The organism is Collinsella aerofaciens ATCC 25986 (assembly GCF_964259375.1).
Lineage (GTDB): Bacteria > Actinomycetota > Coriobacteriia > Coriobacteriales > Coriobacteriaceae > Collinsella > Collinsella aerofaciens_BO.
In genome coordinates this window covers 1-57,671 of the sequence record NZ_CAXVJM010000002.1, presented here as the reverse complement: position 1 = coordinate 57,671, position 57,671 = coordinate 1, and the positions used below count along the sequence as shown (strand labels likewise).

Annotated in this window: 47 protein-coding genes and 7 tRNA genes (1 of these 54 running past the window's edge); 9 read left to right on the top strand and 45 right to left on the bottom strand. The window is 60.4% G+C overall.

Annotated features, from left to right (window positions below):
* Positions 1–150, bottom strand: the beginning of a protein-coding gene (locus ACEXKH_RS01250; RefSeq protein WP_373572778.1) for a response regulator transcription factor. Its footprint begins 546 nt before the window's first position; 150 of the gene's 696 nt are visible here — the first part of the coding sequence; it begins with the start codon at positions 148–150; its stop codon lies beyond the left edge, outside the window.
* 197 nt (positions 151–347) lie between these two features.
* Here ACEXKH_RS01250 and ACEXKH_RS01245 point away from each other — a divergent pair, with 197 nt between their 5' ends.
* Positions 348–1,688, top strand: coding sequence for a D-alanyl-D-alanine carboxypeptidase family protein (locus tag ACEXKH_RS01245; protein ID WP_373572777.1), 1,341 nt, complete (start codon positions 348–350; stop codon positions 1,686–1,688).
* Between the two features lie 323 nt (positions 1,689–2,011).
* On the opposite strand, the gene ACEXKH_RS01240 is transcribed toward ACEXKH_RS01245, so the two are convergent.
* The 8 genes from ACEXKH_RS01240 to serS form a co-directional block, all read right to left on the bottom strand.
* Positions 2,012–2,102: transfer RNA gene (locus tag ACEXKH_RS01240), tRNA-Ser, on the bottom strand.
* 198 nt (positions 2,103–2,300) lie between these two features.
* Entirely contained in the window at positions 2,301–3,383 is a 1,083-nt protein-coding gene (locus tag ACEXKH_RS01235) for an AAA family ATPase (RefSeq protein ID WP_373572776.1), read from the bottom strand.
* A 161-nt stretch (positions 3,384–3,544) separates the two neighbouring features.
* Entirely contained in the window at positions 3,545–5,986 is a 2,442-nt protein-coding gene (locus tag ACEXKH_RS01230; RefSeq protein WP_373572775.1) for a tetratricopeptide repeat protein, read from the bottom strand.
* Between the two features lie 555 nt (positions 5,987–6,541).
* Positions 6,542–6,618, bottom strand: a tRNA-Arg gene (locus ACEXKH_RS01225).
* 348 nt (positions 6,619–6,966) lie between these two features.
* A tRNA-Arg gene (locus ACEXKH_RS01220) sits at positions 6,967–7,043 on the bottom strand.
* A gap of 432 nt (positions 7,044–7,475) precedes the next feature.
* Positions 7,476–7,552: transfer RNA gene (locus ACEXKH_RS01215), tRNA-Arg, on the bottom strand.
* Positions 7,553–7,632: 80 nt separating this feature from the next.
* Positions 7,633–8,010 (bottom strand): hypothetical protein, encoded by a 378-nt coding sequence (locus ACEXKH_RS01210; RefSeq protein ID WP_373572774.1) that lies wholly within the window; start codon positions 8,008–8,010, stop codon positions 7,633–7,635.
* Between the two features lie 171 nt (positions 8,011–8,181).
* Positions 8,182–9,465, bottom strand: coding sequence for a serine--tRNA ligase (serS, locus tag ACEXKH_RS01205; RefSeq protein WP_117797155.1), 1,284 nt, complete (start codon positions 9,463–9,465; stop codon positions 8,182–8,184).
* Positions 9,466–9,576: 111 nt separating this feature from the next.
* On the opposite strand from serS, the gene ACEXKH_RS01200 reads away from it, so the two are divergent.
* Positions 9,577–9,750 carry a DUF6724 family protein gene (locus ACEXKH_RS01200; RefSeq protein ID WP_006235069.1) on the top strand — a complete coding sequence of 58 codons (174 nt, stop codon included), beginning with the start codon at positions 9,577–9,579 and terminating at the stop codon, positions 9,748–9,750.
* 157 nt (positions 9,751–9,907) lie between these two features.
* On the opposite strand, the gene proC is transcribed toward ACEXKH_RS01200, so the two are convergent.
* The 24 genes from proC to ACEXKH_RS01080 all read right to left on the bottom strand — a co-directional run bounded on the left by proC (position 9,908) and on the right by ACEXKH_RS01080 (position 33,179).
* On the bottom strand, positions 9,908–10,678 hold the full coding sequence (gene proC, locus ACEXKH_RS01195; protein ID WP_373572773.1) for a pyrroline-5-carboxylate reductase: 771 nt from the start codon (positions 10,676–10,678) through the stop codon (positions 9,908–9,910).
* Positions 10,679–10,751: 73 nt separating this feature from the next.
* Complete coding sequence (gene rlmH / locus ACEXKH_RS01190) at positions 10,752–11,222, bottom strand: 23S rRNA (pseudouridine(1915)-N(3))-methyltransferase RlmH (protein WP_373572772.1); 471 nt, start codon at positions 11,220–11,222, stop codon at positions 10,752–10,754.
* 6 nt (positions 11,223–11,228) lie between these two features.
* Positions 11,229–12,167 (bottom strand): SPFH domain-containing protein, encoded by a 939-nt coding sequence (locus ACEXKH_RS01185; protein WP_343007347.1) that lies wholly within the window; start codon positions 12,165–12,167, stop codon positions 11,229–11,231.
* A gap of 577 nt (positions 12,168–12,744) precedes the next feature.
* A tRNA-Leu gene (locus ACEXKH_RS01180) sits at positions 12,745–12,831 on the bottom strand.
* A gap of 43 nt (positions 12,832–12,874) precedes the next feature.
* Positions 12,875–13,792: a TatD family hydrolase gene (locus ACEXKH_RS01175; RefSeq protein WP_373572771.1), complete on the bottom strand. Its 918-nt coding sequence runs from the start codon at positions 13,790–13,792 to the stop codon at positions 12,875–12,877.
* On the bottom strand, positions 13,782–14,642 hold the full coding sequence (gene rsmA / locus ACEXKH_RS01170; RefSeq protein WP_373572770.1) for a 16S rRNA (adenine(1518)-N(6)/adenine(1519)-N(6))-dimethyltransferase RsmA: 861 nt from the start codon (positions 14,640–14,642) through the stop codon (positions 13,782–13,784). Before rsmA ends, ACEXKH_RS01175 begins: the two co-directional genes overlap by 11 nt.
* 107 nt (positions 14,643–14,749) lie before the next feature.
* A complete protein-coding gene (metG, locus tag ACEXKH_RS01165; RefSeq protein WP_373572769.1) occupies positions 14,750–16,351 on the bottom strand; it encodes a methionine--tRNA ligase in 1,602 nt (533 codons plus the stop codon).
* Between the two features lie 69 nt (positions 16,352–16,420).
* A complete protein-coding gene (rsmI, locus tag ACEXKH_RS01160; protein WP_373572768.1) occupies positions 16,421–17,299 on the bottom strand; it encodes a 16S rRNA (cytidine(1402)-2'-O)-methyltransferase in 879 nt (292 codons plus the stop codon).
* A 6-nt stretch (positions 17,300–17,305) separates the two neighbouring features.
* Positions 17,306–18,367, bottom strand: coding sequence for a glycoside hydrolase family 5 protein (locus tag ACEXKH_RS01155; protein WP_373572767.1), 1,062 nt, complete (start codon positions 18,365–18,367; stop codon positions 17,306–17,308).
* Positions 18,368–18,974: 607 nt separating this feature from the next.
* Positions 18,975–19,047 (bottom strand) — tRNA-Phe (locus ACEXKH_RS01150).
* Between the two features lie 169 nt (positions 19,048–19,216).
* Positions 19,217–19,576, bottom strand: coding sequence for a DUF192 domain-containing protein (locus ACEXKH_RS01145; protein WP_373572766.1), 360 nt, complete (start codon positions 19,574–19,576; stop codon positions 19,217–19,219).
* Positions 19,573–20,049 (bottom strand): hypothetical protein, encoded by a 477-nt coding sequence (locus ACEXKH_RS01140; protein ID WP_373572765.1) that lies wholly within the window; start codon positions 20,047–20,049, stop codon positions 19,573–19,575. The genes ACEXKH_RS01145 and ACEXKH_RS01140 overlap by 4 nt, the downstream gene beginning before the upstream one ends.
* Positions 20,049–22,214, bottom strand: a complete 2,166-nt coding sequence (locus ACEXKH_RS01135) for a hypothetical protein (protein WP_373572764.1) — start codon at positions 22,212–22,214, stop codon at positions 20,049–20,051. Before ACEXKH_RS01135 ends, ACEXKH_RS01140 begins: the two co-directional genes overlap by 1 nt.
* The gene (locus tag ACEXKH_RS01130; RefSeq protein WP_271737155.1) at positions 22,186–22,686 is read right to left on the bottom strand and encodes a TadE/TadG family type IV pilus assembly protein; all 501 of its coding nucleotides are present in this window, start codon (positions 22,684–22,686) and stop codon (positions 22,186–22,188) included. The genes ACEXKH_RS01135 and ACEXKH_RS01130 overlap by 29 nt, the downstream gene beginning before the upstream one ends.
* Positions 22,661–22,879, bottom strand: coding sequence for a hypothetical protein (locus ACEXKH_RS01125; RefSeq protein ID WP_271737156.1), 219 nt, complete (start codon positions 22,877–22,879; stop codon positions 22,661–22,663). The genes ACEXKH_RS01130 and ACEXKH_RS01125 overlap by 26 nt, the downstream gene beginning before the upstream one ends.
* Position 22,880: 1 nt before the next feature.
* Positions 22,881–23,348, bottom strand: a complete 468-nt coding sequence (locus tag ACEXKH_RS01120; protein WP_271737157.1) for a hypothetical protein — start codon at positions 23,346–23,348, stop codon at positions 22,881–22,883.
* Positions 23,349–23,407: 59 nt separating this feature from the next.
* The gene (locus ACEXKH_RS01115) at positions 23,408–23,641 is read right to left on the bottom strand and encodes a hypothetical protein (protein ID WP_195234238.1); all 234 of its coding nucleotides are present in this window, start codon (positions 23,639–23,641) and stop codon (positions 23,408–23,410) included.
* Positions 23,642–23,651: 10 nt separating this feature from the next.
* Entirely contained in the window at positions 23,652–24,293 is a 642-nt protein-coding gene (locus ACEXKH_RS01110; RefSeq protein WP_225094199.1) for a type II secretion system F family protein, read from the bottom strand.
* The gene (locus ACEXKH_RS01105) at positions 24,290–25,216 is read right to left on the bottom strand and encodes a type II secretion system F family protein (RefSeq protein WP_271737158.1); all 927 of its coding nucleotides are present in this window, start codon (positions 25,214–25,216) and stop codon (positions 24,290–24,292) included. Before ACEXKH_RS01105 ends, ACEXKH_RS01110 begins: the two co-directional genes overlap by 4 nt.
* Positions 25,189–26,517 carry a CpaF family protein gene (locus ACEXKH_RS01100; RefSeq protein WP_373572763.1) on the bottom strand — a complete coding sequence of 443 codons (1,329 nt, stop codon included), beginning with the start codon at positions 26,515–26,517 and terminating at the stop codon, positions 25,189–25,191. The genes ACEXKH_RS01105 and ACEXKH_RS01100 overlap by 28 nt, the downstream gene beginning before the upstream one ends.
* Positions 26,514–28,163, bottom strand: a complete 1,650-nt coding sequence (locus ACEXKH_RS01095) for a nucleotide-binding protein (protein ID WP_373572762.1) — start codon at positions 28,161–28,163, stop codon at positions 26,514–26,516. Before ACEXKH_RS01095 ends, ACEXKH_RS01100 begins: the two co-directional genes overlap by 4 nt.
* Positions 28,163–28,822 carry a Flp pilus assembly protein CpaB gene (gene cpaB, locus ACEXKH_RS01090; RefSeq protein ID WP_373572761.1) on the bottom strand — a complete coding sequence of 220 codons (660 nt, stop codon included), beginning with the start codon at positions 28,820–28,822 and terminating at the stop codon, positions 28,163–28,165. Before cpaB ends, ACEXKH_RS01095 begins: the two co-directional genes overlap by 1 nt.
* 252 nt (positions 28,823–29,074) lie before the next feature.
* Positions 29,075–30,028 (bottom strand): ribosome small subunit-dependent GTPase A, encoded by a 954-nt coding sequence (gene rsgA, locus ACEXKH_RS01085; protein WP_373572850.1) that lies wholly within the window; start codon positions 30,026–30,028, stop codon positions 29,075–29,077.
* 469 nt (positions 30,029–30,497) lie between these two features.
* The gene (locus ACEXKH_RS01080) at positions 30,498–33,179 is read right to left on the bottom strand and encodes a cation-translocating P-type ATPase (RefSeq protein ID WP_373572760.1); all 2,682 of its coding nucleotides are present in this window, start codon (positions 33,177–33,179) and stop codon (positions 30,498–30,500) included.
* 441 nt (positions 33,180–33,620) lie between these two features.
* Between ACEXKH_RS01080 and pyk the strand changes: the two genes are divergently transcribed.
* Both pyk and ACEXKH_RS01070 read left to right on the top strand, forming a co-directional pair.
* Complete coding sequence (gene pyk, locus ACEXKH_RS01075) at positions 33,621–35,081, top strand: pyruvate kinase (protein ID WP_271730083.1); 1,461 nt, start codon at positions 33,621–33,623, stop codon at positions 35,079–35,081.
* A gap of 417 nt (positions 35,082–35,498) precedes the next feature.
* On the top strand, positions 35,499–36,572 hold the full coding sequence (locus ACEXKH_RS01070) for a hypothetical protein (RefSeq protein WP_373572759.1): 1,074 nt from the start codon (positions 35,499–35,501) through the stop codon (positions 36,570–36,572).
* Here the strand turns inward: ACEXKH_RS01070 and ACEXKH_RS01065 are convergent.
* The 6 genes from ACEXKH_RS01065 to pheS form a co-directional block, all read right to left on the bottom strand.
* Complete coding sequence (locus ACEXKH_RS01065; protein ID WP_373572758.1) at positions 36,569–37,417, bottom strand: hypothetical protein; 849 nt, start codon at positions 37,415–37,417, stop codon at positions 36,569–36,571. The two genes, ACEXKH_RS01070 and ACEXKH_RS01065, sit on opposite strands and share 4 nt — an antisense overlap.
* Positions 37,418–37,496: 79 nt before the next feature.
* Positions 37,497–38,267: an energy-coupling factor ABC transporter ATP-binding protein gene (locus ACEXKH_RS01060; RefSeq protein WP_373572757.1), complete on the bottom strand. Its 771-nt coding sequence runs from the start codon at positions 38,265–38,267 to the stop codon at positions 37,497–37,499.
* A gap of 46 nt (positions 38,268–38,313) precedes the next feature.
* Positions 38,314–39,150, bottom strand: coding sequence for an energy-coupling factor transporter transmembrane component T family protein (locus ACEXKH_RS01055; protein ID WP_373572756.1), 837 nt, complete (start codon positions 39,148–39,150; stop codon positions 38,314–38,316).
* Entirely contained in the window at positions 39,128–40,210 is a 1,083-nt protein-coding gene (gene cbiM, locus ACEXKH_RS01050) for a cobalt transporter CbiM (RefSeq protein WP_373572755.1), read from the bottom strand. Before cbiM ends, ACEXKH_RS01055 begins: the two co-directional genes overlap by 23 nt.
* A gap of 325 nt (positions 40,211–40,535) precedes the next feature.
* Positions 40,536–42,989: a phenylalanine--tRNA ligase subunit beta gene (gene pheT / locus ACEXKH_RS01045; protein ID WP_373572754.1), complete on the bottom strand. Its 2,454-nt coding sequence runs from the start codon at positions 42,987–42,989 to the stop codon at positions 40,536–40,538.
* Positions 42,990–43,150: 161 nt separating this feature from the next.
* On the bottom strand, positions 43,151–44,227 hold the full coding sequence (gene pheS / locus ACEXKH_RS01040; protein ID WP_117797200.1) for a phenylalanine--tRNA ligase subunit alpha: 1,077 nt from the start codon (positions 44,225–44,227) through the stop codon (positions 43,151–43,153).
* Positions 44,228–44,732: 505 nt separating this feature from the next.
* On the opposite strand from pheS, the gene ACEXKH_RS01035 reads away from it, so the two are divergent.
* The gene (locus ACEXKH_RS01035) at positions 44,733–46,307 is read left to right on the top strand and encodes a carboxypeptidase M32 (RefSeq protein WP_373572753.1); all 1,575 of its coding nucleotides are present in this window, start codon (positions 44,733–44,735) and stop codon (positions 46,305–46,307) included.
* A gap of 268 nt (positions 46,308–46,575) precedes the next feature.
* Here ACEXKH_RS01035 and glmM read toward each other — a convergent pair whose 3' ends face one another.
* Together glmM and ACEXKH_RS01025 are read right to left on the bottom strand one after the other, a co-directional pair.
* On the bottom strand, positions 46,576–47,907 hold the full coding sequence (gene glmM / locus ACEXKH_RS01030; protein ID WP_373572752.1) for a phosphoglucosamine mutase: 1,332 nt from the start codon (positions 47,905–47,907) through the stop codon (positions 46,576–46,578).
* Between the two features lie 81 nt (positions 47,908–47,988).
* Positions 47,989–49,011, bottom strand: coding sequence for a DMT family transporter (locus tag ACEXKH_RS01025; protein WP_373572751.1), 1,023 nt, complete (start codon positions 49,009–49,011; stop codon positions 47,989–47,991).
* A gap of 289 nt (positions 49,012–49,300) precedes the next feature.
* Here ACEXKH_RS01025 and ACEXKH_RS01020 point away from each other — a divergent pair.
* Positions 49,301–49,375, top strand: a tRNA-Val gene (locus ACEXKH_RS01020).
* A 242-nt stretch (positions 49,376–49,617) separates the two neighbouring features.
* Positions 49,618–50,304, top strand: a complete 687-nt coding sequence (locus tag ACEXKH_RS01015; protein ID WP_373572750.1) for a DUF5710 domain-containing protein — start codon at positions 49,618–49,620, stop codon at positions 50,302–50,304.
* 56 nt (positions 50,305–50,360) lie between these two features.
* Here ACEXKH_RS01015 and ACEXKH_RS01010 read toward each other — a convergent pair whose 3' ends face one another.
* Positions 50,361–51,866 (bottom strand): Sau3AI family type II restriction endonuclease, encoded by a 1,506-nt coding sequence (locus tag ACEXKH_RS01010; protein WP_373572749.1) that lies wholly within the window; start codon positions 51,864–51,866, stop codon positions 50,361–50,363.
* 149 nt (positions 51,867–52,015) lie between these two features.
* Here ACEXKH_RS01010 and dcm point away from each other — a divergent pair, with 149 nt between their 5' ends.
* Positions 52,016–53,278 (top strand): DNA (cytosine-5-)-methyltransferase, encoded by a 1,263-nt coding sequence (gene dcm / locus ACEXKH_RS01005; protein ID WP_373572748.1) that lies wholly within the window; start codon positions 52,016–52,018, stop codon positions 53,276–53,278.
* A 125-nt stretch (positions 53,279–53,403) separates the two neighbouring features.
* A complete protein-coding gene (locus tag ACEXKH_RS01000) occupies positions 53,404–53,895 on the top strand; it encodes a hypothetical protein (RefSeq protein ID WP_373572747.1) in 492 nt (163 codons plus the stop codon).
* A 100-nt stretch (positions 53,896–53,995) separates the two neighbouring features.
* On the opposite strand, the gene ACEXKH_RS00995 is transcribed toward ACEXKH_RS01000, so the two are convergent.
* From ACEXKH_RS00995 to ACEXKH_RS00985, 3 genes are all read right to left on the bottom strand, one after another.
* Positions 53,996–55,462, bottom strand: coding sequence for an ATP-binding protein (locus ACEXKH_RS00995; RefSeq protein WP_373572746.1), 1,467 nt, complete (start codon positions 55,460–55,462; stop codon positions 53,996–53,998).
* 430 nt (positions 55,463–55,892) lie between these two features.
* Positions 55,893–56,741: a PTS system mannose/fructose/sorbose family transporter subunit IID gene (locus ACEXKH_RS00990; RefSeq protein WP_373572745.1), complete on the bottom strand. Its 849-nt coding sequence runs from the start codon at positions 56,739–56,741 to the stop codon at positions 55,893–55,895.
* Entirely contained in the window at positions 56,741–57,466 is a 726-nt protein-coding gene (locus ACEXKH_RS00985) for a PTS mannose/fructose/sorbose/N-acetylgalactosamine transporter subunit IIC (RefSeq protein ID WP_373572744.1), read from the bottom strand. The genes ACEXKH_RS00990 and ACEXKH_RS00985 overlap by 1 nt, the downstream gene beginning before the upstream one ends.
* Positions 57,467–57,671 lie beyond the last annotated feature (205 nt).

Below are 57,671 nucleotides of genomic sequence, written 5' to 3'. Positions count from 1 at the left end.
TGCCAGGTCAAACTCTTGCTCCAGGATTGCCTTGGCCGCATCGGCCCCGCTGTAGGCGATCTGGACGTCAAAGCCCTCCTTTGTAAGGTAGATACCAACCAGGTCGGCGATGGCCTTCTCGTCATCAACTACCAGTATGCGCTCGTTCATGCGTGCTCCTCTCGCGCTCCATTATGCCCGAGGCGGCGCCCGCCACACACAACAAGCGCGGGCGATTAAGTCGACCTTAAGCACCCTTGCGCCCGTTCGAGCACGAATGCGGGCCATGCGCGCACGCAACGACCGTCGTCGCCGGCAAACGATATACTCTAGTGCCAGAAGAGACCATCCCGTCGAAAGCGAAATCTGTGAAGTCCCTCACCTCTTTTGCAAAGCGCTCCGCCCAGCTTGCCGCCGGCTTTGCCTGCGCCATCGCCCTTGTTGCCGGCGTGCCTGCTGTTGCCGGCGCCCAAGTGCTCACGACCGACGACATCTGCGGCAAGACCGCCGACGCCCGCGGCATCACGGCAGAAAACCTGCCCGATATCGAGGCAACGAATGCCCTTGTTATGGGCAAGGACGGCACCGTCTACTATGGACGCGGCGCCGATGAGCAGGTCAAGATTGCCTCGATCACCAAGGTCATGACCGCAATCCTGACCGTCGAAAACTGCAAGATGGACGAGAAGGTCACGGTGAGCAACGCTGCCGCCACCGTAGGCAACTCGACTGCCGGCCTGCTCGAAGGCGACGAGCTCACCGTGGAGCAGGCACTACGCGGCCTGATGATCCCCTCGGGCAACGACGCCGCCATCGTGCTTGCCGAGCACGTGGGCAAAAAGATCGACCCCAAGACCAAAGACGCCGAGGCAACCTTTGTGAAGGCCATGAACGAGCGCGCCAAAAAGCTCGGCTGCACCGGCACGGTCTTTGAGAACCCACACGGTCTGGACTTTGATGAGTGGGCCGGCGACATGCACTCAACCGCACATGACGTAGCGCTCATGATGCAGGAGGCTATGAAAAACGACACGTTCCGCGAAGTCGTGGCGAGCGAGGACTCCTGGATCGAAGTTACAGGTGCCGACGGCTCCGACCATTCGCATTCCATGGACACGCACAACGTTTTGCTTGGTCAGGACGGAAACATTGGCGGCAAGACCGGCACCACCGACGACGCGGGTTATTGCTTTACGAGCGCCTACAACCGCGACGGCGACGAGATCTACACCGTTATTTTGAACTCCACCACCAGCGACCAGCGCTTTACCGATACGGCGACCCTTGCCAACTGGTACTACGGTCACAAAGTTGCGGTTGCGATCGCCAACACGCGGGAGAAGACCGCCAACGGCAACCCGCTCATGGCACGCATTAGCCAGACAGATTGGACGGACAAGACGATCGACGCCACGCTCGCCGACCCCGCCGCACAGGCAACGGTGTTCTCACTCGCCGGCGAAGTGACCGAAAAGGTTAGCTACGATGACCTTTCGGGCACGGTGCATGTTGGCGACAAGGTGGGCAGCGTTACGTTGAAGCAGGACGGCACCAAGATCGCCGTTATGGACTTGGTCGCCGACGAGGAAGGAACGGGGCCCAATCCCATCGAGTGGCTGCTCGTGAAGCTCGACCGCCTGGGCCGCCGCATCGACAACCGGCCGCTCACAGCCGAGAGCGAGACCGTAGCCAAGGCTCCTGAGGTGTAGGCCGGAGCGATATCACATCGAACCAAATGAGGCGTCCAACGGGGCGCCTCATTTTTTGAGGGTTCGAATCCCCAGCTAACGTTCTTCTAATTAAAAAAAGGGCCCCAAATGGAACCCTTCTTCAAATTCATACTGGCGGAGAGCTGGGGATGTCCGGGCATGCTGCGCATGCCCTCCGGCTTCAAAGCCTGACGGCTTTTCGCCCACGGGCTACAAACGCTTTCGCGTTTGCTTAACGCCCGTGCCCTCTCGGGTTCGAATCCCCAGCTAACGTGGTTCAACTAAAAAAGGGTCCCTTTCGGAACCCTTCTTTAAAGTCTTACTGGCGGAGAGCTGGGGATTCGAACCCCAGATGCCCTTTTGGGGCATACTCGCTTAGCAGGCGAGCACCTTCGGCCTCTCGGTCAGCTCTCCGTAACAGCCGTTCTATAGTAACCAAACAGTCGAGGATGGGCAAGGGGAAATTTTGGAGCGATTCCAATTTGCCAGTAGACGTCTCACCCAATCATCTCAATCTGTAACAGTTACAGGCCGAATCTTCGTCCAGATGTTACAGATTTAGACAAAGATACGGGGCAACCCCAGCGGCGGCGTCGATGCCTCCAGTCTTTATTAGTCCGCTCGAACGGTCTCCAACAGATAATCGCGCATGTACGGAATTGCAAACGAAACACAGCCGTAGCCAGCAGGCTCAATCAGTCCCGTATCGATCAAACGTTTGCGATACGACCCGACTTTATTCGCCGGCAATCCCATCTTTTTGGCAATATCACCGTTCGTAATCTCGCCGCCTTCGCATTGCGCCATCGCCGCGAGATATTGGAACTGCCGCTCCGACACCCTGCGCAGCGCGGGGGCAATCACCATGGCATTGAAACTATCAAGAGCTGCCTGGACACCCTTGCGAGCCGCCTCTTCACTCACGCTCTCCGACCCGCTGCGCGAAGCAACCTGCCAAGCGTAATATCCGACCAACTGGACCATAAAGGGATAGCCTGCCGAAGCCTTTGTCAAAAGCTCAGCAACGCCTTCGTCGAGTTCCTTGCCCGCACGCCTCATCGTATCCTCAAACGATCCGCCGACTTCAAAATCTGAAAGCCGCGTGAGTTCGATATGCTTCGCCCTCTGAAGGAACGTCAACGTATCATCCACCACCACGCCATCCACAGAGGTTGGCAAACCAGCGAATGCAAAGGCGACATTCGCCCCTTGGCGAATCAAGAGCTGCATTTCATTACCCAGCTCGCGCATTTCCTCAGTTGAGGCGTCCTGAATCTCATCGAGTGTGATGAGCAAACCACCTCGCTTCGCGGCATCGTACATCGCCTCGCCCAGATGAGAGGCTGACTTCGACAGCTCCACGGAGCCAAGGCTGACTCCTAAAATTGATGGGGAAATCGACATTGATGCAAGACGAACATTTCGCTGCAGAGCCTCGAGAATTCTGTCGCAAAAACCGGCATTTGAGGCGACGTCGACAACCTCGAATCCTTTTTTGCGCGCAAGATCGCCCAATGCGTTGAGGAGCACCGTTTTACCCGTGCCTCGGACACCCGAGATGCGCATGAGTCGATCGGGGGCACCAGGGCCATTCTCAAGAGCCTCGGCAAAGTCATCCAAAACAGCGTCGCGTCCGATAAGCTCAGGTGGATTCATGCCCGCTGTTGGCTTAAAGGGATTAATAGCTTTTGACATTCGACCTCCTCTGCCAGTTTTAACAACTTTAACAAAGTTTAGCAACTTTAGCAGAGTTTAACAGTTTTAGCAGGCTCGGCGGCTTTATGCCTTACCGATTCTGTCGGGTCCTCCCGCCCGCGCCGATACAAATAGCGCGGTGCGGCCCCTCTATACCGCCCCTACCCCAGCGAGCGGTTGAGGGAGCCGAGCTCATCGTTGCCCATGGTGCGCCACATTTGATAGATGCAGCCGCGCGCCAAGAAAAAGAAGCCGTTATCGACAAGTTGCACGGCGGCATCCGCGAGCTGATTGGTCACGGCGGGCACCGGCGGCAGCTCAAGACCTGCCTTGCGGATGGTCTCGACAGCCTCCTCAAACGTGGGCGGTTTGATGACGCCCATCTCGTTCATAAGGCCCTGCATTTCCTCCTGCGCACTGCCACCCGACTCCTCGCCGCGCGGCACCAGGCGGTAGCACGCCAGCGCCAGCTCGAGCTGGTCGCAGTTCCAGTAGGCGAATGCCAGGCGATAGAACAGGTAACCGATCGAAGTTCGGTCGCTGGCGATGCGCAGGCCGTGGCGCGCCACCTCGATAATCTCGTCATAGCGCTCCAGACGTGCCAGCACGTTGATCAGGGCAAAGTGAGACTGCATAGACGAGCGTGCCAAATCGTAGAGACGACGCACCTCGGGCAGCGCACGCTCAAAGTCCTCTTGTTCGGCGTAAAAGCTGCAAATCTCGTGCTGGGCAAAATACAGCGCATCGGGAGCGCGAAGGATACGCACGGAACGGTCCTCCTCCATCACCGGCAGCACCATGCGCACCAGCTGGTTGTCGCAGAACTGGGTCTGCACTGGGCCCGTCGCCAAAAGCTCGGCAACTGTACACTTGGCTTCCAGCTCCTCGACAAGGCGAGAAAAGCCCTCGAAAGCACCAGCTCGGTCAACTTTGGATTGCTCGCGCAGCTCGACAACGCGGGCGACATACGGATCGCTGTCCTCCTCCATGACCTCAAGCTCGTCAGCCGTATCAGCGAGCAGCAAATCGCGAAGCGCAGGCGGCAATGAACGATGGTCATCACGTGGTCGGGCGTGAACCTCTGCAGGCTCAATCATGTCCGGAGCATCTGCCTCATATGCCTCGAGCAAATGCCTGCAGGGCATGTCGTCCATATCCATGCTCTCAGGATCCTTGGCGACAGAAACGCAATCGGCCAGATAAGCCGCACGGCCAAAGGAATACGTTTCGACAACGCGCTCGCCCTGCTCGCCGTCGGGAGCCGCAATCTGCACGTAGCAGCGCGTGATGCGAGCGCCCGAAGCAAAGCAAGCCGCCGCGAGCGTAAGCGCGATACGCGCATCGTGCTCAGTGGCCCATGCCGTGCGCTTAGGCTCATCCACCTCGCGCCAGGCGTCATCTTGAGCATCGTATTCGCGCTGCGGCATAGCATCGACAACCGTGCGGCCAAATCGCACCAGCACGATGCCCTCGGCGACGTTCGCTCGATAGGTGTAGTCGAGCCGCGTGACCACGTTGAGTGCTTCTACGATACGTGCAAAACGGGTGCGAACGTCCCACTCGCCACCCGGCTGGCACGCAACCGTCCCCGGCTTGGCCCACGGGTTGTCATTCGACAGCGTTTCGAGCAAGCGAGGAACGTCGTTTGTCGTCTTGCTGATATGCCACAGGTCAAAGAGCGAGCAGCCCTCAAAGCTTGGCGACGAGGCAACGGGGCCCAACCCTGCCCCAATACGCTCAAGGATGCCCGATAGGCGGTTCAGGCGGCACTCGACGGCAAGTAGGGTATCGATCTCGTCCTGGTCCAGCAGGCTACGGTCAAAATTGAGATAAAAGAGCCTCGAGCGATCGATGCGCGCCAGGCTCATTTCGGTTTTGGCCGCGATGGTGCGCAGGCGAGGCAGATTAACTTCGCCCATCAAAGCGGCGGCATAGCGCTCAATGCCACTTGGATTATCTGTATGGTCAATGCGGTAGAGCAACGTTTCGATTGCATCGGGCAGCGGTGTGGAATCAAAACCCAGCAGTACCTCAACCGGCTCGGGGAGTTTTACAATCTTGATCTTGTCGACAGCATTTTTCATGCCCTCGTCGAGGCCGTCGGCATCTGCCGTGCCCGAGACAGTGTTTTCAGAATCGGCGAATATCACGTAACGCAAGAACATCGAGGCCATGAACTCGCCGTAGCGAAGGCTGCGCGTCGAATTCCACGTCTCGCGATCGGATTGTTCGCGCATGGTGCCTTCGGGAGAGCCGATGACTCGCGCCCGGGAGTGCATCGTCCCATCGGTACCCCTGACCGCAATCTCACCGATGTTGGAATCGGACTCGTCAAGAATCAGTTGCATGTCGGGATCGTCGGGCAGCGATACCTCGTTAACGGGACGGTCCACCTTATAGACCTCACCCGAAACGCACACGTAGCCCAAAAGCGACACATGGCTTTTGCCGACGAATTCGACGACATAGCATGATTCATGCGGGTCCTCGCCAAAGAGCTTCCAAACCACGCCATACGAGCGTCCCGCAGGCTGCTCGGGCATGGCCGGAAAGCGCTTTTTGGGATCGAGAAACCTGAGCTTGTATGTCGGACGCTCTGCCACGAAATATCACCCTGATCGGTCGTCTAAAGAAAGAGCGCGCCACGGGCTCACCGAGGCGCATACTCGAAATCTTACACGAGTCGATGGGAAATAGTCCCCATTGACCGAGGTTCGAATCCATGCGGCGTCCGCCTAAAAGAAAAGCCCCCGTTGCCGGGAGCTTTAATCTCAAATGGTGCGGCGTATAGGATTCCGCGCATCCGCTTGCGCGGATCCGCACCGGCTTCGCCCGCCTGCCGGCGGACTCGCCCGCGGGCTAAAAACGCTCCGCGTTTTCTTTGCGCCCGCGCCTCGACCGAGGTTCGAATCCATGCAGTGTTTACGTAAAAGAAAAGCCCCCGTTGCCGGGAGCTTTAATCTCAAATGGTGCGGCGTATAGGATTCCGCGTATCCGCTTCGCGGATCCGCACCGGCTTCGCCCGCCTGCCGGCGGACTCGCCCGCTCGCTACGGACGCTCCGCGTCCGCTTCACGCTCGCGCCTCGACCGAGGTTCGAATCCATGCGGTGTTTACGTAAAATAAAAGCCCCCGTTGCCGGAGGCTTTCGATTTCAATTGGTGCGGCGTATAGGATTCGAACCTATGACGTTCTGATTCGTAGTCAGACCCTCTATCCAGCTGAGGTAACGCCGCGACTTGTTGATTATTATGCACATGGACTGAATAATGGTCAAGCGTTTTTTCAAAAAAAGTTATCGAATTTGATTTTTACTCATTTGGAGGGCTTGGCACGATCTTCGGTGCATCGCGATATAAGAAAAGCCCCCGTTTCCGGAGGCTTAAAACTCAATTGGTGCGGCGTATAGGATTCCGCGCATCCGCTGCGCGGATCCGCACCGGCTTCGCCCGCCTGCCGGCGGACTCGCCCGCTCGCTAAAAACGCTCCGCGTTTTCTTGACGCCCGCGCCTCGACCGAGGTTCGAATCTCCGCAATGCTCCCGTAAAGGAAAAGCCCCCGTTTCCGGAGGCTTTAAATTCAATTGGTGCGGCGTATAGGATTCGAACCTATGACGTTCTGATTCGTAGTCAGACCCTCTATCCAGCTGAGGTAACGCCGCAACGCACGGATTATTATGCACGTGAGCCCTCGATGGGTCAAGCAACAATTTGGAAAATTTTTTCGAAGCGCTGATTAAGTTGTCATGCTGATCCGCACCGGCTTCGCCCGCCTGCCGGCGGACTCGCCCGCGGGCTAAAAACGCTCCGCGTTTTCTTGACGCCCGCGCCTCGACCGAGGTTCGAATCCATGCGGCGTCCGCCTAAAAGAAAAGCCCCCGTTGCCGGAGGCTTTAAGTTCGATTGGTGCGGCGTATAGGATTCCGCGCATCCGCTTCGCGGATCCGCACCGGCTTCGCCCGCCTGCCGGCGGACTCGCCCGCGGGCTAAAAACGCTCCGCGTTTTCTTGACGCCCGCGCCTCGACCGAGGTTCGAATCCATGCGGCGTCCGCCTAAAAGAAAAGCCCCCGTTGCCGGAGGCTTTAAGTTCGATTGGTGCGGCGTATAGGATTCGAACCTATGACGTTCTGATTCGTAGTCAGACCCTCTATCCAGCTGAGGTAACGCCGCAGCGCAAGACATATAAAACCACTTTAGTTCGTTAGAGTCAAGCAAAATCTCAAACTTTTTTTCGCGCGGGCCGCAATTTGTCACGCTGCACCACAAGCATCAGCGCTTCTTGTGCGATCGATTGGCTTTTCGATCACATCGAACCCGGCGCCAAGCTCCCCCAGAAGCGACCGCACCCGTTGGGCACAGTCGTAGTCGGCAAACGAGATGCTCAGCATTCGGGCCACCTGATTAGAAGTTCCAACGCCATAGAAGTGCTCAAGGACAACAAGCGCCTCATGCGCTACAAACGTCTCGACCACATGCGGCGACTCCTCATAGCACCATTGCGTCAATGGTCCCTCACTCGTCTGCCGAACCACCAAGCCACCCATACCCGACGGCTCGCACGTTACCAGCAGGTGCTCCCCGCCCTCATCGCTCTGGAACAACACAACCCGCTCGTCGAACAGCTCCATCACATCCCCTTTCTCTTGCTCTTAGTTAGCAAAAGCATAGCAGGTAAATGCATGTATACAGAACGTTTGTTCGTGTGTTTTCTATCGAGCTGTCCGCACGGCATGGTATAGCCGCACACAAAAAGGGCGCCCCTAAAAGGAGCGCCCTCGCAAATCGCCTATGCAGATAGCTTACGCGACCGGCTCGATCTTCTCGAGGCCGCCCATGTAGGGACGCAGAACCTCGGGGATCGTGATGGTGCCGTCGGCGTTCTGGTAGTTCTCCAGAATGGCAGCCATGGTACGACCAGCCGGCAGGCCGGAACCGTTAAGGGTGTGCAGGTAGCGCGAGCCCTTGAAGTTCTCGGGGTCGCGATACTTGATGTTGGCGCGACGGGCCTGGAAGTCGCCGCAATTGGAGCAGGAGCTGATCTCCTTGTAGGCGTTGTAGCTCGGCAGCCAGACCTCGATGTCGTAGGTCTGACGGGCAGAGAAGCCCAGGTCGCCGGTGCACAGGCTAATCACGCGATACGGCAGGCCCAGCTGCTGCAGCAGGTACTCGGCCTCGGCGGTCATGCTCTCGAGTTCCTCGTCGGACTCCTCCGGCTTGGCAAACTTGACCATCTCGACTTTGTCGAACTCGTGCTGGCGAATGATGCCGCGGGTGTCGCGACCAGCGGAACCGGCCTCCTCGCGGAAGCAGGGGGTGAAGGCAGTGTAGCGGCGAGGCAGAGTGTCGGCGTCCAGAACCTCACCGGCATGCAGGTTAGTCAGTACGACCTCGGCAGTAGGGATCAGGAAGTTGTCGCCCGAGACGTGATAGGCGTCGTCCTCGAACTTGGGCAGCTGGCCCGTGCCGAACATGGTCTGACGCTTGACGACGATGGGCGGCCACCACTCCTTGAAGCCACGGCTCGTGTGCGTGTCCAGGAAGAAGTTGATAAGGGCGCGCTCAAGGCGGGCGCCGGCGCCACCGAGAACGGTGAAGCGGCTGCCGGAGAGCTTGTTGCCACGCTCGAAGTCGAGGATGTCCAGATCGGTGCCCAGATCCCAGTGGGGCTTAAAGTCGAAGTCGAACTCGCGCGGGGTGCCCCAGCGGCGACGCTCGATGTTCTCGTCCTCATCCTTACCGTACGGGGTAGCCTCGCACGGAATGTTGGGCAGGTGAGACATGAAGTCGTACTGCTCCTGCTCAAGAGCGGTACGGCGCTCGGCCAGACCGTCGATCTTCTCGTTGACGGCGCGCACGGCCTCCTTGGCGGCCTCGGCCTCGTCCTTCTTGCCCTCCTTCATCAGGGCGCCAATCTTCTTGGACTCGGCGTTACGCGTGGCCTGGAGCTCCTCGACCTCGGTGATGACGGCACGGCGCTCGTCGTCGAGTTCAAAGAACTTCTCGCGATCCCAAGACGTCTGGCGATTTGCCATGGCGGTATCGATGGCATCGGGGTTCTCGCGAACAAACTTGATATCAAGCATTAGATCCTCCGGCGATATACATTCCATTTAGGTTGCAACCTTGTACATGTATGGGCAAGTATATACTTATGAGCGTTTACGACCCAACTCAACTACGCAAGAAGGCACCCAATGGACGCAGTTTTTTCCTTTTTGTTTGGCACCCGCACCGGTTTTGCCATCCTTTTCGCCGGCGGCATCCTGCTATTTGCGATTCTTGCCTTTGTGATGGAGAAGCGCACCCATAAGATGTATGTCGACCGCGGCCCCAAGTCCGAGGACGAAGAAGACAGCTTCTGGGACTAACCTGCCAAAAAGGGACAGGTTTATTTTGGTCGGTTTTATCTGGGCAAACGCAAGCGCCCCGCAACTGGAATTGAGCCAGTTGCGGGGCGCTTTTTGCTAAAAGGACAAAACCGCAGGAAAAACCTGCCAAAATAAACCTGTCCCTTTTTGGTCGGTTTTACTGGAGGGTTGCGTCGATTGCCTTGATCAGGGCGCTGCGCATGCCGGCATCCTCGAGCGCGACGACGCCCTTGATGGTAGCACCGCCGGGCGAGCACACGGCATCCTTCATCGCTGCGGGATGCTGACCGGTTGCAAGCTGCAGCTTTGCCGTACCCAGCACCATCTGGCTCACAATGCGATAGGCATCGGCGCGCGGGATACCGTGCTTGACGGCCGCGTCGCCCAGGGCCTCGATCGCCATGGCAACAAATGCCGGTGCGCAACCGCCCACGGTACCGCCCACAAACAGCAGACTCGAATCGAGCTCGACCACCGTGCCAAGCTTTCCGAGCAGACCGAGCACCGTGGCACGCTGCTCATCGCTAAGCGTGGAAGCCTTCTCGCAAGCGATAACGCCCTCGCCCACCGAAACCGGCGTGTTGGGCACCGTCGAGATATGAGCGACACCTGGCAGGACCTGTTCCCACTTGGCGCTATCCCAGGTCCAGGCAACCGAAAGGACGACCTTGTCGGCAAGCGCATCCTTGAGCGGGGCGAATACCTTCTCGATCATGTACGGTTTGACCGCCGCAACCACGATATCGGACGCGGCAACAACCTCCGCCGCATCATGGCAGGCGGCCATGCCCCGCGCCTCACAACGCTCGATCAGAGCATCGTAGCGACCCGCGCAGGCGCACATGTCGCTCGCGGCCACACCGGCGGCAATCCAGCCATCGGCCATAGCGCTCGCCATATTGCCAAAACCGACAAATCCAATCTTCATATCACACAGTCCTTTCAGACACATTCCTCAAAACGAAAGTCATTGTCCCACGCCATTGTTTCGCATTGCCGACCTACTTGTGATACGGCTCGCCACGGCTAATCTTGCAGGCGCGGTAGATCTGCTCCAGCAGCACCACGCGCGCCAGGTTGTGCGGCAAGGTAATGCGTCCAAAGCTGAGCATCTCGTCGGCGCGGGCGCGCACGGCATCGCTCACGCCGTCCGATCCGCCGATTACAAAAGCGATGTCGCTGTTGCCTCGCAGCATAAGGTCATCGAGATGCGTCGAGAGCTCCTCGCTCGAACGCTCCTTGCCCTCGATAGCCAGCAGAATCACATGTGCCCGCGGTGGCAGGGCGGCAAGAATCGCCGCGCCTTCTTTGTTGCGCGCGGCATCCACACCGCCCGCCTTGGCCGGATCGATATCGGCAACCTCGCGCATATCTACCTTGGCATAAGCGCCTAGGCGTTTGGTGTATTCGGCGCACGCGTCCTTCCAAAAGCGCTCTTTAAGCTTGCCAACGCAAACAACGGTATATTTCACGCGCGTCTACTCCTTCGACTCGTTCTGAACTTTGCCGGCGGTCAGCATCTGCTCGAACATCGAGGCCGACTGTGAGAAATCGCTCGGCAGCACGACCGTCGAGGTTTTGCCCGTGCGAGCGAACTCCGTCATCATCTCGGACCACTGCGTAAACATGAACAGCTGGTTGGCCTCATCGTTGCCGACGCCCGTCTCCTGGATAATCTCGAGCGAGTCCTTGATGCCCAGTGCGATGGCTTTGCGCTGGTTGGCGATGCCTTCGCCTGCCTTTTCCATCGCCTCGGCCTCGGCGGTCGCCTCGGTAACGCGCTTGATGCGATCGGCCTCGGCGAGCTCCTGCGCAGCGGCGCGCTTTCGCTGGGCGGCGTTGATGTCGTTCATGGAGTTCTCGACCTCGGTCGGCAGCGCGATCTTGGTGATAAGTGTCGACACGAGGGTGAAGCCGTAGGCGGCCATCTGCTCGGACACGGTGGCGTTGACGTCCTTGGCGATATCGTCTTTTTTGGCAAAGACCTCATCGAGCGTGTAGACGGGGATGGAAGAGCGCAGGGCATCGGTGATGAAGTCACGCATTTGGTCGACGGGCTCCTGCAGCATGTAGTAGCTCTTGTAGATGCCCGAATCTGCCGGGCCGGCGCCCATGTCATAGCTCACGTGGTACTGAGCAGAGACCTCAAGGCCGATAGTCACGTTGTCCTGGGTCTTAACGTCGATGCCAAAGCCGTTTTTCATGGTGCGCAGACTCACCGTGGCGGCTTTGCGGTCGATCACGGGCACCTTCATGTGGAAGCCCGCGTTGACGATGCGGTTGAACTTGCCCAGACGCTCGATGATCACAGCATGCTGCTGTTCAACGACATAGCAGGCGTTGGGGAGCAGTAGCAACAAAATGATGATGGGAAGCAGAAGGCTCGTAAGGGTAGCGATGATACCGGACAACAGCATGGTTTCTCCTCTGATAGGCACGCGTTGGGACTAGGATACCCGCACAAAGCAGCCGTGTGACACCAACAAGAGGACCCGTGGTCAAAAAAGGCCAAATATGAGTACTGTTACCAGTTTAGTAACAGCGTATTTGGGTCAAAATCGCCTCTTTGAACCCGAAGTCTATCGAAATGACTTCATTTTGTCTCAAGGTTGAGCCAAATTAGCGTACATCTGTTGCGTAAAATGAGCAAAAATGGCTTCGTGAAATGTCTCTATTTTCGTGCCAGTACTCATATTTGCCACTTTTTGACCACAGGGGCATCTGCCGCGCGAAATCGATAGGTCAAATCTGCCAAAAACGGCCCGTAACAAAAAAGCTCCCATTGCTGGGAGCTCTTTCATTTAATGGTGCGGGCGAAAGGACGTCCGCGTATCCGCTTCGCGGATCCGCACCGGCTTCGGCCGCCTGCCGGCGTCCTCGCCAGCTCGCTAAAAACGCTCCGCGTTTTCTTTACGCTCGCTCCTTCGCAGGTTCAAGTCCCCGCGATGGGCCCATAACAAAAAAGCCCCCATTGCTGGGAGCTCTTTCAATCAATGGTGCGGGCGAAAGGACTTGAACCTTCATGGGGTTGCCCCCATACGGACCTGAACCGTACGCGTCTGCCAATTCCGCCACGCCCGCGTGCAGGAATTAGAATAACGGAGCGCCACCGCGAACGCAAGAACTATTTTTGAAAAAGTTTGCAGGCATTTTCCCAGGCGGCTCGAGCGATTGCCTCAGCGTCCTCGCCGGTACGATCGACGCGGTCGTTGACCAGCGCATTTGCTGTGATGGAAATCATTGCAGACTCGCACTCAAGACCGCGAATGGGCTCCGGCGCCATATAGGGACAATCCGTCTCGAACAAAATACGGTCGAGCGGGGTTGCCGCGAATGCCTCGCGCACGTCGTCGTTGCGCTTAAAGGTAGCCGCGCCGCCATAGGCGATGTAACAACCCAAATCCACAAAGCGCTCCATCGTGGCTCGGTCCTCGCCAAAGCAGTGCAGTACGCAACCGGCCTGGGGCACGCCGACCTCGCGCAACACGTTGTAGGCGTCCACATGCGAGGTGCGCTCCTCGTCCGCGTCCTCATGACGCAGATGTAGCTCTACCGGCACATTGCGGCGTACGGCAACCTCGAGTTGGCGCGCCATGCAGTCGATCTGCACGTCGTGGGGCGCCGGCGCAATATCGTCGTCGTAATCCATGTGGTAGTCCAGGCCAATTTCGCCGATGCCAACACACAACGGATCGTCGAGCGCAGTCACAATCTGGGCATGGATATCATCGGTGTAGTCGGGCGCGCCATACGGATGCACGCCGGCGAGATACTTGACCTGCGGAATATCCCGCATCGGCAAAATCTCGCGCACCAGCCAGTCACTATAGTCCGTCACGCTGCGTTTGTCGGCGATGGGGTCGAAGACCGTCACCAACAAGTCGATGCCCGCGGCTTTAGCGCGCACGAGCGTCTCGGGCACTTCTTTGCCCCAGAACGAAAGCAGATGCGCATGCGTGTCGGCAAGCGGTGCCAAGGGCACGGGACAAGCAACCGTCTTCTTTTTCTTGGTAAACGTCACGCGTTCGACATTAGGCGTCATGGGAAAGCTCCTGAACCAAGCGGACAAAGGCAGCGACGTCGAGCGTCTCGGCGCGCGTGGTAGGTGCGATACCGCAGGCCTCAAAGGCGGCGTCGAGCGCGTCCTTGGCAAAGCCGTTGGCGCTCATGGAGTTGCGAATCGTCTTGCGGCGCTGAGCAAACGCAGCGTCGATCACACGGGCCACAAACTCGCGGTCGATGCCCTCAGGTACCACTCCGTCAACGCGATCGATGCGCACTACGGCAGAATCCACGTGCGGTGCCGGCATAAAGCAGCGCGGCGGCACCTCAAAGCGCCCCGTCACCTGCGCATACAGGCCGAGCTTTGCCGTGTAGCCGCCATAGGTCTTGTTGCCCGGCGTTGCGGCAATACGATCTGCAACTTCCTTTTGCACCATGACGACGGCGCGCTTAAGCGCGGGCATCGTCTGGAAGAATTGAAGGATGATCGTCGCCGCCACGTTATAGGGCAGATTCGCGACAAACACCGTGGGTTCACCACCGGCGACCTGCTCAATCTGCTCCGGCGTCACCTTGAGCGCATCGCCCACGATAAAGCGGAAGTTGGCATAGTCGGCGGCATGGGCGTCAAGCACCGGCTCAAGCTCGGGATCGGCCTCGATCGATGTGACGCACGCCGCCTCCTGCAGCAGGGCCAACGTCAGCGTGCCGCAACCCGGGCCGACCTCAAGCACGCGCTCATCGCCCGCAATTTCAGCGAGCTCACAGATACGTTCGATCACATGGTTGTCGATCAGGAAGTTTTGGCCCAGGCGATGCTTGGTCGCAAGGCCAAACTCCTCTAGCAGCTCCCTAGTTGCCGTGGGGTTTGCCAAAGGCGAAGTTGTCATAGTTGCCTCCTTAGCATGGTGGCGGCGTCTTGAAACAAAAGGGCATGGACCGTTGCGGCCATGCCCTTACATCTAAACAGCAAATTGCCGATATGGCGCGCAGCGGCTTAGCCCAGACGCGGGAACAGCGGCTCGCCCTTCTCGACGGGCTGACCACCGGCAAGCAGGCCCCAAGCGCAAATGCCCTTGAGGTCGTCGCTCGCGGCCTCGTCCTCGCAGGACAGGCGGCGCAGGGCCTCGGCAGAAGTCTGGGGCATGAGCGGCATCAGCAGGTGAGCGGCAATGCGGATGGCCTCGAGCAGGTTGTAGATCACAAACGCCAGCTCGTCAGCCTTGGCCTCGTCCTTGGCGAGCGCCCAAGGCTCGGAGTCCTCGATGTAGTGGTTGGCGGCATGGATGAGCTCCATGACCTCGTCCTTAGCTCCGCCGTAATCGAGCACGTCCATCTTGGCCATGTAGCGATCGACCAGGCCATCGGCAATCTTTGCCAGCGGGTTGTCGAACGCATCGAACGATGCGGGCTTGGCGGGCGCGCAACCGTCAAAGTACTTGCCGCTCATGTTGAGCGAACGCGAGATAAGGTTGCCCCAGCTGTTGGCCAGGTCGGCGTTGTAGACCTGCTCCATGCGCTCGAAGCTGATGGCGCCGTCGGTGCCGGGCACCACGTCGGTCATAAAGTAATAGCGATAGCCCTCGACGCCCAGCATGTCGATAACGTCCTGCGGAGCGATGGCGTTGCCGCGGCTCTTGGACATCTTCTCGGCCTTGCCGGTCTCGGCATTGCGCACGGTCAGGAAGCCGTGGGCAAAGACGTGCTCGGGCAGGGCCTCGCCGATGGCCATGAGCATGGCGGGCCAAATGACGCAGTGGAAGCGGATGATGTCCTTGCCCACGATGTGAAACTGCGCGGGCCAGCGATAGGCCAGCTCGGCACGCGCCTCGTCGGTGTCGACACCGTAGCCGACGGCCGTCATATAGTTGAGCAGCGCATCGAACCACACGTAGGTCACGTGACCCTCGTCAAACGGGACCTGAATGCCCCAGTCAAAGCTCGTGCGGCTCACGGAAAGGTCGTTAAGGCCGCCCTCGACAAAGCTGCGCACCTCGTTCATGCGGAACGCGGGCTCGACAAAGTCGGGGTGCTCGTCATAGAGCTTGAGCAGCTTGTCCTGGAACGCAGAGAGTTTAAAGAAGTAGGACTCCTCCTGCACGCGCTCGAGCGGACGGTGGCAGTCGGGGCACAGGTGCTGGCCGACGCTGCCGTACTCTTCGTCACCCTTCTGGACCTGCGTATCGGTAAAGTAGGTCTCGTCGGGCACGCAGTACCAGCCGTCATAGCTGCCCTTATACAGGTAGCCGGACTCCTTCATGCGCTCCCACAGATACTGCACGGCGTGATGCTGGCGCGGCTCGGTGGTACGAATGAAGTCGTCGTTGGAGATCTCGAGCTTGCTCCAAAGCTCCTTGAAGTGCGGAGCCTGGCTGTCGGTCCACTCCTGCGGCGTCATGTTGTGCTTGGCTGCAGCCTCGGCGACCTTCTCGCCGTGCTCGTCCATGCCAGTCAGGAACTTGACGTTATAGCCGGCGGAGCGGCGATAGCGAGCCTGAACGTCGGCGATGATGGTGGAATAAGCCGTGCCCAGGTGCGGATCGGCGTTGACGTAGTAGATGGGCGTCGTGATAAAGAACGAAGGCTTGCTTTGATCCATGGGGTTTATCCTCCAGAAAAACGTTGCATACAGGGGATGATTCTAGCGCAAGGGCTGGATATCCTCCATCTATTGCATATCGAGCACCATGGCATAGACATCGCGCTTGCGGCGCGAGTACTTCTGCGACAGGCGCTTTGCCACCGCGGAGGCGGGCTCTCCCTCCTCGAGCGCGGTGCGAATGTCCTCGCGCAGGGCCTCGTCGGGGTCGGCCGCCGCGGCGCCAACCGGCACGATGCCGGCCTCCTCGTCCTCACTCGGCGGCGCGATGACCAGCGCGATCTCGCCCTTTACCTCGCCACGGGCACGCAGCTCCTCGGTTAGCTGGGCGGCGGATCCACGCAAGACTTCCTCGTGCAGTTTGGTGAGCTCGCGGCAGACGGCAACATCGCGCTGGGGAAAGACCTCGGCCACGGCCTCGAGCGTCGCGACGATGCGATGTGGAGACTCGTAGAAGATGAGCGCGCCGGGGACGACGGCAAGGCGCTGCAGTCGGCGCACGCGGTCGCCGTGCTTGCGGCCCAAAAAGCCTTCGAAGAAGAAATGCTCGCAGGGAATACCGGACGATACGAGCGCCGTGACGCAAGCAGAGGGGCCGGGAATAACCTCGACAGGCACGTCCGCCTCGCGCGCCGCCTCAACCAAAGCCTGGCCGGGATCAGACACACTCGGCATACCGGCGTCCGAGGCAAAGGCGAGGGTCTCCCCCGCCAGCAGGCGGTCGACCAGGCCAGCTGCGCGACTTGCGATCACATTCTCGTCGCAACGAACGAGCGGCTTGGAGATGCCTAGGTGCATCAGCAACTTTGAGGTCACACGCGTGTCTTCGCAGCAGATGGCATCGGCGGCGGCAAAGGCCTCGCCGACGCGCGGAGACAGGTCGCCCAGGTTACCGATGGGCGTACCGACCACATAAAGTTTGCCCGTGCGGGCGCTGTTTTGCGTCATATCAACCTATTCAATCATGCCGCGCTCGAGCGTGCCGAGCGCCGCGCGGGCGTCCCATGCTGCAATACGCTTCTCGGTCTTCCACGTTTGGAAGAACCAGCCAGCCGCCGGCGCAAACGATGCCAGCTGGTTGGCGATAAACACGCGCTCGTAGGCATTGCGGCCCTCGGGCGTAACCGACGAGTTGGCAAAAATCGCCGCACCCGACCATTCACCAACCAAAACGGGGAATCCGGTCGAGATTGCCTCCTTGAGCTCACGCTTGTTGCGCGAAATCGCCGTCGTCAGACCGCGGGGGCTCGTGATGTCGAGCGCATACTCGTCGCGGTAATGGTACAGGTGAAGGTCCATGTAGACGTTCTTGTACTTGGCACCGCGCATAAAGTGCTTCCACTCGCCAGGGTGTCCCGAAGAGGAAAAGACGACAATCTTGTCCTCGGGCATATACGAACGAACGAGCTCGTACGCATCACGATAGAAGTTGCGCAGGTAGTGCGCCGGAATACCGTCTGTCATGGTAAAGAGGCTCTTGCGTACGCTCATCTGCGGCGTATCCAACAGCTCGATGCCCAGCAGGCTCTCGGACTCACCATAGCGATCGGCCAGGCGTTCGAGCACATCGAGCGCAACGTGACGGCCATTGGTGGACGAATGCCACTCAGCGACGACTTCCGGCGTCGTGGGCGAATCGTTGGAATCGCCCTGACCGCCGGGTACAGTCGCCAGATCGAGCAGTACGCGGATGTTGTACTTGGCGGCCCACTCAATAGCACGGTCGATATAATCGACGACCGAGATGTAGGAAGCGTCGGACTCCTGCGAGCCAAAGGCATACCACGGCACCGGCAGGCGCACGGCGTTGAGACCGATCTGCGCCATACGACGAAAATCGTCCTCGCTCACAAACGTCTCGTAATGGCGACGCATGCGCTCGTTATAGGCAGCGGTGCCCATAGCCTCCTGCAGCTCGGCTGCATTGGATGCTCCGGTCGCCGCATAGAGCGACGGGGTCACCCAGGGCTCGGGAATAAACCAGCCAGAGAGATTAACGCCGAGAATCCTCTCCATCACGGCCCCCTTCGAATCGCGCAGGTCGAACCTGCATCGTATTGCATAGGAAAAGTATCGGTTTGAGTATACCCGCGCGTGCGGACAGGCGACCGAACGGTCTACAAAGTGGCGCAAAAGTGGGAGGAATGTCCGGGCAGACGGGCCCGAGATGGCGCGCCGAGATGTACATATGCGCCGGAAGTAGGCGGTCGGAAAGCGTGCCCCGTTTTTTCGCAAAAGACTGGGATGCATTTTCCGCCAAGAGCCGCAAAAGGAAAGCGCGTCCCATTCTGACGCCGGATTCCGGTCCACACTTTCCCAAACAGGCTCAAAGCGGAAAACGCATCCCGCTCTGAAGCCAAATTCCGGGATGCAGTTTCCGCAGGAGCCCTCGGTAAAAGAAAAGGACCCCTTTGCAGAGGTCCTAGTCAATTCAAGGTGGCGGGGAAGGGAATCGCGCCCGCGCTCCGCGCGTGCGGACCGCTGCGGCGCTTCCGCGCCTTGCGAGCTCCGCTGGCAAACGCTATCGCGTTTACTCAGCTCCGCGCCCTCACGGGGTTCGATTCCGTGCGAGAGCTACATAAAAGAAAAGGACCTCTTTGCAGAGGTCCTTATCAAGTCAAGGTGGCGGGGAAGGGAATCGAACCCCTGACACGAGGATTTTCAGTCCTCTGCTCTACCAACTGAGCTACCCAGCCATTTGAGGTGTGCCTTGTTTCAAGGCTTGATTAGTATAACCAAGGACGCGCTCCGGTCAACCGAGAATTTTAAAAAAGTTTTTGAGCGCGACATCGACCACGATCTCGATCCTATAGAACGGCACGTCAGAAGCATCAACCGGCCGCAAGAAGTTTTTCGCTCAGTCCCTTAAGCCGGCACGCGTTGGAGAGCAGGGGGCGAAACAATGATTGAAGGGCGCTCGAGTGCCGCCCAGGCGCCGGGGCAAGAGCACATGCGCCAGGGACGTACGTTTTCGTAACACACGAGGACATTGCCATTGCGATCGATAAAGGCGATGTCGATGGGATAGGCCATAAAGCAGGTGTGGACCGAGGAACAGCGCGGAAACGCCATGACAAGCGGCAGTCCGCTGGCGGCAATCGGCCGCCGTCCCAGCATGCCGCGCAGACGCACGGTAAACGACTCCGCCACCACAAACTCGGCCGGCGTCCAGTCCAACATGTTGAGCGCCCGCGCGTAGGCGATATAGGACGAGACCGCGGTCACATGACCACCCCCGGACGCCACGGATCGACCGTCACCGCGCGTTCATGCGTGAGCACGGCCGGCGCCCCCAGGGAAACGCCGGCGATGCTCAGCGAACTCGGCCACGGTTCGTAGTGCATGGTGCAGGTATAGGTCCTAAACGTACCAGAAAGAGAGAGCAGGCCACCATCCGATGACGCCTTGCCTTGCTCGCTCGAGACCTCGACCTGTAGGCCATATCCCTCCATGGCATCCTGAATCTGAGCCTGAACGGTCGCGGAAGCGTCAATGGAGCTCTCGTCACCCTCCCCGCCCGGCGCCACAGCGTGCGCCAGCACGATGTCGGGCACCACGCGGTCGAAGCGCGCGACCGCGCCGGCAAAGATCATGACGTTGTACGCGATGAGAGCCAGCACGATCAGGACGGGCGTAACCACGGCCATCTCGACCGTCGCCTGGGCACGCTCCTCGCGCAAGCCCGTGCGAACGCCCATTACGACCCACCGCCAAAAGCCCCCGCCAGCGTGGCAACATCGACAGTGAGCGGGATGGAGCCGCCACCGGGCAGCGGGATCTCCGCAAGCGTGAACACCGCGCCGCTGATGGTGCGCTCGACGTGATATTCCAATGCCTCGCAAAGTGCCTTTGGGTCAGTCACGCCCAAGGGGATTTTTCGCAGGGTATCTTGAGTTTTGGAGATGCCCGCGATATCGGACCCCGGACTTTTAATGACATTGGCGGTATCGGTCAACACCGGTTTTCGCAGACGCAAATCGCACGGTTCGAGCCCCAGCGCCGCCACGGAAGACGAGACGGTGTCACCGAGCCAGGACGCGATGGAGCCCAACGCGCCGCCACCCCCTCCCAAGCCACCAATCAGCTCTCCCATAAGCTCGTCGGCCGCACCCTGGATGTCTCCGTACCCCACAAGCAGGTGGCCCCAAACATCCATAACGCCGTCGAGCACGCCGGCAACGCCGCCCGAACGCTCCTCCAGCGTCGAGAAAAACCGCGAGAGAACGTTATTTTGCGCCGTCGCATCATCGGGCGCGAGCACTGCAGCAGAAATTGCACCACGATCGCCAAGCTCAACAGCCGTGTTAAACGAGGAGCTGAGCTCGTCGGGGCTGGAGATGGCGCCCGAGACCGCAAAGGCGACTACGCCGTTGCGGCCGGGCGGCGCGATGCGCGGGCGCTCACCGGAAAGTTCTTTGATGGCGGTATCGAACGCATTGCCCGCACGGTCGGCTTCGTCCTGGGTCTGACGCTCGAGTTCGAGCTCCTTGTTGCGACAGTCGACGTAGTCCTCCAGGGCGTCTTTAAACTTGTCAAAGTGATACTCGAAGCCGTTTTCGATAGAGGTTGAAGGCGCCGCAACAGCACCAAGCGACAAAACGCCAAAATGGCATTTGCTGCATTTATCCTGCCCATCGTAATCGGCAACCGAAGCAAATCCGCTCGGCGTTCCTTTCTTGTAGTTAGGGCAGGTCGTCCCGTAATGCAGATACGCCTTGCCATCGTTCACGCTCGTCGGCCACACTGCATCGGTGTAGAGCTCGGTCGCCCGAACCTCATCAGAGTTGCGCGGCAGCAGCGGAATATAGGAGGAAACCCTGTCTCCGTTCTCGGTTATATATGCCCGATCGACCTCCGCACTCGCATAGGTATAGAACGCCTTACGCGCCGCAGACTCTGCCTTCATCTCGACACTCGAGCCTTGGGGTTTCTCATTTGTCAGACGCCAATGGTAGTAGTCCTTCGCGCGATCAAGGGCAACTTGAGGCTCCCACGTAACGCTCGATGAGTAATGCGGATTTTGAACACCGGAGAGATCCGTTAGGCTTTTTGCGCGCTCCCACATACACGAACAGCTGCCGACCGAACCTTTATCCGATCCACCGCAATCCGCTAGCCAGGCGCGCTCTTTGGCCTTCGCCGTCTCCTCCGATGCTTTTTGTAGCTCCTCGGCCGCGCGCTCCAGATCTTCCGACGCATCTTTAATGGCATCGGTCGAGATTTCGGATCCTTCGAGCGCAACAAAATCCGACTCGGACGTCCTAGGCACGGCAAGCGCCGTACCGGTATAGGTCACGCCGTCGGTATCCTGCGCCGATACTGCCTGCATGGCGCGCGCGGCAACCAGGTACGGCAAGGCGGTCTCGATCTTTTGCAGGCCCTTTGCCGCGCTTTTAGCAAACTTGTTACGCGTTTTAATGATCTGGGTTCCCGTATCGATGATATCGCTGCCGACAACCTCGGCGCCCGGAATGAGAATGGCAACCAAGCCGGTGCCGATCGTGGCAAACCCCGCCAGGCCCAAACTCAAAATGCTCGCATCGACCACCGTGGCGGCTGTGTGATAGGACGACACCACGTTGGCGCCCGCCAGTGCACCGCTATCGGCCGCCACCTGGGTGTCTCCGGCGCGCGACATACTCCATATCGCCGCGGTCGACGAAAACAGCAGCGTAAGCACCACCAGAATGACAACCGCAGAGGAGAGCGTGGTATAGGCGCCGTCTTCGATAAACAAGTCGATACCGGCGCGGCCCATAAAGCCGCCCCGCTTGCGGCGAGCGCCTGGTCGACGGCGGGCCGCAAGCCCTTGCGTCGCCCGCAGCAGGCAGCGCCTAATCCCATGCAGCAATCCATGAATCATAATCTCCCTCCAGCCATTCGGGACGCGATCGATACGAGACGTCGACCTTGAGCTCGACATAGCCGCCCTCACCCGCACTGCCCATGGCCCGCACAAATGCACCGATCACGGGCAGCGGCTTAACCTCGCCGACAACAGACACGGACGAAACACCGCCGGCACCGGCCCGCCCCAACTCGATATCCCACGACAGCGGCCCGCCGGCATGAAAAATCGAGACGTTGGGCACCGCGGCAAGTCTGCGACGAGTGAACTCCTTAAGGTCATCGTCGTTCTCCACCGTCGTCGTGGTCATAAGCCGCGCGGTCTCGGCGGCGGCAGACTCCATGACCGCGCGCGTATAGAGCAGGCACACCGGCTGCAACGCGAGCAAGATAAGCGTCAAAAACGTCGGCAGCAAAAAGGCGGCCTCGACCGTAGACTGCGCCCGATCCTCGCATGCGATATCAATACAGAGCGATGTCCTTGGCACCCGTCGCGGCATCGATAACCGACGATGGGGCGACGCCATGAGACGCTGCCCGCTCGACCAGTGCCGCCAAGCGCCCATCGGTGCCAGCGCGCCAAAGCCCCGCAATCGCCAGCGCAATCGACAACAGCGCCACGGTGACGATGGCGTATTCGACGGTCGACTGAGCAGATTCCTCACGCAGGACATCATGCATTTCACGACCCCTCCTTTGACTCCGTTGTTTGCGGAACCAGACGCACGGCACGCAGGCGGCACGAGGCATCTCCGGCATCCGCGGCAACCGTCACCATGTCGACCCAGCCTCGCCCATCGCGCACGATGGCGCCCCATACGTTGCCCTTAATATCGAGATAGCCGCTCAGGGCGAGTTGGGCCGTAGGCACCTCGCGGTAGGCGCGCAGCAAGTCTGCTGCTGCCTCGGTCATCGGCCGGTCCTCGGACCATGCGAGCCGAACCGCAATCGCGTTGTCTGTAGACGGCTCCGTCGCACTGGCCGCTCGCTCGTCGAGTGCCTGCAAAAAGGTCTGAGCCGTGACGGCGGCATTCTGACCGCTCGAATCTTGCGCGCCTTCCGCTTGTGACACCGCCGCCGAGCCCGATCCCAAATCGGCAGTAGCGCCTGGACGCTGCTGTCGCGCAACACCCAGCCCCCAAAGCGTCACCGCTATTGCCACGAGCAAACAGACGAGCACCAGCGGCGAACCAACAGGCCGCCTGCCTCCTACAGGCTGTTGATGCCGTCTTTGATCGCGTTCCATAGTTCTTCGACTTTGCTCTTAAACGCGACGATGGCGATAATCGCGATCACTACGAGCACGCCGACCAAGATGGCGTATTCGGTAGTGCCCTGCGCGCTCTCCTCCCGCAACAGCGCCTCGGCACGCTGGCGAGCGCGGATTGCCCGGCAAAAAGCCCAGCTCCAAGCCTTGCCCGCAATGTCGGTCATCGTGTTCATGTATTCCTCCCTACATCATCCCGCCTGCTCCCAGCAGCGGGCCCAATATGGACAGAAGCAACGCCGGCAAGATGAGCGTGCCGGTGGGAATCAGCAACTTGACCGGCGCGCGCTCGATCTCGCGCTCGACTGCGGCGCGATGGGCCGCACGGATCTCGCGACTTTGAGCAGCCAGCGTCTCGGCCAGCGGAGCGCCCAGGGCAAGCGCTTGCCCCACCGTGATGGCAAAGGTCTCAAGCGCCCTCACGTCCAAATCACGCGCGGCAGCCAACAACTCGGCCTCGCGCGTCCCCACGCCCACCTGCCATGCCATGCAGGCTCGCTCAAGACGGACGGCCAGCACCGACCGACGATTGGCACAGAAAATCTCGAGCGCCGCATCAAACGAAAGGCCGGCAGAAAGACCCAGGCGCACCACGTCGATCATCTCGGACACCTCACCGAGCGACACCCGCGCCGGGCCGCCCGCCCCAATCGCGCCCTTCATTCGCGCAGTCAGGGTATCAATCACCGAGTAGCCCGCAGCAATGACCAGTACCGCTTCACGCTTGCACGTCTCTGCAATCTTGCAAGCATCCGCACGCTCCAAACCTGTCGCGGCAAATACACTCAGGGCACACAGACAAGCCGCGGCCCCGACCAGGGCGCTCATAGCTCCACCCGCATAATGCGCCGGATAACTACCAGGGCAACGACGTTGAGGGCAAGTCCCAGTACCACGGCGCCCGCACCAGCCGGCGTCGCAAGACCGCGGCGAAAGTCTGCCGAAAGCAAAGCCAGCACCGCGCACATGCCCGCCGGCATCGCCGCGACCATGTGTGCCGACATACGCGCCTGTGACGTCTTAACGTCCAGACGGCGTTTGAGCTCAATGCGCTCACCCACCATGCTCGACGCCTCGGACAGCAAGCCGGCAAGCGGAGCCCCGGTACGCTGCGATACTTTGAGCGCCAAGGTGACAAGCGAAAGGCCGGGAGCATCGATGCGAACGAGTAGGTCATCGAGTGCGTCGGTCGCCGAGATACCGCAATCGATTGCCGCCGCCACCCGCAAAAACTCGGTATGCACCGGCTCTTGCGCATGGGCGCCCACAAAGCGCATACCCTGTGCCAGCGAATGCCCCGAGGCAAGCGACATGGATAACGCTGTGAATGCCTCGGGCATGGCCTCTTCTACATCATGCTGTTCGCGTCGGCGATCGAAGGTGTCACGCGCGGCGCCCACGCCAAACGGCGCCACCAGCCCCAAGACAAAGCCGATGGGCGACAACGACGTAACGGCCAGCAAAACGCTGCAGATACCGCTCGACAGCAGCAGAAATGCCAGACGAGCCGCGTTATCCTCAATAGCAAGCCCAAGGCGATCTGCGGGGATCAGCGACGCCCACGAGCGGGCAATCTTTGTCAGCAGGTCGTTTTCCGCCAACTCACGGGGCAGTTTCTCCGCCATCGATTCGAGCGTCTGGCGCGCCAGCTCCGCCGGCGGCATCCGCGGCACACGAGGCTCTGCCCCACACGCCGTCGCGACAGAAAGCCCCGCCAAACCCCCTACGACGAGGGGCACAGCGATCTCCATTCGTCCACCTCCTCTTGCGTGAGCGTTCCCAACCGCAAGCCCTCCGCAATAAACGGCGGCTCGCGGTCGAGCGTCCAGGTGCGTTCGGCGGCATCGAACGTCACGTAGCGCTCGAGCTCAACACCGCCCGACGCGCCGCGGCGAACCCCCGAATATGAGGCCACAAAGCGCCTGCCATCTGCATGACGCTCGGACATCACGATGCCGTCGAGCGCCATGGCGATCTGCTCTTCGATAAGCTCACTCGGCAAATCGATGCCGTAGCGCGCAAGCAGCGTCAGGCGAACCACGGTCTCCTGCTCGGTACCCGCATGGAGCGTGGTGAGCGAGCCGTCGTGGCCCGTGTTCATGGCCTGCAGCATGTCGCAGCACTCGGCACCGCGCACCTCGCCCACGACGATGCGATCGGGGCGCATACGCAGAGCATTGGTCACCAGGTCGCGAATCGTCACCGCACCCTCGCCCTCGATTGACGCCTCACGCGCCTCCAGACGGACAACGTGTGGGTGATGTGCAAACTTGAGCTCGGCGGAATCCTCGATCGTCACGATGCGCTCGCCGGTGGAAATCTCGCACGACAGCGCGTTGAGCAGCGTGGTCTTGCCCGACCCCGTGCCTCCCGCAACCGCCAAGTCCTGCCGCAACGACACCGCGCACGACAGCAGCTGCGCATACCAAAGCGGCAGTGACCCCAACCCCACAAGCTCGTCCAACGAACAGATACGGTCCGAGAACTTACGGATGGTGAGAATTGGCCCGTCGATCGCCACGGGTGGAATCACCGCGTTGACGCGATAACCCGTCTTGAGGCGGGCGTTGACGATGGGGCTACGCTCGTCGATACGACGACCGAGCGGCGAGATGATACGGTCGATGAGCACACGGATCTGCTCGTCGTCCTCAAACGCGTGCTCGATGGGATACAAAACGCCACTGCGCTCAAAAAAGGCAGAGCGACAGCCGTTGATCATGATTTCGGTAACGGTGTCGTCCTCGATGAGCGGCTGCAGAGGTCCCAGGCCCACCACGTCATCTAGAATCTCGTCGATGATGGTCTCACGCTCAGGCGTCGCCAAGTCGGTCGGCTCTTCCACGTTGAGCGCCGCTTCCACCGCCGGACGTAGCTCAGAGCGGGCAAGGGCAGGGTCGACGTAGGCGCTGATGCGCGCCACCTCGTCGTAGCCCATGCGGTCCATCACCGCACGCTTGGTGCGGCGTTTAACGGCACGGCGGCGTCCCGCATCAACGGGGGCAGCCGCAGCGGCCGCGCCAGCGGCTTTAATCCGCGTCTGCAGACTCATCGCGAATCACCCTCACGCGACCAGGGAAGACGGATGCGCGGGCGCTCGGTGCGGGTCGCGCGGTCAGCGACCATATCGCTCCAGGGACCGACGGCGCAGCCCAGCTCCACGAGCATCTCGCGCGTGGCCTCGCGCACGCTGGTCGCAAAAGCGCTCGTCTGACCCACTGCCTCATCGGCGCGACCGAATGCCATGAGCGCGGCCAAGTCCTGACCGCCATCGGCAATGCGGATCTTGGAGCTCAGTGCGCAGGCAATCTCGAAGCGCATGGCGACGTCCTCGTCGGCACCGCGTGCACCAAACCGGTTGAACACGGCGCTCATGCGCGTGCGTGGCACGCCCACGCGGCTCGCCAGCCCAATGACGCGCGAAGCGGATGTCGCGGACGATACCGCCGCATCGCCTACGACCAGGCAACGGTCGCTTGCCGCCACCGCGGCGGCCACGGCATCACCCCAAAAGACCGAGGTGTCGACAAAGACCACGTCGGATTCGCGACGTAAGACATCGAGCAATAGCTCCACCGGACGTGCCATGAGCTCGGCCTTCTCGGGGGCCGCGACAGGCCCCCAGAGCGTGACGCCCGGGGCGACGCGCATCGATGCGGCCACGATATCCGGCTCGGCAAGTGCGCCCGCCGCCGACGGCTCGATAAGCGTCGCCATATCGTGCGGGGCATCGACGCCCAGCAGATCGTATAGGTTTCCAAACATGAGGTCCAAGTCGAGCACGGCGGCACGCAAACCCAACAGCGACGCCGCATGCGCCATGGTGGCAACGATCGTCGACTTGCCGCAACCGCCCGAACCCGAAACGGCGCAGACGACCGGTACCCGACGCGACGGAATCGACGAGTCCGCCGACGGCGCGGGGGCTGACGGTGCAGGAACCGGCGACACAGACGCGGGCGATAACACCCCCGTCTCCCCCGCCGCGGTCACGCGCTGAGCCCAAGCCGGCATGGCAGGCTGCCCGGACTGCGGTTCCGAAGCCAAAGACGCAGCGGCACACGGCTCGTCAGCCCCGGCAAAACCCTCGACCTCGTCGAGCTCATCGGCCAGATTTACGCCGTGCACGTATCCCATATCTTCAGCCAGAACGTCATCGCCATACGGTACCGGCCCTCCAGCGTCATCGTATGCAAGGGGGTCCCGGGGGCGCCGACCATGCTCGGCTTCCGCTTTTCCATATTCATCAACACGCGGGCCTCTTGTAGCGCGAGGCGCCCCGGGTTCCCTATCAACGAAAGCATCGGGCTCAATCGTCATGCGCCGATCGGAATCAACCGTTCCCTCACCCGCGCGCCCGTTGCCGCACAAACTGTGCGCAGCGATGACCTCGGTCGCCCCCGCGCGAAACAGCCCCTCGATATCCGACGGGTCGAGCGTCTCAATCAACACGACGACACGACTTACACGGCCCTCGGCCGTCAGGCGCGCAACGGTCTTCCGCACGTCTTCGGTATCGAACAGAGACGCCGCAATGATGGCGGCACCGCGGCGCGACGGAAACGCCCGCGCCATGGATACCAGCCCGTCCAGGTCGCCCACGCGAAGTACCTGCGCGCCCACATCGCGGCCCTCGACTTCCTGCTGTAGCAGCCCGTAATCACCGCACGCGCAGCACGCAAGCCAGATCGCCTTCATCACTCGTCGCCTCCGCTCTTTTTGCCGCGCGCCGTGGCGGGAATCGTCAAGCTGACCGTTCCCTTTCCCGAGGCTCCCAGCAGTTCCTTGACATCTTCGGGGTCTGCCGCCAGCGTCACCCATTCGATCTTGCCTTCACGCGTGGTGCCGGCATCTTCGCTGGTATCGATCACGTACGCGCCGCACAAACGATCGGTCACGCCATCTTTTTGCACGTACACGTCCACATAGCTGCCCACGCCCGTGGCACCGCCGACCGAGTGCTCGGCATCGACCGCCACCGAAACGGCAACCTTGCCTTTAGGCACCTCGAGCTTGTGGCTTTCGGCCTTGGTGTAGACATTGCAAATCACGGCGTTTTTGGGAATGCGCGAGGTCGTCACGTCGCCGCGCACCTGACGCAGCTCGGTCGCCGCATCACGCGGCAACAGACTCGCCAGCCATTCCTGAGTTATGACATTAGTCTCGTCGAGGGTCTCACCCGCATCGATATCGCGCGCCGCGACGCACACCTCAACGCGGTCGCCGCCGTATTTTGCCAACGTCTCGGCCTGAGCCTGCTCGGCTTGCGAACGGATCGACGAGCCGTAAACCATGCAGAGCGCCGCGGCAAGCACGCCCGCGGCCAGACTGATGGCGATGCGCTTGCTCTTGTTCACGGCCGCTCCTCTCAAGGTAGCACCGGGCAAATGCCCGTACCACCATTGTCTGGGCGGCCAGGGCGCAAAGCGGTGCAATCGCAATCTTGGTTTTACGTGTCAAACCAATTGCTGACCAAAAGCTGACCAGCCCGTCAAGCTCGTGGCAAGGTTTTGGTCAGAACGTCGGCAAAACGCATATTTCGAGACGCTTTGGCAGCAAAAAAGCCGCCTCCCAAGCAGTTGGGAGGCGGCTGTCATAGGAAAAATCAATTACAGATGGACATCGGGGTCGAGCATTTGGGCACTCACGCGCATGGATGACGCCAGGTTTTGGAACGTCTCCAGGCGCAGGCTGTCGATCTGCCCCGCGTCCTCGGCCTCGCGAACGGCACAACCCGGCTCATGAGTGTGCGTGCAATCGCCAAACCGGCACGCACGCGACGCCTCGACGATCTCGGGGAAGGCACGCGCCAGACCCCGCTCATGTCCCACGAGCGGCAGGCTGCGCAGGCCCGGGGCATCGGCGATCACGCCGGCGTCGCCCGGCAGCGTCACCATCACGCGCGCAACCGTGGTGTGGCGACCCTGGTCATCACGCTCGCGCACGCCGCCAGTGGCTAGCGCATCGTGACCCAGCAGCGCATTGAGCAGCGTCGACTTGCCGGCGCCCGACTCGCCCAAGATCATGGCACAGCTCCCAGCCGGCACGCAGGCGCGAACCTCGTCCAGGCCGAGGCCCTCGGCAGAAGACGTCACGATCACGCGCACGACCGGACCCACCAGACGGCGCACGCGATCCAGATCGCGCTCGAGCTCGTCGGCGTCGCAGCGGTCGGCCTTGGTAAGTACCACCACCGGCTCGGCGTCGCAGTCGAGCGCCAACACCAGTGAGCGCGCCACGCGATCGAGCAGCACCTCGCCGGCGCCGAGCGCCTGCACGATCAGCACGCTGTCGACGTTGGAGCAGAGCACCTGGCGCTCACCGCGGGCACGGCCACGCCAACGCTCAAAGCTCGTACGGCGCGGTAGTACGCACTCGATGACGCCCATGTCGTGCCCGGGAGCACGGCGAACCGCCACGCGGTCGCCCACAGCGGGCAGCAAGACCTCGTCCTCGCCACGCGACTTGGCAAACCCTACGGCATGCTCGGCACGAAACGTGTCATCGGCAGTCGCCACCAGCGGAAACCCGCGGTCCAGGCGCACCACGGCACCGAGCTGCATCTGCTCGGGCTCCTCGGCCTGTGCGCAAAAGTCGTCAAATGCAGCCTGCTGAGCCGCATCGACCGGCAGGTCATCGAACGCCGGAACATCCTGCAACGCGTCAAGCCCCGGTACGCTTGCCAGCAGCTCCTCAGCAGATGCAGGGGCTTCGGTCGCGAGCTTCCGACGACGATCGCGCTTAGCCCGCGCCCCCGTCGTCTTTTTCTTCGCCTTAGCCTTAGCCTTGCCCACAAACGCCTCCCAGTACCCAAAATCACAACTGAGCAGGTATTTTAAATCAAAAAGAGCTGGCCGGGCAAAGCCCGACCAGCTCACACACTTTCCCTCAGCTTACGGTCCCGAGAGGCTATCCGAAGGCCCGCCCGCCGGGAGGAGTTTCTTCTGAGCGATCCCGCAGCGCGAAGCGCGAGGACCAGCGAAGAAGAAACCCCGCAGGCGGTCGGGCCGGCGGGAAGGATAGCCTTTCGACCTACTCCTTCTCGACCGCGCGCATGATCGCCTTGTAGATCTCCATCAGCGGGATGATCAGGAAGGCCAAGCCCAGCGCGGCGATAACGCCCTTAAGCTCAAGCGTCACGGGGCCAAAGAACATCTCGGCAAGCGTCGGCTGCACGGTTACGATCACCGTCAGCACCAGCGCCAGCGCGGCCGAAGCCCACAGCCACTTGTTCTGCTTCTTCATGCTAAACAGCGACGCACGACGGCTGCGCATATTAAAGCAGTGGAAGATCTCGACCATGTTGAGCGTGATGAATGCCATCATCACGCCTTCCTCGTCGGCATTACCGGCGATCATATCGGCGATGTGGATGTAGCCCATGTCAAAGTACACGCCCACAAAGAAGCTCGCCAGCACCAGCACGGTGATGATTAGGCCCTGGACCACACAGTCCAGACCCATATGTCCGGCAAAGACACCGTCCTTGGCGTTGCGCGGCTTGCGCTTCATGATGTCGCCCTCGGCATCCTCCATGCCCAGCGCGAGCGCGGGGAAGCAGTCGGTGACCAGGTTCACCCACAGCAGCTGCACCGGCTGGAAGATGGTAAAGCCGATGAGCGTGGCGATGAATACCGAGAAGACTTCGGCAAGGTTGGCCGAAAGCAGGAACTGGATGACCTTGCGGATGTTGTCGTAGATGCGACGGCCCTCTTCGCAGGCACCGATGATGGTGGCGAAGTTATCGTCAGCAAGCACCATGTCGGCGACGTTCTTGGTGACGTCGGTGCCGGTGATGCCCATACCCACGCCGATGTCGGCGCGCTTGATGGACGGGGCATCGTTGACGCCGTCGCCCGTCATGGCGACGATCTGGTCGCGCGACTTCCAAGCCTCGACGATGCGGGTCTTGTGCTCGGGCTGGACACGGGCGTACACGCCGTAGTCCTCGATGTGCGCGTCGAGCTCCTCGTCGCTCATGCGGTCGAGGTCGGCACCGGTGATAGCCTGGCTGCGATCGGCGACGATGCCCAGCTGCCTGGCGATGGCCACGGCGGTGTCGATGTGGTCGCCCGTAATCATGACAGTGCGGATGCCGGCGTCGTGCGCCTCGCGGATAGCGTCGGCCACCTCGGGACGGACCGGGTCGATCATGCCGGACAGGCCGCAGAAGACCAGGTCATGCTCGAGCGCAGCGGGGCTGCAGTCGGCGGGAACCTCGGTGTAGGTGCGGCTCGCCAGCGCCAGCACGCGCAGGGCCTCGTCGGCCATGGCCTTGTTGGCTGCCACGAGCTCGGCGCGGCGCTCCTCGGTCAGGGGCACAACCTTATCGCCCTCGTAGATATGGGTGCACAGGCCAATCACCACGTCGGGCGCGCCCTTGGTGTACTGCTCGTACTCGCCGTCCAGGGTCTCGACGACCACGGACATCATCTTACGGCCCGAGTCGAACGGGGCCTCGCCCACGCGCGGGTGTTCGGCAGTCAGGCCAGTAAGACCAGCCTTGCCGGCATCGTTGACGAGTGCGCACTCGGTCGGCTCGCCCACGGCCTCGCCCAGCTCCTCGTCCCACTGGGCATCGGAGCACAGCGCCATGCCGGCCAAGAACTTCTCCTTGGGCGCAGCGAGCTCGTGCTTGACGACGGTCATCTTGTTTTGGGTAAGGGTGCCGGTCTTGTCGGAGCAGATGGTCTGTGTGCAGCCGAGGGTCTCGACGGCAGAGAGCTTGCGGATGATTGCCTGGCGCTTGGCCATCTTGGTCACGCCAAGCGACAGCACGATGGTCACGACGGCGACCAGGCCCTCGGGGATGGCAGCGACGGCGAGCGAAACGGCGACCATAAAGGTGTCGAGCAGGGCAGTCGGGTCGGTGAGAACGTTGCCCACGCCGTGACGGATGATGTCGACGCCAAAGATGACGACGCAGATGACGATAACCATGATGGTAAGGATGCGGCTGAGCTCGGCGAGCTTCACCTGCAGCGGCGTGAGCTCTTCCTTGGCCTCGGCCAGGGCGCCGGCAATCTTGCCCATCTCGGTGTTCATACCGGTGCCGACCACGACGGCGCGACCGCGACCGTACACCACAGTGGAGCCCATGTAGCACATGTTCTTACGGTCACCGAGCGGCACGTCGTCGGTGCCCGCGGCGAGCTCGATCACGTTGGCGTGCTTCTCGACCGGCACGGACTCGCCGGTCAGTGCGGCCTCTTCGATCTTCATCGTGGCGCTCTCGAGTACGCGGCAGTCGGCCGGGACGGAGTCGCCCGCCTCGAGCATGATCACGTCGCCGGGGACGAGCTCGGCGCTCGGCAGGTGCACGAGCTTGCCGTCGCGCAGCACCTTGGACTGCGCCGCGCTCATCTCCTGCAGCGCCTCGAGAGCCTCCTCGCTCTTGGCTTCCTGGACCACGCCCAGCACCGAGTTGACGATAACGACGAACATAATAATGGCGACGTCGGCAAAGTCGGGCTCGCCCTTGACCATGCCCGTGAGTGCGCTGATGACGGCGGCAACGATCAGCATGATGACCATGGGATCGGCCATCTGCTCAAAGAAGCGCTTCCACAGCGGCGTTTTCTCGGCTTCCTCAAGCTTGTTAGGGCCTGTCTTGGCGAGGCGCGACGACGCCTCGTCGTTGCTCAGGCCGAGGTTCTCATCGACACCCTGGTCGCTGAGTACCTCCGCCGCGGCGGACAGGTATTCCTTTTGCATATAGAGTCCCCTCCTGGGATTCGGGCCACTCAGCAGATTGATGCCCGATCATAATTCCCAGGAGAAGGGCAAGGGCTCATCAAGGCTGCCGTGCTGAGCGGCAGTTGATAGTGGGGCTATGGTACCCCAAAGCGGCGCGTCTAGCCAAAACATTCCAATTGGAAACACGGCACAGGCGCAACGGTGCAGACAGTGTGATGCTCAAGATTGATAAAACGTTTTTTCTTCGGCGCATCATCGAACTAAAATATCGCCCAGATAGCAGCGGTTAGAACGGTTGGTAAAGTTTTTGCATATACCGTTTTTCCGCAAAAAATGAACTTCTAATTCGGCATACGGTCGATTTTTTGGGGTATTCGGTCGGCATTTCGTTATAATCATCTCAGTTTTATTTCTTATGGTTTATCTATCAGCGCAAGACGATGTCAGATGGAGGTCTGAATGTACAAGCGCACCAAGATTGTATGCACCATGGGTCCCGCCTGCGATAGCGACGAGACCATCCGCGAGATGATCAAGGCGGGCATGAACGTCGCCCGTTTTAACTTCTCGCACGGCTCCTACGACGAGCACCACGGTCGCATCGAGCGCGTCCGCCGTATTTCCAAGGAGCTCGGCATGCCCGTCGGCATCCTGCTCGACACCAAGGGCCCCGAGGTCCGCACCGGCCTTTTGGTCGATGGCAAGAAGGTTGCCGTCAAGACCGGCGACAAGATCGTCGTCACCGCTCAGCCCACGTCCGAGGATTTCCACGGCACCGCTGAGCACATCTCCCTCGACTACCTGGCTCTGCCCTCCGAGGTCGAGAAGGGCTCCCTCATCCTGATCGATGACGGCCTGGTTGCCCTCGAGGTCGAGTCCGTCGACGGCCAGGACATGACCTGCGTCGTCAAGAACGACGGCCTGATTGGCGAGCGCAAGGGCGTCAACATGCCCAACGTCAACATCTCGCTGCCCGCCATCACCGAGCGCGATCGTCAGGACATCCTCTTTGGCCTGACCGAAAACATCGACTACATCGCCGCTTCCTTCATCCGTGACGGCGAGTCCGTCCGCGGCATCCGCGAGCTTTGCCGCGAGAACGGCGGCGAGCACGTGACGATCTTCCCGAAGATCGAGTGCGCCCTGGGCGTCGAGAACTTCGACGAGATCCTCGAGGCTTCCGACGGCATCATGGTCGCCCGTGGCGATCTGGGCATCGAGATCAAGCCCGAGCTCGTTCCCCACATCCAGAAGGAGATCATCGCTAAGTGCAACGCGGCCTACAAGCCCGTTATCACCGCTACGCAGATGCTCGACTCCATGCAGCAGAACCCGCGCCCGACGCGCGCCGAGGTTGCCGACGTTGCTAACGCCATTTACGACGGCACCGACGCCGTCATGCTGTCCGGCGAGTCCGCTGCCGGCAAGTACCCGGTCGAGGCCGTCAAGATGCAGGCCAGCATTGCTCTCGAGACCGAGAAGTACCTCCCGGCTCACGCTCCGCTCGAGGTTCCGGCTGACGCTCACGGCACCCGCGTCGTCAACAACGTTGTGGGTATGTCCGCCGTGAACATGGCCACCACCGTTGGCGCCAAGTGCATCACCGTGCCGACGACCACCGGTCGTACCGCTCGCCTGATCTCGCACTTCCGTCCCAACATGCCGATCTGCGCGTTCTCCCGCCACGAGTGGGCCGTCCAGCAGATGATCATGTACTGGGGCGTTATCCCGCACCAGGCCGAGATTACCCAGGGCACCGTCAACGGCACGATCGTCAAGGCGATCGAGACCGCTAAGGAGCTCGGCTACGTCAAGACTGGCGATTTGACCGTCGCTACCGCCGGCGATCCCCGTATGAGCGTCCAGCTCGAGGACAAGGTCTCCTCGACCAACGTCGCTTACGTCGCTCAGGTGCGCTAAATCGCACTTGCAAGCAGATTTGCATTGCAAAGGGCCCGGAAGGCATTGCCTTCCGGGCCCTTTTTCTGTGCCAATGCCGGCGCACGGCAAAACACGCACTCATTTCTTTACCAAAAGCGCGAAATCCACCCTTCGAGGCCCAAAAATAAAGTCCCAAGCGCTAAAAGTGTTCGCCCGGTGGCAAACCCACACCTTAACCGACGCTGCTAAATCGTTTTAGCAAGAGTCAGATCGACCTGGTTTTCGGAAGTGCGGGGAAAAATTGCCTACCCCCGAGCACAAGCCCTTTTATTTCAACAAAACCCCTGATAAAGTTGGCTCAAATACCGCTTGTGCTTTGCCTGTTTGTCTTTTTCCCCGCACTTCCGAAACCGATAGCCTTTCTAGCCCAAACAACGCTCGAACGATCGGATTGCCATGTCATTTCTCGCTTGCGGACCCACAGCTTTTCAGTACTATCGCATCCCGCCCCAGATACTAGGACTCTATCCGGCAATCCTGCCGCCCGACCATGACCATCGCTTGGTGCATTACTCAAAACAACCAGTATTTAAAGACTTGCTCGGCACACCAGTTTGGAGATTCGTGGGCGAAAGAAAACAGCGCGCGAACGGAAAGCTATTTCATAGCCGTCTGCTAACCCAAGAGCCGCCTCCTGGGTCGTTTAGGCAGACTGAGCATGGATTTGATGTCACGTCGCCCGAGTTTACGCTGCTCAGCCTTGCTACGCAGGTCTCACGCAACCAGTTACTCATGGCTTGCTACGAGATGTGCGGCTCCTTTGCAGTGTTTAGGCCCTGCGAGCGAACGCAACAACAACTCGATGAAGCCATTTCGCTTAAGCTCATTCCACCCAACTGCGGCTGGGAGCGAGTTAACGACACCAAGGGCAATGACACCAACCTGTGGAAGCGCCCACCGCTCCTCAGCGCAGCGGATATCGCCGCGTTCGCCAAGCAGGCCGCAGGCCTGCGCGGCGTTAAACAACTGCGCTGGGCAGCCGAGCACATGACGGGGCAGACCGCCTCACCCTTCGAAGTACAGACCTCCATGCTTGTCTCGCTCCCCCGCGACGAGGGCGGCATGGGCATCAACATCGCAAACAACGTGCGCATCCCACTCAGCGACGCCGCACGCTCACTGTATGACAAAACCTGCTGCTACGCCGATATCCTCATAGAGAGCAACATCGACAGCATAGGCGTCATTTTGGAATGCCAAGGCCGCTCCGCCCATGACAGCGAAGCCGCAAGTCTCTCCGATGCCGAGCGCACCACCGCCCTCACAAGCATGGGCTATGACGTTATCCAGATAACCTATGAGCAAATCAAAGACACGAAGAGCTTTAACAACATCGCCGAGCTCATTCATAAAAAGGCGGGGCTCCCCTACATCCCAAAGACCGATCAGGAACGCACCGCCGCAGAAACCCTGCGACGGGAGCTGTTGGTCAATTGGGATGAACTGTTCTCCGTTAAGCCGGCCGGCTAGCAGCTAGCGATCAGAGGGACTGCGGGAACGTCAGAAGCGGCAACGCGAGCCGCAAAGCCCGCTTCGGTCAGCTCGATGACCTCGGTAAACGTTGCGTCAAAGAATTTCTCGGTCAGCAGGCGGTACGGCGGATGATCGGGCTCGCCGGGGTTTTCGCGTACAATCTCGTGCATGACGCCGATGGTCTTGAGCACATATTCTTTATGGATGGGATACTGCCCAAAACGCGTCGCAGCGGTATACAGGCGATCGGTCGCACGCGGGATGGAGACAATGCCCAGCGTCTTGCCAAACCAGTCAAAGTCGCCTTGCTTTTTAATGCGGAACTCCTCACACGGCTTGCCGCCGTGCGCCTCCAGGTACTGATTCACGCGCGTATTCCATACGGTATCGGCCACCAGATGCGACCAGACGCCCAGCGTTAAATCGAGCAACGACTGCGCCACATCTTCGGACGCAAGCGAGAACTCACAGGCGCCGGGACCGACAACCGGCTCGGCATCCTTGTAGCGCTGTGGATAGTGCACGCGGTTCAGTCGCTCGCGCTCCTCGATAATCGAAGTTGCCGCGGCCGGTGCACCGGTGGGCGAACTTTTAAGCAACGGTGCCACATAGGTATCCCAGAACTCATGTTCACGAGGCTTAGGGATGGGCTCAGGCTTGGCAAAGTGCGTAATGCGGTACGGGATGGGATCGGCGATGCCAGGGACCATATAGCCCACGAAGATATCCGGAACCACGCAGCCAAACAAAAAGGCATTGCGGTCGCGCACGCTATTGGCAAGCGCACCGGTGCGCTCCAGCAAACGCTCCGTCTGAGCGATATGAATGTTCCAGCTTGGCATAGCCACCCCCATAAAAACCTGGATAACTATACCATCACGGCAAAGCCACGCGGGCAGCTACGCACGCTCTACGCAGCAACTAGTCCGTAGCACCGCTTTCGGTTCCATACGACGGCGAAGGCGCCTCGACCACATGGTGATATCGATCGATATAGATTGCACGGGCACCCAAGCGTCGCACCAAATCTTGGTGATGTGTGCTCATCAAGACCGTCTTACCGGCAGCAACATAGGCCAGTAGGAAGTTGACCACGATGTCGCAAGAGTCCTCGTCAAGTCCGTTAGTAGGCTCGTCGAGCACCAGGATATCGGGGTTCATCGACACGACGGCAGCCAGTGCCACACGCTTCTTTTGCCCGCCCGAGAGCTGATAGGGAGAGGCGTCGGCAAGGTCGGCAACCTGGAACAGCCCCATGGCATCGCGCATGCGGCGCTCGAGCTCGTCTGCCGGCAGCCCCATCTGCGCGGGACCAAAAGCAACTTCCTCGCCCACCGTAGCGCAGAACAGCTGGGCGTCGGCATTCTGGAACACAAAGCCCACGCGCTGATGAAAACGCTGAGCGGCCGCGGAATCCTTTAGAAACGCCGCATCGATCACATGCCCGTCAAACAGGTATGTCCCTGCGTCTGCGAGTTCAAGGCCGTTAATAAGGCGCATAATCGTCGTCTTACCACAGCCGTTGGGACCGAGCAGGGCAACGAGTTCACCACGATCGACCTGCAGCGACACGCCATCGACAACCGTATGCCCCGCATAGGAAAACACCACGTCGCGAAACTCGATGAGCGGCGTGGTCTCGGCGCCAGCAGCACCGCTCGCGCCCGCCGCATTATTCATATCGATCGTCAAAACGTCGCCCTTCCCTATTTGCATCCCCAGCCGGAACCAGCAGCGCCTACAGCACCGCGCATAACACTGCCAGCAGCGCCACGCCGGCCGCATAAACCGCATCGCGCCAGCCAAACCCGGCGCGCGCGGGCGCCGGATACGCACCGGCAAAGCCACGGCAAAGCATAGCCTCGTCCATCGCGCGGCTGCATTCCATCGCCTTGATAAAGGTCATGCCCATGATACCCGCGATCGAATCGGTACGCGAAAAACCCGCAGGCGCACGACCCACACTGCGCAGCATGACCGATTCGGTCAGATCGTGCGCCGTGCGTCCCAGCACCTCGATGTGCTTGAGCGCCATATCAAACGTAAAGATGACCTCGTCGGGCAGCTGTAGCGTCTTGAGCGCCGCCGACATGCGGCTCCAGGTGAGCGTCCACGAAACGCCCAGCACGAACGACACGTTAATGAACGTCTTGAGCGCGATCTTGAGCATGGCGCCCGCGGCAGAAGCGCCCAGCAGCAGGGCAGGCAGTGCCAGAACCACCGCAAGCCCCGTGGCGCCGAGCGCCGGTACAAAGGTCGCACGCAGCCCGCGTACGGGGCGCACGGCAACGAGCACCAGCGCGATGGCCGCCATCAACATGAGGTACAGCGGGCTCTGCGTCAGACACACGCACAGGACGCAAACGAACATCCCCACCAGGCGCACCGGAGCCGAAACGCAAGAAAGGGCGCGGTCGACCATCGACCCGCCCTCGTGCGCGCCTCCACCCAGGCGAACCCGCTCAAGCAGGCTCGCCAGGTGCAGGACATTCTTTTGCATCACACGATGCCGAGCCCCCGCGGGCTCGTAACGCTCCTCGGCCGCAAGCCAACTAGGCAGCTCGGCTATTGCCATGAGCACCGCTTTCCTTGACCGTCAGCGAGACCAGGCGGAATGTGATGGTGAGCACCGCCACGCCAATCACGCCCGAAAGAATATACATCGCAGCCTGGCCGGCAAAGCCAAGGCCCTGCTCCTCGGAATAGGCCTGCAGATAATCGCCCGTGGGCAGGGCGTCGGCAAAGGTCGGGGTGTCGAGGCCGACCGAAGCCTGCAGGCTGTCGTCGCCAGCCTCCTGAACGGCGGTCGCGGCGCCCTCGGCGTCCCACTCACCCCAGGCGTCACCGGTGGCGAGCAAGCCGAGCGGCGTAGCCACGACAAGCACGGCGACCAGAATGAGCGTGGGAATCAGGGAAGTCTTCTTGGCGGTACCATCGGCGGCAAGCTGGCCATCGGCGGCTTCGGGGCCGACGATAATGCTCGGCGCCGTCTTCTTAATGAAGCCGTAGATGGCGGCCGTCGCCACGCCCTCGATCACGCCGGCAACCAGCATATGCGGGATCAACATGGCAGGAATAGCCACGGACAGCGGGAAGGGGCAGTACAGCGGCGCGCCCGAAGCGTTAGTAAAGAGCATGGGCTGAATACCAAACTCGACCGCCGCGCACAGGGCCGCCAGGCACAGGCCGACCCAGCCGCTTACGATGGCCGAAACCGAGGTGCCCCAGCTCTTGTCGTGCAAACGGCTGTTGAGCGCACGGAACACGGTAGCAGCGGCAAACGGCAGCACGAAGGCCATGTTAAAGCAGTTGGCGCCAAAGGACAGGATACCGCCGTCGCCAAACAGCAGCGCCTGCAACGCCAGCGCGACCGAAACCGCGATGGCAGCGGCCTCGGGACCCAGCAGCAGTGCGATGAGCGCACCACCAACGGCGTGACCAGTGGTGCCACCGGGCAGCGGCACGTTGAACATCATGAGCAAGAAGGAGAATGCGGCGCAAATGCCCAGGAACGCCATGTGCTCGCGATCGAGCGTGGCGCGTACCTTTTTGATGCAATGGACCCAAACGGGCACCATCGCCACCGCCATAACGGCATCGGTCTGCGGGGACAGATAATTATCGGGAATATGCATGAGCCCTCTCAATCAGAACGTTGCGTGTTACGTTTCCAACAATCCGTAACACCGACTCTGCATACTAACAAAAAGGCGCACCGCCCACAACGCAGCACGCCCTTGCAATACGTACGTTATTAACCCAGGTCCACGCACCGTCCAATAAAGGCCCATGCACTCTCAACTTTCCGGTCACCCGAAAGAAGGTGCGGTCCGCTCGCAACAAGGTTAACGCAGGAACCCGCCCCCGAGAGGGGTTTTCTAAGGCAACATCCCGCAGCCGCGAAGCGGCGAGGACGTTGCCGTGAAAACCCCGCAGGGGGCGGGTTCCGAACGGCAAAGATTACGAGCGAACCTCGCCGTTTACGCCCTTGCACACCTTGGTGACGATCTTCTGGTGCGCCTTCTCGACCTCTTCGCTGGTAAGCGTGTGGTCGTCCGAGCGATACGTGAGCGCAAAGGCCATGGACTTCTTGCCCGCACCGATGCGGACCGGATCGCGGTAGACATCGAACAGGCGCACGCCCTCGAGCAGCTTGCCGCCGGCACTGGTAATGCGACGCTCAAGATCCTCGCAGGTCACAGTGTTGTCGACCACAATGGCAAGGTCATGCTCAACAGCCGGGTACTGCGAGAACTCGCGATAGTTCTCCTGGTTGCGGGCGCCCTTGATCAGCTTGTCCAAGTCGAGCTCAAAGGCAACGACGACCTCATCGATGCCCATCGCCTCGCGCGCCTCGGGGTGGATCTCGCCGACCCAGCCCAACACGGTACCGCCCGAGAGGACCTCGGCCGCACGACCCGGCTGCAAGAAAGCGTAGCCCTCGCCCTCGACGGGACGGAAGCGAACCTTCTCGATGCGCAGCTGGGCGAGCAGCTCCTCGACAATGCCCTTGCCAAAGAAGAAGCGCAGCTTGCGGTACTTCATGTTCCAAGACTGCTCGCTCCACTGGCCCGAGAGCACACCCGCCACGGACTTGGTCTCCTTGGGCAGGCTGGCGTTCTCGCGGCCATGGAACAGGCTGCCGACCTCGTACAGGTGTACGTTGGGCGTACCGTGCGCCTCGTTATAGGCAACGGACTGCAACAGACCCGGCAGCAGCGAGCGGCGCATCTCGGTCTGCTCGGCCACCAGCGGGTTCATGAGCACCACGGGGCAGCCGCGGCCCTCGGTGGACATGCCGATCTTCTCCAGGTCGCCCGGAGCGGCAAAGCCAAAGGTCGTGGTCTCGTTGAGGCCGCAGGCGCGCAGGATCTCGCCGACCTTGCGGGTGAGCTTCTGCTCGCGAGTCAGGCCGCCGATGTGGTTCTTGGCAGCCGGGATGGTCGCCGTCACGCGGCCCATGCCCCACAGGCGCAGGACCTCCTCGATCAGGTCGATCTCGCGCGGCAGGTCGGGACGGAAGCTCGGCGGGGTAACCATAAAGTCCTCGCCGTCGCACTCGACGGTGCAGCCCAGACGGGTGAGCGAACGCTCGATAAAGTCGGGCTCGATATCGGCACCGCAAATGGCGTGCACGCGGGCCAGGCGCAGCTTGATGCTGTCGATGGTCTTGGGCGCGGGGAAAACGTCGACATAGCCGGGAGCAACCTCGCCGCCGGCAATCTCCTCGATGAGCGCGCAGGTAACGTTGGCGACATCCACGCAGCCGGTCTCGTCGACCTGACGCTCAAAGCGAATGGAGGCGTCGGAGATCAGCGACAGATCGCGGCTGGTGTGCGAAGTGCGACCGGCGTTGAAGCAGGCACTCTCGACCATCACGTCGACGGTGTCGTCCTCGATCTCGGAATCCATGCCGCCCATAACGCCGGCCAGCGCCACGGGACGCTCGCCGTCGGTAATGAGGCCCATGCCGGCGTCGAGCGTGCGCTCCTCGCCGTCGAGGGTCGTAAACTTCTCGTCCTGTTGGGCGGCGCGAACCACCACGTGACGCCTGCCATCGCGCTCGGCAAAGGTGTCCAGGTCAAAGGCGTGCAGCGGCTGACCGGTGAGCATCATCACGTAATTGGTGATGTCGACGATGTTGTTGTGCGGACGCACGCCCAGGGCGTTGAGGCGCTTGACCATCCAGTCGGGCGAGGGGCCGACCTTCACGTTGCGCACGATGCGGGCAACGTAGCGGTCGCACAGGCCCTCGTCGGCAATCTCGACCGAAAGCTCGTCGTCGGTCGCGCGGCCGGTCTCGGCCTTGATGGCGGGCAGCTCAACGTGGAAATCGCGGTCGAAGATGGCGCCGGTCTCGCGGGCCATGCCGATCATGGACAGGCAATCGGGACGGTTGGGCGTGATCTCGCAGTCGAGCACGGTGTCGCTCGAGCCCACGTACTCGGCAAACGGCATGCCGCAGGGCGTATCCTCGGGCAGGATCATGATGCCGGAGTGGTCGCCGCCCAAGCCGAGCTCGCGCGCGGAGCAGTTCATGCCCATGGACACGACGCCGCGAAGCTTGCTCTTCTTGATCTTGACGTCGCCGGGCAGGACAGCGCCGATCATGGCCGTGACGATGTGGTCACCGGCCTCGAAGTTCTGCGCGCCGCAGACGATCTGCAGCGGAGCGGGGTTGCCGTCGGCGTCGAGGTTCTTGTCACCCACGTCGACCGAGCACACATACATGTGGTCGCTATCGGGGTGCGGGGTCTTGGTGAGCACCTGGGCGGTCACCACGTGGTCGAAGGACTCGCCCACGGTGTCGATCGCCTCGACCTCGGTGCCGGTACGAATATATTCGTCCGAAAGGGTCTTGGGATCCTCCGGAATATCGATCATGGTCTTGAGCCAGTCGTAAGAAACGCGCATCTAACTGGTCTCCTTTCATAAATGCGGCTTTGAGCCGGAAAACTGCAACGGAGACGGGTTTTCCAAGTGCCACAGATTGCCTTGAAAGAGGAGGGCCGCGTACTTAGGTACGCAACCGACGATTGAAAGGCAAGGTGCGGTGCTTGGGAAAGCCGCCGGGGCTAGAACTGATTTAAGAAGCGCATATCGCCAGTCATGAGCGTTCGCAGGTCGGGCAGGTCGTAGCGCAGGGCCGCGACGCGCTCGGCGCCAATACCAAAGGCGAAGCCGGTGTACTTCTCGGGGTCGATGCCGCAGTTGATCAGGACGTTGGGGTCGACCATGCCGCAGCCCAGGATCTCAATCCAGCCGCTGTGCTTGCAGAAGTTGCAGCCCTTGCCGCCGCACACGTGGCAGCTCACGTCCACCTCGCAGCTGGGCTCGGTGAAGGGGAAGAAGTGCGGGCGGTAACGCGTCTTGCGATCCTCGCCAAACATACACTTAACAAAGTAGTCGAGCGTGCCCTTGAGGTCGCCAAAGGTGATGCCCTCGTCGACGACCAGGCCCTCGATCTGGTTGAACTGCGGCAGGTGGCAGGCGTCGGCCGTGTCGGGACGATAGACGGTGCCCGGGCAGATCATGTAGATGGGCGGCTTTTGCGACTCCATGGTGTGGATCTGCACGCCCGAAGTCTGGGTGCGAAGCAGCACGTCGGACTCGCCATGGGCGTGTGCCTCGGGGTGCGCGACGCTGCCGGGGTTGTTGTCGACCACGTAGAAGGTATCGCGGGCCGAGCGGCTCGGGTGATCCATGGGAGCATTGAGCGCAGTGAAGTTGTAGTAGGAGGTGTCGACCATGGGGCCGGACTCGACGGTGTAGCCGATGCCGCAGAAGATGTCCTCGGCCTCCTCGATGATCTGCTTGATCAGGTGCTGGTGACCGATCTGCGGACGGATGCCCGGCAGCGTGATGTCGACGGCGTCGTGCTCCAGAGCGTGCTTGAGGGCGGCTGCCTTCATCTCGGTCGTGCGCTCGTCGAGCATGCCCTCGATCAGCTGGCGCATCTCGTTGGCACGCTTGCCCATCACGGGACGATCCTCGGGGGCGAGCTTGCCCATCATGCGCATCAGGCCGGTGATGCGGCCCTTGCGGCCGAGCAGCTCAACGCGCGCGGCCTCGAGCTTTGCGGCGTCGTCGGCGCCTGCGACGAGCTCCTTGGCCTCTTCCTCGAGTTTGACCAGATCATCAATCAGACTCATGTCTTCCCTTTCGTCTCTCGCGCTCCCCGCTTGCCGAGGCGGCTGCCGCCGTCTGACGTTGCGAAAACGCGGCCCGGTTCGGTAACAAAAAACCGTCCTCGGGCATGTGCATTGCCCAAGGACGGTTGAATTCCGCGGTACCACCTTGTTTGACCCGGCGGATGTCTGGCCCGCCGTGCCCACTCTGTGCCCCTTGTCGCGAGGCTCACGGCTTCCCTACTGGGGACATCGCCGCCGCCGGCCGCGCGCCCGTTGAGGTCGCTGCTCGGGAGTGAACGCTTGGCCCTTGCCACCGCAGGAAGGCTTACAGCCCATGACCTTCCCTCTCTTGCCGGCGACGCGGCGGGCAAAACCCTCTCCGTCAACGCATTGGGCTACAGGATACCACATTGTGTGGGCATATCGCCGCGTTCCGTTTTGTTCGCGCTGGGTACAAGGCAGGTAGCTGTGCAAACTGGCCGTGCGCCCATCCGTGGCGCTCGGCCTGCGAGATCAAGGATATGGTATGGGAAAGAAACTCGATAAGAAAGCCAAGGCCGCCGTGGCCAAGACGCCCAAAAGCATGAAGGTCGATAAGGCCGTCAAAAAATTCCGCAAGCTTGAGGGCAAGCTGTGGACCCGCGAGTACCTGCTCAAGATTGCCGAGTTTGACGGCGCGACCATTGCCCCCGCCAACGGCGCCGCAGCGCGCGCCGACGCCATGGGCACCCTTGCCGGCGAGCATCACAAACTCTTGACCAGCGAGAAGTCCGTTGAACTCGTGCGCTCGCTGGCACGCGAGACCGTCGCCGGCGGCAAGATCGACGACCCGCAGCTGCTCGACGAGATCCGCGTGCTCGGCCGCGACCAGCGTGAAGCGAGCGTCATTCCCACCGAGGAGGCCGAGGCCTGGACCAGGCTCACCTGCGAGGCCGACGCCGTGTGGCACAAGGCCAAGACGGCCAATGACTGGGCGAGCTTTGAGCCCTACGTGGATAGAATCGTCGCCCAACTTAAGCATCAGGCCGAGCTCATGGACCCCAAGCGCGACCCGTACGATGTGTGGCTCGACCAGTACGAGCGCGGCCTTTCCACCAAGAGCTTCGATGCGTTTTGCGACGAGGTCAAGGCCACGGTCGTGCCGCTCGTACACGCCATCGGCGAGCGCGGCCAGCAGCCCGCTGCCGACTTTTTGCACGCCCGCGTGCCCGAGGCCGCCCAGCGCGCCATGAGCTTCGACCTTATGAAGCTCGTCGGCCTGGACCTGAACGACACCACGCTTGCCTTTACCGAGCACCCGTTTAGCGAGGGCTTTGCCGTGGGCGACGCGCGCATCGCGACGCACATCTACGAGAACGACTGCATCTCCAACGTCTACAGCATCATCCACGAGGCGGGCCACGCCATGTACGAGTTGGGCGTCAATCCTGCCTATGCGCGCACCTGTCTTGAAGGTGGCACCTCCATGGGCATCCACGAGAGCCAGAGCCGCTTTTTCGAGAACACCGTGGGTCGCAGCCGCGCCTTTATGGGCCCGCTGCTCGAGGTACTGCGCCGTCACGCGCCCGAGGTCTACGGCGACGTTGACGAGGACACGCTCTACCGCGCCGTGAACATTGCGCAGCCGTCGTTGATCCGCACCGAGGCGGACGAGCTCACCTATCCGCTGCACGTTATGGTGCGCTACCAGATCGAGCGCATGCTGTTTGCCGGCGAGGCCACGGCCAAGGATATCCCCGCGCTTTGGAACCGTTTTATGGACGAGTACCTGGGCATTCCCGTTCCCGACGACACGCACGGCTGCCTGCAGGATACGCACTGGAGCGGCGGCTCGTTTGGCTACTTCCCCACCTATGCGCTGGGCAGCGCCTACGACGCCATGTTTGTGCCAGCCATGTGCCGCGACGGTGTCGACCTTACCGGTGCCTGCGCGAGCGGCGATCTGGCGCCCGTCCGCGCCTGGCTGGGCGATCACATTTGGCAGTGGGGCCGTGCCAAGGACGCGCCGGAGCTCATCAAGGGCGCATGCGGCATGGACTTTGACGCCCGCTACTACTGCAGCTACCTGCAGGACAAGTTCACCACGCTGTACGAGCTGTAAAGCTTAAGCAACACGCCAACGCAAAAGGGGGCGCCGCAGGATCCATCCCGCGGCGCCCCCTTTTCACCTAGTCATTGGGGACGTTCTTAAACGACTAGGTTGACGCCGATGTTCTGGCAACGTCAGCGAAAACGACCCTAAGTGAGCAAGGTGACGTGAAATGAAAGGGCGCTGACCTTCTGGTCTCGCCCTTGAAATTGAACGTCAGATTGCCGCTTAGGGTCGTTTGCAGCGTCGAGCAGTTACGCGGTTTGGCAAAACCGCGTAACTACAAAGCTTCCAGTGCGCTGGCGATGCGCTTCATGGCGGCGTCGGCAGCCGATTGGTCCGGAGCCTCGGCCAACACGCGAATCACCGACTCGGTTCCGCTCTTGCGCACGAGCACGCGGCCCTCGCCCGCGAGCGCGGCCTCGGCCTCGGCGATCGCGTTCTGCACGCCCATGTTCTCGAGCGCGGCATCCTTGTCGGCCACGCGCACGGCAACCTGCGCTTGCGGCAGCAGCTTGCACGGAGCCGTGAGCTGCGAGAGCGTCTCGCGCTCGGCACGAATCACTTCCATCACGCGCAGCGAGGTCATAATGCCGTCGCCCGTGCGCTCGATATCGCCAAAGATCGTATGACCCGTTTGCTCTCCGCCCAGGCTGAAGCCGCCCTCGCGCATCTTGGCATACACGTGACGGTCACCCACGCCGCTGGTCACGGCGCTCAGACCGGCAAGCTCCAGCGACTTGATCAGGCCAAAGTTGCTGGCGATCGTCGGCACCACGGTACCACCCGAAAGGCGCCCGTGCTTGTTCAGGTACACGCCGCACACGTACAGGATTTGATCGCCGTCGACCACGCGACCGCGCTCGTCCACGGCCAAGCAGCGGTCGGCATCGCCGTCATAGGCAAAGCCCACGTCCAGGCCCTGCTCCACCACGTGGCGCTGCAGGCGCTCCATATGCGTGGAGCCACAGTCCACATTGATGTTAAATCCGTCGGGCGCGGCGTTGATCACGCGCACATCGGCGCCCAGCGCGTCGAACACCGGCTTGGCCACCGAGGATGCCGAGCCGTTGGCGCAGTCGAGACCGATCTTGACGCCCTGCAGCGAAAAGTTCGCGCTCGCGATGAGCGAGGCAATATAGCGGTTGCGGCCCTGCATGTAGTCCACCGTGGCGCCAATGTGGTTGCCCGTAGCCAGCGGAACCTCGCTCTTGCCATCGATATAGTCCTCGATGAGCTCCAACACGTCCTCGTCCATCTTAAAGCCGTCGCTGTTGACGAGCTTAATGCCGTTATCGCAAAACGGGTTGTGGCTCGCACTGATCATGATGCCGCAATCGAAGCAGCCCTCCACGGTCTGGTGCGCCACACCCGGCGTGGGGATCACGTGCAGCATATAGGCGTCTGCGCCGCTCGCGACTAGGCCGCTCACCAGCGCCGCCTCGAACATGTAGCTCGAACGACGCGTGTCCTTGCCCACGATCACGCGTGCCTTGCGCTCGCGGTTAGCACCGTAATACCAACCCACAAAACGGCCGATCTTGTACGCATGCTCCACGGTCAGCCCAACGTTGGCCTCGCCGCGAAATCCGTCGGTGCCAAAGTACTTCATAAGAGGTCCTCTCTATAGACAAAGGCGCGCCGCCAAAGCAACGCGCCGCCAGCCTATTATCCTTTAAAGCAATCGCACCCGCTACACCGTGAGGAACATCATCACGATGATCATGGCAAAGCCGATAAGGTCGGTCGGCAAAAATACCGTGCCCAGCATAACGGCGCTGGTGATGGTCGCCGAGACCGGCTCAACGGTTCCGATGAGGCTCGCACGCACCGAGCCGATGTCCTTGACGCCCTGCATATAGAGCATGTACGCCAAAAACGAGCCCACGACCACAAACACCGCGAGCGCCTCGACGCCGGCGGCATCGAGCGCCGGCATATGAGCCCAAGGCTGCACGATAGTGCAGGTGACGATACCAGCCGTGAGCATGGCTGAGCCCGTAACGATGGGGCTGCCGTATTCGGGCAGAATCTTGGCGGGAATCACCGCCATGCAGGCGGCGCTCACCGCGCACATGAGGCCTGCGACCAGGCCAAGCGGCGATATGCTCAGATTGGTAGGGTCGCCGCCGGTAGCGATTAAAAAGGTGCCGCCCAGGGCCAACCCAATGCCAACGGCCTCACGCACGCGAGGCATGCGATGGTCGATCACGCAGGTGTAGCCCATGATGATGACCAGCTGCAGGCACTGGAGCACCGTCGCGGTTCCGGCGTTGGTCAGGCGCACGGCCGAAAGATAGCAAAACTGGTTGAACAGCAGGCCAAAGGCGGTAAAGAGCAATAGCTGCTTGCGGTCGGCCGGCGTCGTCCAAAGCTTGACCAGGCGCGCACGGTCGCGCGCGACGACCACGACCATAAAGAGCAGGCCGGCAAGAATCTGGCGCACGCTCATGAGCCACAGCGTATCGACATGGTAGGTATCGAACAGGAAGCTCGCGCTGGTACCCGAGAAGCCCCAAAACGAACCGCCCACCAGCGTAGCCAAGACGCCCGTGATCAACTTGCGTGTCGAAGCGCTGTTCAGGCGATTGCGCCATGCACGGCGGGTGCTACGGCTGAGCTCGTCGGTGCCCTCGGGCACATCAATGTTCGATATATCGGTCATCGGCACCGAAGCCCCTGCGCCTTCGACCTGCTCGGCACACTCTTTGCTCATTCCACTCCCCCGAAACAGCCTGGAAACAATTCGGCTTACCTTACCACGGCGAAGGCATCAGCTGGAGGCTTGTCCGCTTATCGGTAGGACAATTCCGCAGGCGTCTTTCCATAGCTCGATACCGCAATGGCCTTGCATTATGCGACAGCCAAATCGCGGCAGCAGGCTCTTTTGAAATGGATATGACAAAGCCCCCGAATTCCACAATGTAAGCGATTTTTAAAAATGTTCTTGCCACCGAGTTCAGGCTCCGTTATATTATCCCTTGCGCGCTTGCGCACCCTTGATCGGGCGTTTAGCTCAGGGGGAGAGCGCTTCCCTGACACGGAAGAGGTCAGAAGTTCAAATCTTCTAACGCCCACCAAATGTTCGCAGCTCAGAGGCTATGTCCTCTGGGCTGTTTTGTTTTATGTCGCCAAATCCGCTGGCAGCTCCAACCGCCCAAGCAACCACCCTGCCCATGCACAAAACCGCGTCAATAGCCACCGAGGCCGAGACCAACGCGTCTCGAACCCATCCGAGCCGCAACTTCTCGACAAAACGCCGCGATGTCTGCGCCCTGCGGTATCCTTGAGCCACTTGCACCTGCAGCACCAAGGAGCCGCCATGCGCACCGAGCTCGATGTCCCCTTTTCGCACAAAGAAGAAGCCAAGGCGCTGGGCGCCAAATGGGACCGGACCAAGAAGATCTGGTATGTACCCAGCGGCGTCAACCCCGAGCCCTTTGCCGAGTGGCTGCCCGGTGTTGACCGATCCGACCCCTCAGCGCCGTATATATATCTAGTACTGGGCAAGCGCGAGTGCTGGAAGTGTCACAAAGAGACCTCGGTCGCGGCCTTCGGCATTCCCTATCGAACCGATAACGACGAGAGCATCGCCATCGCGCACGCGCCCAACGAAGCCAGGTACATTGCCATCGACACGGCCAACGCCAACGCACTCGCCATCGTGCCCGCTCTTGGCTGCGTGCCGGGCGAGATCCGCGACTACCTTCATAAGCGCTGCGGCTACAAGCCCGTAGGCGCGCGAGCCTCCAAAGCCCCGTCGCTCGGCAACACGTGCACCAGTTGCGACGCGCTGCAAGGCAGCCGCTATCTGTTCGAGGAGCCCTCGTCCCCATTTGCCCTCACTGCCATCAACAAGCTGCCGGCACTGGAGTTTGTGCGCGTCGAAGTTGCCGGCGTATTTGGCGTCCCGGCCACGCGCACCGACTTTGACCAGGCGCTCTTTACCTGGGCACGTGACCATCACGCCGAGTTCCACAAGCAACTCGGTGAGGGGGTTTATTTGTAGAGATGACATCGAGGCACTGAGGAGCAGGAGCTCGATCGTTAAACAATCCCAGAACGCTACAGCCCCAGAATGTGCTCCAGGTAGCCCTTGTTGAACCAGAACGATTGCTTCGTCATCCAGCGCCCGTCGGGCAGTTCGTAAGCATTCCTTGCGATGTCACCGATCTCTGTTCCATCGGCAAACTTGTAAGCCGCTTTTGACGTATGCGGGCGAACGTGGACAATCGGGTTGTCCGCCATACCGGGCAGATTGTTGGTCACCTTGAGCTTTCCACTCGCGTCCCGATACGGACTGAGCTTAACGCCCTCACGAATTACCTTGCGAGTCTCATCCCAGCAGGCCTTTGCGGGGCCCTCGATTTCGTTTGCCGGCATTGCCCAGAATAGGCAGCGGTCAAGACGCCACTCCCCCTCGTGGTCCTCACGGAACACGACAAAGAAGAAACGGTTGGTCTCAAGGCGCGCACGGAAGGATGACGTTTCCCAATCCTCATTGATTAGCTGCTTAAACTCAAACGGAGGGAAAGACATTGCCTGCTCGATGTGTCCCCTCTTATTAACGCGACAAACGCGGACGTTAATCCCAGCCTTAACGAACTCCTCGGCAGCATTGCTTTTAATTCCGAGCATTCGATAAACGAGTGTCATCCATTGCGCCTTGTTTCCCGTGTATTCCAGGCCGTACTGCTCTGCAATCTGGCGATCGGTTTCACCATAGTGGCGCTCGATAAGCGCAGTAACGTAGCTTTCGAAATCAATGGACTTGTCGCCGGCCTGGACGATACTCTCGCCAATGCGCGGAGCACCGAGAACATAGGTATGAAGCACATAGTCCATGTACGAGCGCTTGAGTGAGAAGGCACGACGCTTCGCGCGACGGTGCTCGATCTCGCCCGTATCGGTGTTGAAGTACTCGTAATACTGGTCAACCCACATCGTCGCTTCGGTTGCGCCCTTTGTGCAGGCGCCCAAGTAGGTGGTCATGCCCTCCGACAGCTCGTCCGCGCGACCATCCTGAATGTACGAAATGATCTTCTCGTAGTCGGCGCGAATGATCTTCATATCCTCTTCGGGCAGACGAACCATGACTGCACGCTCAATGCGCTGGTCGTATTTGTCGATGGAGCGGTCACGGCCGTAGTAGATCAGCAGGATATTGCTGAGCTTGGTCTTGAGATGCGAGCTGTCGTAGTCGAGCGAAACGGGACGGTCGTAGGGAATCATCGTCAAGACAAGACGCTCACCGGCAGACTTGCGACCATCCTTGAGCACGTCGAAGCATGTTGCCTTGAGTTCCACACCCGCCTCGGGAAAGTCCGGCCGATCGTCGCTGTTGGCTTTGTAGCCAAAGTAACGCTCCTCGATCAGGGTTCCCATACCGCCCTTGTACTTCTTAGACCCAAAGTCCTTGGGCGCACTCTCCCCCTCCGGCGCAATGCCAAGCTCGAGAATATCGCGAAACGTCATCCCGTCGAGATTGGCAGCATACCGCTCAATGCTTGAGGGGTCAGAAAAATCAGTATCGTCAAGCATGCGCTTGAAATCGAGGTGCTTCTTGGACATGGCAAATCCTCTCGAAATAAGACATGATCTAACACGTATGCTACTGTAAATTCGGGTTATACCGTGAAGATCCCCTAAGGGATCTTCCATTTGCAACCCGATTTCTGTACCCTTGATCTTTGCATTTGCAGCGATTTGGGGGAGTGAGTATGTCAGAGGTCAAAATCGCCGAGCTTTTTGCTGGCGTCGGCGGATTTCGTTTGGGCCTCGAAGGCTACGCTGACCCTCGTTATCCAGATTTCTACATGAAGCCCGCCGGACCCTTTCGCACCATTTGGGCCAATCAGTGGGAACCACCCGGAACCAAGGCTCGTCAGTTCGCGGCACGCTGCTATATGGACCGCTTTGGCGAGGATTCCGTAGTCAACGAAGATATCAATAAAGTCCTGGAACAGGCTGAAGCCGGAGAGGTTGAAATCCCCGACGTCCAGATGGTCGTCGGCGGCTTCCCTTGCCAAGATTACTCCGTCGCGCGTCCGCTCAATCAGGCACACGGCATCGAGGGCAAGAAGGGCGTCCTTTGGTGGGACATCTATCACTTCCTCGAAATGAAGAAGCCCAAGTTCGGTCTCTTTGAGAACGTCGACCGCCTGCTCAAGTCGCCCGCGTCTCAACGCGGTCGCGACTTCGCCATCATCCTAAGCTGTCTTGCCGACCTCGACTACACGGTCGAATGGCGCGTGGTCAACTCTGCCGAATACGGTTTCCCCCAGCGTCGCAAGCGTGTTTATATCTTCTGCGAAAAGGACGCTGGCAAGGTTGATCTCGTTAATCGCATGCACAACGGCGTCATGGCTAAAGCCTTCCCCGCCATCTATCCCGACGAGATGTCCGAGCTCGACGTTTTGCCCGACCCCTACGAGAACTCAACTCGTTTTGGCGTCGGCCAAAAGACCTCTCAATTCAAGAATGCTGGCGTCATGCAGGGCTGTCATGTTCTGACCTGCGACTTTGCCGAGGACTATCACGGTGAGCGCCACGTGCTTGGCGACGTGCTTGTCGACGAGGCTGATGTCCCGGAGCAGTTCTACATCTCCGACGAAAAGCTTCCCGACTGGCGCTACCTTAAGGGCAGCAAGCGCGAAGAGCGCACTAACAAAAAGACAGGCTTTACGTACACGTATTCCGAGGGAGCCATGAGCTTCCCGGATGCCACCGACAAGCCGAGCCGCACCATCCTCACAGGAGAAGGCGGCACGGGAGCGAGCCGCTTCAAGCACGTCATCGAATGTCCCGATGGCCGTTTCCGCCGTCTTGTTCCCGACGAGCTCGATCAGCTTCAGGGATTCCCGAAAGGTTGGACCGATACGGGCATGACCGACGGCCATCGGGCCTTCTGCATGGGCAACGCACTCGTCACCGGCGTGCCCCATCGCATTGGCGAAGCTATGGTCGAAGTGTACGGCCTCTAAGGCAAGCAATCCGGAGCCGGCGGTTCACGCTGTCGACTCCGTTTTTCCACCCCACTTCCCCGTATACTGATGTAACACGTGTTTCATCCGGGCTTGTTGGGCCGGATTGTTCATGGGAGGGTCTTATGGCTGCTTCGAATCCGCCTAAGGGGAGCGTTTCTTCTTCGTCCATCAAGCCGGTTACGCGCAAGGCTGTGCGTTGCCAGCGCGAGGTCGCTTGGCTTGTCACGCAGGCGGCGGGCAGGCTTGTGGCGACCACTCAGGACGTCAATGCGCCTACGCCGAGCTTTGTGTTAGCGGCGGCGCTGGATTTTGTGCGCCAATTGGAGCTTGCCGCGCAGGATGCCAACGGCCACCTCGACTACCAGAATGTTATGGCGCCCGACCTGCAAACGTTCTGCCACATGGCCAAGTTGCCCGCCGCGCCCAATGCGCTTTCGGACGCAGGCTACATGTTTACGCTTTCGGGCGCGGACCTTATCCGCGACATCTATGCATACTGCAGCGAGCTCGCCGAGCGCCACGTCTTTGACGCGGCTGAAGTCAAACCGGGAAATGTCATCAAGCTGGTTCTTAGGCTGTTCTTGATGGACGGGTTCGGGGCCATGCCGGCGTAAGCCGAGTCTTCAGCATCACCGTCGACTGAGCAACAACCGCTTTACCTTAGTGGGCGCCAATTGAGGGTCGATTATTGGGTCGCCTCGTCCACTAACGCATTTATTCCACGCGCTCTGACAGTCGATACTTGCGGTTGCGGCTCGTCGCCGGCGCCGTGGGCTCAAGCTCGCCTTGAGCAATGAGCGCGTTGACGCGCGACCTTACCTGGGAAATTGTAAGCCCCGTACGTTCTGCCAGCTCACGCGTCCCCAGCTCGCCGTAGTGTTTGAGTGCCGTCACAATTAAGCCCCCGCCATAATCGACCGGCTCGATCTTTGAACGGTAAAGTACGACCTTGAACCGATCGAACCCCGGGCAGAACAGGGGCTCGGCCAGACCATGCGCGCGCATGGCATCGATCATCATCGGGATGCCCGAGCCATTTCCCTCAGCCGGCGAGCCTGCGCCATCCGGCAGTGGAACAATCGACATGAGCTTCACAAGCGTCGCATTGCGACATCGGGAGCTGCCGTCAAACAGGTTCTCGCGAGTCTTTCCTCCGTATAGGCCGCCGGGGTTCGTCACCTCGATACGGTCATCAAAGACGTCAACAGCGATCGACTGCCCACAGAACCGATCTCCGTATTCTCGGTGGATTACGGCGTTGGCGATTGCCTCGCGCAGGACTTCCTCGGGAATCTCCAGCGAGTCGACACGCGAGACGCCTTGGATCGTCGAGGTTCGCCGCAAATTCTTGGCGATTGCCGCGACGGCATCCGAGATCATTTCGCCCAACGTTCCCTCGCAGATCGTACGGTCCATGAACCTCAACGACCCCGCCGCGCCCTTCTGCGTTCCGGCATAGACCGCCACATCGATAAAGAGCTTGGGATAGAACTGCTGAGGATAGGCACCCGCGGCCAGGAGCCCGGCCTTAGTAACATTGCCCTGGGAGTCGAGGAAATTCAGGCGCTCCAGCTTCGTTTTCTTGTCCGGCGCGCCGCGCATTGCACGGGGTGTCAGCGAGAAAGCACGCTCTATCGTGCGGTCGACCAGGGCCTCGTCAAGATCGCCTGCGACCGCGCCGGGTACTGCATCGCGATCACTGGGGCTCGTCCGTTCATACGATGACAAGGACAGGACCTCGGTCGACGAGAGCGGAACATCTTTGTCATCGATGCGTTTGTAGCTGCCGCCTTGAGCGCCCCGCTCTATGACATAACAAGGCTTGCTCGACGGGTCGAGCTCCTCAATCGTGATGACCAGAACCACGGTGCCCTGGAGCTCCACGCGTTCAATGGTGTATTTGGGCGGATTGGCCAGTTTTCCGCGACCGCCGGCATCACCCATGCCCGCTACGAATTGGTTGAGCACCTTCTCGGTCTCAAAGTTCTCAACCGGGACAAAGCCCGCGCGCTCGCTCACGCCGAGCACGATAATTCCGCCAGCGGTATTCGCGAATGCGCTAACCGTTTCCCATACGTCGCAGGAAAGCGTCGTGGCGCTCTCCTTGACCTCGACGTTAAGATCGTCCGAGCCCATGCGCTTTAAAGACTCGAGCAGACCGGTCAGCTCGTTTTCGTTCATCTGCACGTCCTTTCGCTCGGTCCGGCGGAGAATGCCGCGAATAGATTTCCTTCGTCTCTCAGTTATCTCTCGTAATTATCTCTTGTCTCTCTGTTATCTCTCGTATTAGAGATGAGTGAAAGATGAGAGATAAGATATCTGCCATCTGTTTCATTTAAACATGTTTTTGCTGGTAGAACAATCGGTATTGAGACAATGCCGTGATTTCTTGTCTCTTTGCTGCTCAGTTATCTCTCGTAATTATCTCTCGTCTTTGTGCCATCTCTCGTATTAGTGACAAATGAGAGATGAGAGATACGTGAGTGACGGACGAGCGTGGATTTTTGGACGGTCGGAAAATCCCTCAAACAAAAAACGGGGCCGGCCTTACGCCGAGCCCCGTTTTCAAACGGTCAGTTAGTTATCGAGCGCGCGAGCATAGCAGTCAACATTACGCCGCCGCGAACACTCCCGAGCCCGTTCCGATGATGCAGATCGCGAAGATGCCAATAATAATCCAAATGGTCTTGACACCCTTTTTGTACAGGGCAACGCAAGCGAACGTTGCCAGCAGGGGCAGAAGGCCAGGGAAGATCGAATCGAACAGATCCTGCAGGACAATCTCCGAACCACCCACATCAAAGGTCAAAGCAGTGGACAGCGAGACCTGCGCCGCAATCATGGCGCCGATAACGGTCATTCCGAGGACACCGGCAGCATGCGTCATGCGAGACATAAGGTTGTTCTCTTCGGACTGCTGCAGGAACTTGGTTCCCAGGTCGTATCCCAGATGGGCGGCGACGATACGCGTTGCAAAGTTAATCACGGAGTAGATGAGCGCGTACACGATGGGGCCGAGCGGGTTGCCCGTCGAAGCGATGCCAATACCAATGCCGGCGGCGACCACGCGGAACGTACCCCAGTAGAACGAATCGCCAATGCCGGAAAGCGGTCCCATGAGGCCGACCTTCATGGCGTTAATCGAGGACGTGTCGAAGTTCTTATCGGCAGCCGCCTGCTCTTCCATCGAAACCGTAAGGCCGGCTACAAACGGAAGCACATGAGGCGTGATGTTAAAGAACTCGGTATGGCGATCAAGCGCCGCATAGTAATCGTCGTCGTTGGGATAGATCTTTCGCAGGGGCTTCTGAATGGTGTACATGAAGCCCATTGCCATCATCTTGTCGTACGACTGCGAGCACTGGCTCGTAAACTGGCGAAGGAACATGCTCCGATACATATCGGGAGTCATAATCGCGTCCTTCTTGGCCTCTTTGAGATCGGTGTTCTGGGTAGCCATTAGAAGTCCTCCTCTTCATCCTCGGCAACCGTCTGCGGACCGGACGAGCCCTCGCGGAAGGCCAGGAGCAGTGCGACGCAAATGGCAGCTGCGGCGACGCCGATAACGTCCATCTTGAGGTAGATGACCATAATGAATCCCAGGAACAGCCAAGGAAGTAGCTTGTTATCGCCCATGGTCCTAATAAGGAGTGCGAAGCCGATGCAGACCATGACGCCGGACGCAACGTTGAGGCCGTCCATCACAAACTGCGGAATAGCGTTAAGCGCATTGTTGATGAGGTCGGCACCAAAGAACAGCGAGCAAAACACCAGCAGTGCAGACGGAATGCCAATCGACAGCGGCACGATGGTCAGATGGTACAGATTCGCCTTGGCAAGATCACGATTTGCCAGAGCGGTCTCGATCTTCTTGCAGGCAAAGGCACCCGGAACGGCGTAGCAGAAGTTGCGCCACACCTGAAGGAAGACGGAGACGGGAAGGGCGAGTGCGACGGCAGTTGCCGTGCCCGTACCCGTAATGACGGCAAACGCGCAGCCAAGCACGCCGGAAGCATAGACCTCGGGAGGAACCGCCGCACCGACCATGATAGCGCCCATGAACATGGACTCCAAAGCAGCGCCGACGATAACGCCCTGCTGGACATCGCCAAGGATCAAGCCAACGAACAGGCTCGTAAACAGCGGACGACCAAGCATCGTAATGCCAAATGCTTGCTCGTCCACAGACGCCATAATGCGACCAGCGCAACTAGGAGGTACTGGGCAGCTATTCTGATTAACCCCAGAAATAAGCCTGCAGGCGAGACGTTCAGAACAGCTCGCCTGCAGGCAACAGCAGCAATTTGAGAGGATTAGTAGTTCATCTGGTGATAGTAGCGACGCGTGGTGAGCGGGTGGTTGCGGACGTGCTCGAGGTGGCAGCTCAGGC

What these genes read in the sequence shown, in the direction of transcription:
- ACEXKH_RS01235 (WP_373572776.1), bottom strand. Translation starts at nt 3,383, where the DNA reads ATGTCAAAAGCTATTAATCCCTTTAAGCCAACAGCGGGCATGAATCCA.
- ACEXKH_RS01210 (WP_373572774.1), bottom strand. Translation starts at nt 8,010, where the DNA reads ATGGAGCTGTTCGACGAGCGGGTTGTGTTGTTCCAGAGCGATGAGGGC.
- serS (WP_117797155.1), bottom strand. Translation starts at nt 9,465, where the DNA reads ATGCTTGATATCAAGTTTGTTCGCGAGAACCCCGATGCCATCGATACC.
- ACEXKH_RS01200 (WP_006235069.1), top strand. Translation starts at nt 9,577, where the DNA reads ATGGACGCAGTTTTTTCCTTTTTGTTTGGCACCCGCACCGGTTTTGCC.
- proC (WP_373572773.1), bottom strand. Translation starts at nt 10,678, where the DNA reads ATGAAGATTGGATTTGTCGGTTTTGGCAATATGGCGAGCGCTATGGCC.
- ACEXKH_RS01185 (WP_343007347.1), bottom strand. Translation starts at nt 12,167, where the DNA reads ATGCTGTTGTCCGGTATCATCGCTACCCTTACGAGCCTTCTGCTTCCC.
- ACEXKH_RS01175 (WP_373572771.1), bottom strand. Translation starts at nt 13,792, where the DNA reads ATGACGCCTAATGTCGAACGCGTGACGTTTACCAAGAAAAAGAAGACG.
- rsmA (WP_373572770.1), bottom strand. Translation starts at nt 14,642, where the DNA reads ATGACAACTTCGCCTTTGGCAAACCCCACGGCAACTAGGGAGCTGCTA.
- metG (WP_373572769.1), bottom strand. Translation starts at nt 16,351, where the DNA reads ATGGATCAAAGCAAGCCTTCGTTCTTTATCACGACGCCCATCTACTAC.
- rsmI (WP_373572768.1), bottom strand. Translation starts at nt 17,299, where the DNA reads ATGACGCAAAACAGCGCCCGCACGGGCAAACTTTATGTGGTCGGTACG.
- ACEXKH_RS01155 (WP_373572767.1), bottom strand. Translation starts at nt 18,367, where the DNA reads ATGGAGAGGATTCTCGGCGTTAATCTCTCTGGCTGGTTTATTCCCGAG.
- ACEXKH_RS01140 (WP_373572765.1), bottom strand. Translation starts at nt 20,049, where the DNA reads ATGGGCGTTCGCACGGGCTTGCGCGAGGAGCGTGCCCAGGCGACGGTC.
- ACEXKH_RS01135 (WP_373572764.1), bottom strand. Translation starts at nt 22,214, where the DNA reads ATGATTCATGGATTGCTGCATGGGATTAGGCGCTGCCTGCTGCGGGCG.
- ACEXKH_RS01125 (WP_271737156.1), bottom strand. Translation starts at nt 22,879, where the DNA reads ATGCATGATGTCCTGCGTGAGGAATCTGCTCAGTCGACCGTCGAATAC.
- ACEXKH_RS01115 (WP_195234238.1), bottom strand. Translation starts at nt 23,641, where the DNA reads ATGAACACGATGACCGACATTGCGGGCAAGGCTTGGAGCTGGGCTTTT.
- ACEXKH_RS01110 (WP_225094199.1), bottom strand. Translation starts at nt 24,293, where the DNA reads ATGAGCGCCCTGGTCGGGGCCGCGGCTTGTCTGTGTGCCCTGAGTGTA.
- ACEXKH_RS01105 (WP_271737158.1), bottom strand. Translation starts at nt 25,216, where the DNA reads ATGGAGATCGCTGTGCCCCTCGTCGTAGGGGGTTTGGCGGGGCTTTCT.
- ACEXKH_RS01100 (WP_373572763.1), bottom strand. Translation starts at nt 26,517, where the DNA reads ATGAGTCTGCAGACGCGGATTAAAGCCGCTGGCGCGGCCGCTGCGGCT.
- ACEXKH_RS01095 (WP_373572762.1), bottom strand. Translation starts at nt 28,163, where the DNA reads ATGAAGGCGATCTGGCTTGCGTGCTGCGCGTGCGGTGATTACGGGCTG.
- rsgA (WP_373572850.1), bottom strand. Translation starts at nt 30,028, where the DNA reads ATGCAGCTCGGTGCCGTGGTGCGCCTGGACCGCGGGTTTCCGCTGGTG.
- ACEXKH_RS01080 (WP_373572760.1), bottom strand. Translation starts at nt 33,179, where the DNA reads ATGCAAAAGGAATACCTGTCCGCCGCGGCGGAGGTACTCAGCGACCAG.
- pyk (WP_271730083.1), top strand. Translation starts at nt 33,621, where the DNA reads ATGTACAAGCGCACCAAGATTGTATGCACCATGGGTCCCGCCTGCGAT.
- ACEXKH_RS01070 (WP_373572759.1), top strand. Translation starts at nt 35,499, where the DNA reads ATGTCATTTCTCGCTTGCGGACCCACAGCTTTTCAGTACTATCGCATC.
- ACEXKH_RS01065 (WP_373572758.1), bottom strand. Translation starts at nt 37,417, where the DNA reads ATGCCAAGCTGGAACATTCATATCGCTCAGACGGAGCGTTTGCTGGAG.
- ACEXKH_RS01055 (WP_373572756.1), bottom strand. Translation starts at nt 39,150, where the DNA reads ATGGCAATAGCCGAGCTGCCTAGTTGGCTTGCGGCCGAGGAGCGTTAC.
- cbiM (WP_373572755.1), bottom strand. Translation starts at nt 40,210, where the DNA reads ATGCATATTCCCGATAATTATCTGTCCCCGCAGACCGATGCCGTTATG.
- pheT (WP_373572754.1), bottom strand. Translation starts at nt 42,989, where the DNA reads ATGCGCGTTTCTTACGACTGGCTCAAGACCATGATCGATATTCCGGAG.
- pheS (WP_117797200.1), bottom strand. Translation starts at nt 44,227, where the DNA reads ATGAGTCTGATTGATGATCTGGTCAAACTCGAGGAAGAGGCCAAGGAG.
- ACEXKH_RS01035 (WP_373572753.1), top strand. Translation starts at nt 44,733, where the DNA reads ATGGGAAAGAAACTCGATAAGAAAGCCAAGGCCGCCGTGGCCAAGACG.
- glmM (WP_373572752.1), bottom strand. Translation starts at nt 47,907, where the DNA reads ATGAAGTACTTTGGCACCGACGGATTTCGCGGCGAGGCCAACGTTGGG.
- ACEXKH_RS01025 (WP_373572751.1), bottom strand. Translation starts at nt 49,011, where the DNA reads ATGAGCAAAGAGTGTGCCGAGCAGGTCGAAGGCGCAGGGGCTTCGGTG.
- ACEXKH_RS01015 (WP_373572750.1), top strand. Translation starts at nt 49,618, where the DNA reads ATGCGCACCGAGCTCGATGTCCCCTTTTCGCACAAAGAAGAAGCCAAG.
- ACEXKH_RS01010 (WP_373572749.1), bottom strand. Translation starts at nt 51,866, where the DNA reads ATGTCCAAGAAGCACCTCGATTTCAAGCGCATGCTTGACGATACTGAT.
- dcm (WP_373572748.1), top strand. Translation starts at nt 52,016, where the DNA reads ATGTCAGAGGTCAAAATCGCCGAGCTTTTTGCTGGCGTCGGCGGATTT.
- ACEXKH_RS01000 (WP_373572747.1), top strand. Translation starts at nt 53,404, where the DNA reads ATGGCTGCTTCGAATCCGCCTAAGGGGAGCGTTTCTTCTTCGTCCATC.
- ACEXKH_RS00995 (WP_373572746.1), bottom strand. Translation starts at nt 55,462, where the DNA reads ATGAACGAAAACGAGCTGACCGGTCTGCTCGAGTCTTTAAAGCGCATG.
- ACEXKH_RS00990 (WP_373572745.1), bottom strand. Translation starts at nt 56,741, where the DNA reads ATGGCTACCCAGAACACCGATCTCAAAGAGGCCAAGAAGGACGCGATT.